General features: G+C 71.2%; 54 protein-coding genes (1 of these 54 only partly in view). 32 read left to right on the plus strand and 22 right to left on the minus strand.

From position 1 onward, the window contains the following. The first annotated feature begins 272 nt into the window (after window positions 1–272). From WMR31_RS08080 to WMR31_RS08090, 3 genes are all read left to right on the plus strand, one after another. Window positions 273–914, plus strand: coding sequence for a hypothetical protein (locus tag WMR31_RS08080; RefSeq protein ID WP_340538282.1), 642 nt, complete (start codon window positions 273–275; stop codon window positions 912–914). Beyond that, window positions 911–3,814 (plus strand): hypothetical protein, encoded by a 2,904-nt coding sequence (locus WMR31_RS08085; RefSeq protein ID WP_340538283.1) that lies wholly within the window; start codon window positions 911–913, stop codon window positions 3,812–3,814. The genes WMR31_RS08080 and WMR31_RS08085 overlap by 4 nt, the downstream gene beginning before the upstream one ends. 162 nt (window positions 3,815–3,976) lie before the next feature. Continuing rightward, on the plus strand, window positions 3,977–4,771 hold the full coding sequence (locus tag WMR31_RS08090; protein WP_340538284.1) for a hypothetical protein: 795 nt from the start codon (window positions 3,977–3,979) through the stop codon (window positions 4,769–4,771). Between the two features lie 43 nt (window positions 4,772–4,814). Here the strand turns inward: WMR31_RS08090 and WMR31_RS08095 are convergent, their stop codons facing one another. The 5 genes from WMR31_RS08095 to WMR31_RS08115 all read right to left on the minus strand — a co-directional run bounded on the left by WMR31_RS08095 (window position 4,815) and on the right by WMR31_RS08115 (window position 9,359). Further along, window positions 4,815–5,171, minus strand: coding sequence for a hypothetical protein (locus WMR31_RS08095; protein WP_340538285.1), 357 nt, complete (start codon window positions 5,169–5,171; stop codon window positions 4,815–4,817). 131 nt (window positions 5,172–5,302) lie between these two features. After that, window positions 5,303–5,665, minus strand: a complete 363-nt coding sequence (locus WMR31_RS08100) for a hypothetical protein (protein ID WP_340538286.1) — start codon at window positions 5,663–5,665, stop codon at window positions 5,303–5,305. Window positions 5,666–5,750: 85 nt separating this feature from the next. After that, window positions 5,751–5,993, minus strand: a complete 243-nt coding sequence (locus WMR31_RS08105; protein WP_340538287.1) for a hypothetical protein — start codon at window positions 5,991–5,993, stop codon at window positions 5,751–5,753. A 641-nt stretch (window positions 5,994–6,634) separates the two neighbouring features. Then, a complete protein-coding gene (locus WMR31_RS08110; protein ID WP_340538288.1) occupies window positions 6,635–7,501 on the minus strand; it encodes a hypothetical protein in 867 nt (288 codons plus the stop codon). Window positions 7,502–7,853: 352 nt separating this feature from the next. After that, window positions 7,854–9,359: a recombinase family protein gene (locus WMR31_RS08115; protein WP_340538289.1), complete on the minus strand. Its 1,506-nt coding sequence runs from the start codon at window positions 9,357–9,359 to the stop codon at window positions 7,854–7,856. Window positions 9,360–9,409: 50 nt separating this feature from the next. Between WMR31_RS08115 and WMR31_RS08120 the strand changes: the two genes are divergently transcribed. The 4 genes from WMR31_RS08120 (at window position 9,410) to WMR31_RS08135 (ending at window position 12,813) form a co-directional block, all read left to right on the plus strand. Beyond that, window positions 9,410–9,613 (plus strand): thiamine-binding protein, encoded by a 204-nt coding sequence (locus WMR31_RS08120; protein WP_445321618.1) that lies wholly within the window; start codon window positions 9,410–9,412, stop codon window positions 9,611–9,613. A gap of 4 nt (window positions 9,614–9,617) precedes the next feature. Next, window positions 9,618–10,040: a YjbQ family protein gene (locus tag WMR31_RS08125; RefSeq protein ID WP_340538290.1), complete on the plus strand. Its 423-nt coding sequence runs from the start codon at window positions 9,618–9,620 to the stop codon at window positions 10,038–10,040. A gap of 45 nt (window positions 10,041–10,085) precedes the next feature. After that, a complete protein-coding gene (locus tag WMR31_RS08130; protein WP_340538291.1) occupies window positions 10,086–10,457 on the plus strand; it encodes a hypothetical protein in 372 nt (123 codons plus the stop codon). A gap of 82 nt (window positions 10,458–10,539) precedes the next feature. Next, a complete protein-coding gene (locus WMR31_RS08135) occupies window positions 10,540–12,813 on the plus strand; it encodes a DUF3376 domain-containing protein (RefSeq protein ID WP_340538292.1) in 2,274 nt (757 codons plus the stop codon). Window positions 12,814–12,901: 88 nt separating this feature from the next. Here WMR31_RS08135 and WMR31_RS08140 read toward each other — a convergent pair whose 3' ends face one another. Beyond that, a complete protein-coding gene (locus tag WMR31_RS08140) occupies window positions 12,902–13,912 on the minus strand; it encodes a glycosyl hydrolase family 18 protein (RefSeq protein WP_340538293.1) in 1,011 nt (336 codons plus the stop codon). A gap of 109 nt (window positions 13,913–14,021) precedes the next feature. Between WMR31_RS08140 and dxs the strand changes: the two genes are divergently transcribed. Genes dxs through WMR31_RS08160 form a run of 4 tightly spaced genes read left to right on the plus strand, consistent with a single transcriptional unit; the run spans window position 14,022 to window position 19,201 of the window. After that, complete coding sequence (gene dxs / locus WMR31_RS08145) at window positions 14,022–15,944, plus strand: 1-deoxy-D-xylulose-5-phosphate synthase (protein WP_340538294.1); 1,923 nt, start codon at window positions 14,022–14,024, stop codon at window positions 15,942–15,944. Beyond that, complete coding sequence (locus WMR31_RS08150; RefSeq protein ID WP_340538295.1) at window positions 15,928–17,355, plus strand: hypothetical protein; 1,428 nt, start codon at window positions 15,928–15,930, stop codon at window positions 17,353–17,355. Before dxs ends, WMR31_RS08150 begins: the two co-directional genes overlap by 17 nt. Further along, entirely contained in the window at window positions 17,352–18,314 is a 963-nt protein-coding gene (locus tag WMR31_RS08155) for a proteasome assembly chaperone family protein (RefSeq protein WP_340538296.1), read from the plus strand. Before WMR31_RS08150 ends, WMR31_RS08155 begins: the two co-directional genes overlap by 4 nt. Further along, window positions 18,311–19,201, plus strand: coding sequence for an acyl-CoA thioesterase (locus tag WMR31_RS08160; RefSeq protein WP_340538297.1), 891 nt, complete (start codon window positions 18,311–18,313; stop codon window positions 19,199–19,201). The genes WMR31_RS08155 and WMR31_RS08160 overlap by 4 nt, the downstream gene beginning before the upstream one ends. Here WMR31_RS08160 and WMR31_RS08165 read toward each other — a convergent pair. Together WMR31_RS08165 and WMR31_RS08170 are read right to left on the minus strand one after the other, a co-directional pair. Beyond that, a complete protein-coding gene (locus WMR31_RS08165; protein WP_340538298.1) occupies window positions 19,082–19,648 on the minus strand; it encodes an NUDIX hydrolase in 567 nt (188 codons plus the stop codon). The genes WMR31_RS08160 and WMR31_RS08165 overlap by 120 nt on opposite strands. A gap of 9 nt (window positions 19,649–19,657) precedes the next feature. Then, on the minus strand, window positions 19,658–19,951 hold the full coding sequence (locus tag WMR31_RS08170; protein ID WP_340538299.1) for a CBU_0592 family membrane protein: 294 nt from the start codon (window positions 19,949–19,951) through the stop codon (window positions 19,658–19,660). Window positions 19,952–20,023: 72 nt separating this feature from the next. Between WMR31_RS08170 and WMR31_RS08175 the strand changes: the two genes are divergently transcribed. Further along, complete coding sequence (locus WMR31_RS08175) at window positions 20,024–20,965, plus strand: LysR family transcriptional regulator (protein ID WP_340538300.1); 942 nt, start codon at window positions 20,024–20,026, stop codon at window positions 20,963–20,965. Between the two features lie 19 nt (window positions 20,966–20,984). Here WMR31_RS08175 and WMR31_RS08180 read toward each other — a convergent pair whose 3' ends face one another. Next, a complete protein-coding gene (locus tag WMR31_RS08180) occupies window positions 20,985–22,511 on the minus strand; it encodes an ATP-dependent DNA ligase (RefSeq protein ID WP_340538301.1) in 1,527 nt (508 codons plus the stop codon). A gap of 389 nt (window positions 22,512–22,900) precedes the next feature. Between WMR31_RS08180 and WMR31_RS08185 the strand changes: the two genes are divergently transcribed. Both WMR31_RS08185 and WMR31_RS08190 read left to right on the plus strand, forming a co-directional pair. After that, window positions 22,901–23,857: a DNA-3-methyladenine glycosylase family protein gene (locus WMR31_RS08185; RefSeq protein ID WP_340538302.1), complete on the plus strand. Its 957-nt coding sequence runs from the start codon at window positions 22,901–22,903 to the stop codon at window positions 23,855–23,857. A gap of 4 nt (window positions 23,858–23,861) precedes the next feature. Continuing rightward, window positions 23,862–25,112, plus strand: coding sequence for a phospholipase D-like domain-containing protein (locus tag WMR31_RS08190; RefSeq protein WP_340538303.1), 1,251 nt, complete (start codon window positions 23,862–23,864; stop codon window positions 25,110–25,112). A 100-nt stretch (window positions 25,113–25,212) separates the two neighbouring features. Here the strand turns inward: WMR31_RS08190 and WMR31_RS08195 are convergent, their stop codons facing one another. After that, window positions 25,213–26,280, minus strand: coding sequence for a hypothetical protein (locus tag WMR31_RS08195; RefSeq protein WP_340538304.1), 1,068 nt, complete (start codon window positions 26,278–26,280; stop codon window positions 25,213–25,215). A 92-nt stretch (window positions 26,281–26,372) separates the two neighbouring features. Here WMR31_RS08195 and uvrB point away from each other — a divergent pair, with 92 nt between their 5' ends. The 4 genes from uvrB to WMR31_RS08215 all read left to right on the plus strand — a co-directional run bounded on the left by uvrB (window position 26,373) and on the right by WMR31_RS08215 (window position 31,737). Next, window positions 26,373–28,499, plus strand: coding sequence for an excinuclease ABC subunit UvrB (gene uvrB / locus WMR31_RS08200; protein WP_340538305.1), 2,127 nt, complete (start codon window positions 26,373–26,375; stop codon window positions 28,497–28,499). 280 nt (window positions 28,500–28,779) lie between these two features. Further along, window positions 28,780–30,072, plus strand: a complete 1,293-nt coding sequence (locus WMR31_RS08205; protein WP_340538306.1) for an MFS transporter — start codon at window positions 28,780–28,782, stop codon at window positions 30,070–30,072. A gap of 9 nt (window positions 30,073–30,081) precedes the next feature. Next, a complete protein-coding gene (locus WMR31_RS08210) occupies window positions 30,082–31,341 on the plus strand; it encodes a transglutaminase domain-containing protein (RefSeq protein ID WP_340538307.1) in 1,260 nt (419 codons plus the stop codon). A 48-nt stretch (window positions 31,342–31,389) separates the two neighbouring features. After that, window positions 31,390–31,737 carry an MmcQ/YjbR family DNA-binding protein gene (locus WMR31_RS08215; protein ID WP_340538308.1) on the plus strand — a complete coding sequence of 116 codons (348 nt, stop codon included), beginning with the start codon at window positions 31,390–31,392 and terminating at the stop codon, window positions 31,735–31,737. A 31-nt stretch (window positions 31,738–31,768) separates the two neighbouring features. On the opposite strand, the gene WMR31_RS08220 is transcribed toward WMR31_RS08215, so the two are convergent. Both WMR31_RS08220 and WMR31_RS08225 read right to left on the minus strand, forming a co-directional pair. After that, complete coding sequence (locus WMR31_RS08220) at window positions 31,769–32,425, minus strand: ion channel (RefSeq protein ID WP_340538309.1); 657 nt, start codon at window positions 32,423–32,425, stop codon at window positions 31,769–31,771. Continuing rightward, a complete protein-coding gene (locus WMR31_RS08225) occupies window positions 32,422–32,988 on the minus strand; it encodes a DUF1707 SHOCT-like domain-containing protein (protein ID WP_340538310.1) in 567 nt (188 codons plus the stop codon). The genes WMR31_RS08220 and WMR31_RS08225 overlap by 4 nt, the downstream gene beginning before the upstream one ends. A gap of 101 nt (window positions 32,989–33,089) precedes the next feature. Between WMR31_RS08225 and WMR31_RS08230 the strand changes: the two genes are divergently transcribed. From WMR31_RS08230 to WMR31_RS08245, 4 genes are all read left to right on the plus strand, one after another. After that, window positions 33,090–34,058: an NAD(P)/FAD-dependent oxidoreductase gene (locus WMR31_RS08230; protein WP_340538311.1), complete on the plus strand. Its 969-nt coding sequence runs from the start codon at window positions 33,090–33,092 to the stop codon at window positions 34,056–34,058. Between the two features lie 61 nt (window positions 34,059–34,119). Continuing rightward, window positions 34,120–35,379, plus strand: a complete 1,260-nt coding sequence (locus WMR31_RS08235; RefSeq protein ID WP_340538312.1) for a glycosyltransferase family 4 protein — start codon at window positions 34,120–34,122, stop codon at window positions 35,377–35,379. Next, window positions 35,366–36,103 (plus strand): class I SAM-dependent methyltransferase, encoded by a 738-nt coding sequence (locus tag WMR31_RS08240; protein ID WP_340538313.1) that lies wholly within the window; start codon window positions 35,366–35,368, stop codon window positions 36,101–36,103. Before WMR31_RS08235 ends, WMR31_RS08240 begins: the two co-directional genes overlap by 14 nt. Continuing rightward, a complete protein-coding gene (locus WMR31_RS08245) occupies window positions 36,096–37,190 on the plus strand; it encodes a prenyltransferase/squalene oxidase repeat-containing protein (protein WP_340538314.1) in 1,095 nt (364 codons plus the stop codon). Before WMR31_RS08240 ends, WMR31_RS08245 begins: the two co-directional genes overlap by 8 nt. On the opposite strand, the gene WMR31_RS08250 is transcribed toward WMR31_RS08245, so the two are convergent. Continuing rightward, on the minus strand, window positions 37,161–37,811 hold the full coding sequence (locus WMR31_RS08250; protein ID WP_340538315.1) for a class I SAM-dependent methyltransferase: 651 nt from the start codon (window positions 37,809–37,811) through the stop codon (window positions 37,161–37,163). The two genes, WMR31_RS08245 and WMR31_RS08250, sit on opposite strands and share 30 nt — an antisense overlap. A gap of 62 nt (window positions 37,812–37,873) precedes the next feature. Between WMR31_RS08250 and WMR31_RS08255 the strand changes: the two genes are divergently transcribed. Then, window positions 37,874–39,085, plus strand: coding sequence for a DUF480 domain-containing protein (locus tag WMR31_RS08255; protein ID WP_340538316.1), 1,212 nt, complete (start codon window positions 37,874–37,876; stop codon window positions 39,083–39,085). A 22-nt stretch (window positions 39,086–39,107) separates the two neighbouring features. Here WMR31_RS08255 and WMR31_RS08260 read toward each other — a convergent pair whose 3' ends face one another. The 3 genes from WMR31_RS08260 to map form a co-directional block, all read right to left on the minus strand. After that, window positions 39,108–39,230: a hypothetical protein gene (locus WMR31_RS08260; protein WP_340538317.1), complete on the minus strand. Its 123-nt coding sequence runs from the start codon at window positions 39,228–39,230 to the stop codon at window positions 39,108–39,110. Between the two features lie 87 nt (window positions 39,231–39,317). Then, complete coding sequence (locus WMR31_RS08265; RefSeq protein WP_340538318.1) at window positions 39,318–39,671, minus strand: hypothetical protein; 354 nt, start codon at window positions 39,669–39,671, stop codon at window positions 39,318–39,320. 150 nt (window positions 39,672–39,821) lie between these two features. Beyond that, window positions 39,822–40,589 carry a type I methionyl aminopeptidase gene (gene map, locus WMR31_RS08270; RefSeq protein WP_340538319.1) on the minus strand — a complete coding sequence of 256 codons (768 nt, stop codon included), beginning with the start codon at window positions 40,587–40,589 and terminating at the stop codon, window positions 39,822–39,824. An 82-nt stretch (window positions 40,590–40,671) separates the two neighbouring features. On the opposite strand from map, the gene WMR31_RS08275 reads away from it, so the two are divergent. Next, window positions 40,672–41,277 carry a ClpP family protease gene (locus WMR31_RS08275; RefSeq protein WP_340538320.1) on the plus strand — a complete coding sequence of 202 codons (606 nt, stop codon included), beginning with the start codon at window positions 40,672–40,674 and terminating at the stop codon, window positions 41,275–41,277. Further along, complete coding sequence (locus WMR31_RS08280) at window positions 41,274–41,882, plus strand: ClpP family protease (RefSeq protein ID WP_340538321.1); 609 nt, start codon at window positions 41,274–41,276, stop codon at window positions 41,880–41,882. The genes WMR31_RS08275 and WMR31_RS08280 overlap by 4 nt, the downstream gene beginning before the upstream one ends. A 178-nt stretch (window positions 41,883–42,060) precedes the next feature. On the opposite strand, the gene WMR31_RS08285 is transcribed toward WMR31_RS08280, so the two are convergent. Then, window positions 42,061–42,378, minus strand: coding sequence for a helix-turn-helix domain-containing protein (locus WMR31_RS08285; RefSeq protein WP_340538322.1), 318 nt, complete (start codon window positions 42,376–42,378; stop codon window positions 42,061–42,063). A gap of 89 nt (window positions 42,379–42,467) precedes the next feature. On the opposite strand from WMR31_RS08285, the gene WMR31_RS08290 reads away from it, so the two are divergent. Then, window positions 42,468–43,511 (plus strand): LLM class F420-dependent oxidoreductase, encoded by a 1,044-nt coding sequence (locus tag WMR31_RS08290; protein WP_340538323.1) that lies wholly within the window; start codon window positions 42,468–42,470, stop codon window positions 43,509–43,511. Between the two features lie 13 nt (window positions 43,512–43,524). Here WMR31_RS08290 and WMR31_RS08295 read toward each other — a convergent pair whose 3' ends face one another. Continuing rightward, window positions 43,525–44,142, minus strand: a complete 618-nt coding sequence (locus WMR31_RS08295) for a hypothetical protein (protein WP_340538324.1) — start codon at window positions 44,140–44,142, stop codon at window positions 43,525–43,527. A gap of 46 nt (window positions 44,143–44,188) precedes the next feature. On the opposite strand from WMR31_RS08295, the gene WMR31_RS08300 reads away from it, so the two are divergent. After that, window positions 44,189–44,854 carry an SDR family oxidoreductase gene (locus WMR31_RS08300; RefSeq protein WP_340538325.1) on the plus strand — a complete coding sequence of 222 codons (666 nt, stop codon included), beginning with the start codon at window positions 44,189–44,191 and terminating at the stop codon, window positions 44,852–44,854. Between the two features lie 177 nt (window positions 44,855–45,031). Here the strand turns inward: WMR31_RS08300 and WMR31_RS08305 are convergent, their stop codons facing one another. The 3 genes from WMR31_RS08305 to WMR31_RS08315 are packed head-to-tail and all read right to left on the minus strand — an operon-like array spanning window position 45,032 to window position 47,495. Then, window positions 45,032–45,991 (minus strand): DUF2971 domain-containing protein, encoded by a 960-nt coding sequence (locus WMR31_RS08305; protein ID WP_340538326.1) that lies wholly within the window; start codon window positions 45,989–45,991, stop codon window positions 45,032–45,034. Window positions 45,992–45,996: 5 nt separating this feature from the next. After that, window positions 45,997–46,719 (minus strand): MBL fold metallo-hydrolase, encoded by a 723-nt coding sequence (locus tag WMR31_RS08310; protein WP_340538327.1) that lies wholly within the window; start codon window positions 46,717–46,719, stop codon window positions 45,997–45,999. Further along, entirely contained in the window at window positions 46,716–47,495 is a 780-nt protein-coding gene (locus tag WMR31_RS08315) for a maleylpyruvate isomerase family mycothiol-dependent enzyme (RefSeq protein WP_340538328.1), read from the minus strand. The genes WMR31_RS08310 and WMR31_RS08315 overlap by 4 nt, the downstream gene beginning before the upstream one ends. A 202-nt stretch (window positions 47,496–47,697) precedes the next feature. Between WMR31_RS08315 and uvrA the strand changes: the two genes are divergently transcribed. Together uvrA and WMR31_RS08325 are read left to right on the plus strand one after the other, a co-directional pair. After that, window positions 47,698–50,766, plus strand: a complete 3,069-nt coding sequence (gene uvrA / locus WMR31_RS08320) for an excinuclease ABC subunit UvrA (RefSeq protein WP_340538329.1) — start codon at window positions 47,698–47,700, stop codon at window positions 50,764–50,766. Window positions 50,767–50,889: 123 nt separating this feature from the next. Then, entirely contained in the window at window positions 50,890–51,327 is a 438-nt protein-coding gene (locus tag WMR31_RS08325; protein ID WP_340538330.1) for a Rieske (2Fe-2S) protein, read from the plus strand. Here the strand turns inward: WMR31_RS08325 and WMR31_RS08330 are convergent. Further along, on the minus strand, window positions 51,247–52,623 hold the full coding sequence (locus WMR31_RS08330) for a tetratricopeptide repeat protein (RefSeq protein ID WP_340538331.1): 1,377 nt from the start codon (window positions 52,621–52,623) through the stop codon (window positions 51,247–51,249). The two genes, WMR31_RS08325 and WMR31_RS08330, sit on opposite strands and share 81 nt — an antisense overlap. Before the next feature lie 78 nt (window positions 52,624–52,701). Here WMR31_RS08330 and uvrC point away from each other — a divergent pair, with 78 nt between their 5' ends. The 3 genes in view from uvrC to WMR31_RS08345 are tightly spaced (each overlapping or abutting the next) and all read left to right on the plus strand, a layout consistent with a single transcriptional unit that may run on beyond the window. Then, complete coding sequence (uvrC, locus tag WMR31_RS08335; protein ID WP_340538332.1) at window positions 52,702–54,714, plus strand: excinuclease ABC subunit UvrC; 2,013 nt, start codon at window positions 52,702–52,704, stop codon at window positions 54,712–54,714. Next, on the plus strand, window positions 54,711–55,598 hold the full coding sequence (gene rapZ, locus WMR31_RS08340; protein ID WP_340538333.1) for an RNase adapter RapZ: 888 nt from the start codon (window positions 54,711–54,713) through the stop codon (window positions 55,596–55,598). Before uvrC ends, rapZ begins: the two co-directional genes overlap by 4 nt. Continuing rightward, window positions 55,595–56,370: the 5' portion of a gluconeogenesis factor YvcK family protein gene (locus WMR31_RS08345; RefSeq protein WP_340538334.1), read on the plus strand. It continues 205 nt past the right edge of the window; 776 of the gene's 981 nt are visible here — the first part of the coding sequence; it begins with the start codon at window positions 55,595–55,597; its stop codon lies off the right edge, out of view. Before rapZ ends, WMR31_RS08345 begins: the two co-directional genes overlap by 4 nt.

Consider the following 56,370-nt stretch of genomic DNA (forward strand, 5'->3'; position numbering starts at 1 on the left):
GCCTTGCCTTCGACACCGGCCAGCATCGAGTTTCCTATGTCCTGAGACATGGGTTTCCTATGTCCTGAACCAGCACAGCTTCCCGAGGAGAAATGTACGTTCCCACGACGTCTCGCCGGGTGAAGCACGAGAACCGTCCCAACATCGGCTAGCTTCAGCATCTCGGCGATTGGGGGACGATGAGCAGCGGCGATGGGGTCCAGGTATCCCAGGTTCTTGAGCCGGTCGACGGCCTCTGGACAACCCGTCGGCGCCGTCTCCAAGGTGCGTTGGTGCAGCGTGACGAGCTCTTCGCAGATCTCTACGGCCGTGCAATCGATGCCCTTGGCGAGCAACCGCTGCGGCGTGGATCGCTGGTGATCGCGGGTCACTGCATCCGCGACCTGGTGAACGGACTTCCCGACGTACTAACGGACGTCGAATCTGTTCCCGCCTACAGCGACATGACAACGCCCTCCCGTGACCTGTCAGATGCGTGGGCGAAGCATGAAGACATTCTTGGCCCCGGTGACTTGGAGGAAAGCTTCCCGGCTGGGGCCGGCCCGGCACCGGACGTTCGGGTGACGGTGCCGAGCGTGATCGTGCGTGCCGCCAGGCGCGTGGTAGCAGCCAGTCGGGCGGCGGACCTCAATGCACGTCGACGCCACAGTGCCCTCGTCCTAGGGCGGGTGGAGGTCAGACAGGACCCGACCGTGAAGGTCTTCCGCGAGAGCGTCGCGGTCTTCGAGCGTCTGAGGCATCCCCAGCGCGGTCGCGAAGTCGTCATCGCCGAAGACACGCTTCCGCGGCTACTGCGGTCCTTGGAAATCATCGAAGGAGCTCTCGAAAGCCGCATGGGCAGCTTCTTCGCGACGGTCGAGGACCTAATGGATGTGCTCGGCGCTGCGAACGAGCGGGAGGTGGACGGTCAGTGACAGCCGACGACTTGTCGGGCTGGCGAGTGCCCGACGCGGACCTGATTCAGACGGCTCTGTCCAGAATCGGGGACCAACAGCATCGGCGCGTGTTCTTCGAGCGCCTGGAGAACCCTCAGTGGGTTACGGCCCTCGACGTCCAGCACGTATTCGACTCTCCGCCAGAGACGGTCGTCGACGCCGCCGGACGCGAGGTGTGGACACCTTGGCCCGAGGGCGAGTATCTGGTGAGAATGGCGCCACTCGCGCCCAGGGCGGTAAGTCGAATCTTGAGCCGCGTGACGGAGAGCGCTAACCCATACGTCCATGACCTGGTGCTCCAGGCGGCGATAACGCTTCCACCGGACGAGGCGCGAGCCCTCGTGCCTGCCATTGATGGGTATCTGACCGCGGGCACGCTGCGAAACGGCGAACAGGTCGTGACCCTGGTCGAGAGGCTCTCGACCGCGGGGCTTCGAAAGCCCGCCGTCCGTCTCGCCCAGGCCGCCTTTCGACCCAGGTCGGTCGATGTGCCGGACGGTGCAGACCGGCCCCTTCGACGGACAGTGATAGCCGGCCTGGAGAGGTACTGGTACGAAGAGCTCCTGCCCAGGGTCGCGGAGGCACTTGACCCCGTGCTGGGTGACGGCGTGCTGACGATGCTTGCAGCGTGGCTGGAGACGTACCAGGAGGTCTCGGGTGAGTACAACCCCGAGACGGGCAACGATGTGAGCTTCATCTGGCGTCCGGCCATCGGTGATCACTCGCAGAACAACCGCTACCACGAGCTCGGCGACTCCCTCGTGGAAGCCGTGCGCAATCGAGCGTTGGCCGACATTGCACGTGGGCGTCCCGTGGCCGAGGTCCTGGCGACCTTGGAAAGGTCCGGACAGCCCCTCCTTCAGCGGATCGGAATGCACGTGCTGGCTCGCAGTGCGCCGGAATCCGAGGCTGCCCGCGAGGATGGCGTTCAGCGGCTCATGGAGCCCACGCTCATGGATGACACGGCCTATCGACACGAGTATGCGGAGCTCGGTCGGGCGGTCGTTCCGCTCCTTACGCCCGCGGAGCTGGATGGCTGGGAGGCAGTCGCGTTAGAGGGCCCGCCTGTGAGCAGTGAGGTGGTCGAAGAGCGGGCCCGGCGCCGCCTGCAGCCTGACGAGGACTTGGACGAGGTCGTTCAGCGCTATCGGGAGGTGTGGCAGCTCAACTTGCTCAGCGGGATTGGGGCCGAGCTCTTGCCCGGACTGGCGGCCGCACGCCTGAGTGACCTTGTGGCCAAGTACGGAGAGCCGGAACATCCGGATTTTCCTAGCTACATGAGCTCGTGGTCAGGCCCCAATAGCCCTGTCACCCAGGAGGACCTGGCCGAGAGAGACGTTTCTGACATTCGAACGTTTCTGCGGACGTGGGCTCCCGAAGGCGACGAGCCGTGGGGTCCATCCGTTGAGGGGCTTGCTCGCACCCTGCAGGGCGTCGTCGCGAGTCGACCACAGGAGTTTTCTGCGGCGGCGCCGGACTTTGCCGAACTCGATCCGACCTATGTCCGAGCCTTCTTCTCGGGCCTAACGGATGCGGTGACGGCCGGGGCCAACATCGATTGGCCGTCCGTGATCGATGCTGCTCGGCTGGTTTCGATGAACAGCGACGACGGGGCGGACTTCGACGGGGGGATGGACCAGGACGTCGTCTGGCGCTTCGCGCAGAGAAGCGTCGCGGGGCTCGTGGAGCGGGGTTCCACGGGAGACATCGAGAACGGTCTCCCAGCCGAACTCCTGTCGCGTGCCGTTGATGCCATCGCACCTCTTGCAAACCATCCCGATCCGACCCCTGAACACGAGGAGCAGTACGGCGGTTCCAACATGGACCCGCTCACCTTCTCGCTGAACACGACGCGTCCGGCCGCCGTGCGTGCGCTAGCTCGCGTCGTGAGCCGCGCGAAGGAGCTTGAGGACCGGGAAGGTGCTGCTGAATATTCTCGGTCGGCAGTTGCTGCGGCTCTTCCGCTTCTCGACGGTCGGCTGCGTCCAGATCGGGATGAGAGCCTGGCGACCGCCGCCGCTTTCGGCGAGGCCCTGGGGCGGTTGATCTGGGTGGATCGTGAGTGGACGGTGGATCGTGCAGGGGAACTGCTCACCGACGACGCGTGGGGTGACGTTGTCCTCTCCGTAGCGCTCTCCACGTATCGACCCTCACGTGCGATTGTCGACGTGGTTGGGCCAGCAGCTCGCCGGGTGATTGCGCGCGTGGCCGCCGGAGGCACAGCGGTTTCTGGGTGGCGCACCGATCGCTCGCCGGTAGAGCTCATCGGTGATGCTCTGGTGCTTCTCCGGATTCAGGGAGCCATCGAGCCAAACGATCCTCTGCTGGCCTACTTCTTCGAAACGGCGCCTGTGCGCTCGCGAACCAGGGTTCTCGGGCATCTCGGTTGGCTGCTCATGCAATCTGATGACGTTCCCGGTGAAATTCTCGACCGAGCGCGGGAGCTCTGGGAGAGCCGCGCGCAGGCGGTTGAAGAGGGCCAAGCGAGCATCGATGAGCTCGCTGACTTCTACTGGTGGGTCCGCTCGGACAAGTTCGACCGTTCCTGGTGGCTGCCTCGTCTGCTGCAGGCGCTGGCGTCCGACGAGTTCGACGCAAAGGGAATGCTCGGAGAGGTCCTCGAAGAAACCGCCCCTAGCGCTCCCGGGCAAGTGGCCGAGATTCTTGAACGCCTGCTCACCAAGCGTGGGGAGCAGCCCTTCGCCCGATACGACCTTGTGGAGCATGCCCCAGCAGTTATCGCCGAGGCTCTGGACAGTGCGGACCCTGAGGCGAGAGCCACCGGCGAGCGGGTCATGGACCTCCTCGGACGCGGGGGTCATCTGCGGATCGCCGAGCTGGTCGAGCAGCACAGGTCCCGTCGTGGAGCCGCCGGTTAATTGGGCTTTACTCGACTATTTGGAGTGCGACCTCTATGGCCGTACATAGTCCGAGACGCTATGCCGATTCGGGGGCGCAAGAGCCCCGGGAGGAGGGGGGTCCCCAGGGGTGTGCGGAGTCTCGGCGCGACACTGTCGGTGCCAACGCTCACACTGTGTGTCATGCCTGAAATGCGCGGTGAAGAGTTGTGGGTGGGCGCTTGTGTGGAAGCCGCGCTGCCCGGAGTCCAGGTGGTGCAGCACGACGACGGCTCGCGGCCGAGTATGTATGACCTGGACCTCGTCCGAGGGGGCGTGCCGTTCGCGGCGATGGAGGTCACGGCGGCAGCCGATGGCGAGTCCATCGAACTCTGGAACCTCGTCAACGGCTCGGATGATCGTTGGATCGAGCCGAACCTGCTGGGCGGCTGGATGGTCACGGCGACGCCGAGAGCCCGAGCGAAGCGGCTCAAGAAGGAACTACCGCCCCTCCTCCGGACGCTTGAGAATGCCGCGGAGGGGCCGGAGCGGCAGGCCGCCGCGGAGCGTCTGTTCGAGATGGAGGTCGTCTCGGCGAACCGAAGCGCGACCGACTTCCCGGGAAGCATCTACGTCACTCTCCAGCGAGACCCCGACCGGACCGGCGGGGCCGTGCCGCTCACGGGGGACGGCCTCGTAGCGTGGCTCAACGATTGGATCAGCGAGCCGGCCCAGGAGCACAACGTCGAGAAACTGCGCGCCGCGCCGCATCGCGAACGGCATCTGTTCGTGCTTCTTCCCGGCTTCACGACCGCCCCATTCAGCGCGTCAGACGTCCTCATGCGCCCGGATGGACCGCTGCCGGAGGTCGCCCCAGCGCTGCCCGAAGGCGTCACCGACGTCTGGCTCATGAGCACCTGGTCGACGGGCGACTTGTTCCACTTCAGCGTCGATGGCTGGAGCCGCTCACCCAAGGTGTTCGAAGTCGAAAGCGCGTGAAGGCGGGACGGCCCATGGAGATACCTGGGCCGCCCCCGGACCATCACCGGCGACGAAGGGCCTCCAAGTGGGCCTCCAGAGCCACGGTGCGTCGGCGCTTTGCCTCGAAGGTCCCGGTGTAGTCGCCATTCCTCCATGCGTGAAGCTCGGACTCGACCGTCCGGAGTTCGCGGACGTGCGCCTCGCCCAGGCGGGCGGCGAGGAACTCCTCCTGTTCGAAGACGTCGACCTCGACAGCATCGACTGGGAACGCGGCTAGGGCGGCGAGCGCGGACTGGCCCTCCGCGGCCTTGCGTTTCTCCGCGAAGAGGCGGGCATGCGCTGCATAGAAGGCGTTCTCGAAGCGGTGGGTGCGCTCATCCTGGGCGGTGTCCTCGGCCTGGGCGGCGAAGTGGTCCAAGGCGTTCAGGGCGGACAGGGCGGCCGCGCGCTTCGCCGCGATGGCGTCCGCCTGACGCTGGGCCTCAACGGCCTCGGCGTGGAGGGCGCGAAAGGAGGGGAGGAGCGCCTCGCGGATGGCGGCGCGGTGCTTCAGGACCCCCGCCTCGTAGGCGTCTCCAGCGCCTTCGCGCGGTTGAGGGCCGCGGTCAGGGCGTCGGTCGCGACCTTCACCCGTGCCTTGGCCTCCGCCTCCGAGATGGCGGGCGGGACCCTCTTGCCCGTCTGTACCGCGGCCCGAATGGCGGCGTCCCTCTCTGCGGGTGCAGCGAGGGCGTGGTCCAGGTCGTCGTGACGGGCCTCCACGTCGGCCAAGGCCTCCAGGTAGGCGGTGTGTAGGTCCCCGACCTGGGACAGGTCGGGGCCGGTCAGAACGGCAGGGGGCACCTTGGCGGCGTCGGGGTGGAGTTCCACGAAGCCGGGACTGCTCGGGCGGTGGGCCTGCTTCGTCGCCATGGTGGCGGGTCCTTTCGGTGGTGGGTGTGAGGAAGTGCCCGGCGGTAGCGGACGCAAGAGCCGTCGGCCGGGCCAGCCGTGTTGTTCAGCTCCGCTCTCCCAGGGCGCTACGCGCTCCGCGCGTGACGGCCGCGGGCGGCTGTTGGAGCGGGTCGCGGGTGCCGGAGAGGCGCTCGCACGACTCTCGGCACGCGGCCCGGTGGACGATCTGGGCTTCCGCCTCGGTTTGGAGCGCGGCGATGTGATGCGCCGAGGTCGCGGGAGTAAGTAGGTGCCGGACCAAGACGCCGTCGTAGGTGATGAGGACCGGGGTGGCACGCGTCGTCACCGGCCGGCCTCCTGGGCCTCCAGGAGCGCCAGGGCCTTGCGAACGCGATCGGCGGAGGGGCGCGGACGGAGGCGTCGGTGTCGACGCATCCGACACCTTGGCGAACAGGTCACGCGGTTTGCGTACGAGGCTTCCGAGAGCGGTCGGCCGCATTCGGAACAGAGGATCACGAGGTTCTCCATCGGACAGGCCGGAAGGCACCCCGGCGGCGGTGGCTTGCTCGCGAGGGACGGCCCCAGGACCGGCGCGGAGGAGGCGCGCGTGCCGCTTCGGACAGATCGGAAGCCTTGCGATCTCGAGCGGTGATCCTGGGGCCGTCAGCACCCGGGCCATGTGCCTGTCGTGCCACGGACAAGCGGCCGTGCAGGGAGACACACACCGGCACCCGAAAGGCGTTGCCGTTGCAGCTCTCTGCTCGGAGAACCTTGGCCGCCGCGGTTCAGGTGTCCGAAGCCCGTCGTCCTCCCAGGGCCCAGGGCTAGCGGCCGGGGCCTGGCGCAGGAGAGGCCGCAAGAACTCGCCGCAACTTCCCACCGCCGCCGCTCCTGCATGGGCCCAGAGACGCCGAACCCCTCGATCCGCGGGCCCACATGCTGTCCACTGCCGGGGCCGAGGGTCGGCGCGTATCTGCCGAGGACGGGTCAGGCGGCCCCCTCCGAACGGGTTCCAGGGACGACGTAGAAGAAGGCGCCGCGGACCTTGCGACGGCGTCCGAGGAAAGCGTCCAGGGCGGCGTACGTCCGGACTTCTCTAGGCAGGCGCAGGCGCTCCGGGAGGGTCGGGTCGTCCTCACGCTCCGCGGCCATCTCCGCGGGCGTGTGGTCCGCATACTCCGCGATCCAGGAGGCGGCGGTCTCTTGGACCGCGGCGACGGCGACGGCCGCCGGGATGCGGTTTCCCGGGGCGAGGTCCGCGCCCCAGATACGGGCCGCCCAGGCGGCGGTCTGCTCCTCTTGGAGCCGGACCCGGGCGCGGTAGGTCGCAACGCGCTCGGCGGCTGCCTTCGGGGCGGGTCGACGAGCCGAGGGTTTCCGAACGGTGGCCTGCCGCGGCGCGAGGACGCGAACCTGGACGGCAACGGCGCGGACATAGTCCTCCGCGGACCGTTGCTCCAGGGTCGCCAGGGTCCGGAGGTCCGCGTACGGGCGGCCCTCGTCATGGACGGGCGGGAGAGTCTCCAAGAGACGACGGAAGCGCGGCATGAGGTCGCCGGTGGCCAGAGCGCGGGCTGGGGCGGTCGCGTCGCCCTGCGGTCGTAGCGCGAGGGCTCCGGACTCCTGCCAGACCTCGAAGCGGTTACGGAGGAGCGGTAGGACCAGCACTCGCGCGACCGTCCGAGGACCAGGCACGACGATGCTCCGGCCGAGGGTGTGCGCGCGTAGGCGGACGGGGTTCTCCGCCCGGTTGGGGCGCTTGCCGACTTCTGCCTGGGCGTGAGCGTGGTCCGGGGGCGGGCCGTCCTCCGGTACAGCGGCCAGGGCGGCGTACGGGTCACGGTGGTGGGTCATGGGTGGGACTCTCCGGGGTTCGGGGTGGCGGGGCGGGGCGCCCTCGTGAGGCCAACCTTGGCCGGGGGGATCCGGTTGGTTCACGGTGACGTTCGGCGGAAATTCCCTATAGGTGGTGGGGGTGCCGTCGTCGAGCGCTAGCGATGAAGCCAGGTACGTATTCGTCACTGTGAACACGTCCCATCCCCCGCGAGGAAGTGGCCGGAGGGAACCTCGGCCCCGCGGCCCCGCCTGGTTCACGGCCTCCGGCCGAGGGGGTTAGAGATGCGGTCGCCGCGCACGCCCAGAGACGGCGAAAGGCCCCCGCCTCCACCAAGGAGACGAGGGCCAGGCCGCGGGGGTTGGGGGCGGACTACGCGGCGGCCTCCTCCAGGTCTTGGCGCTCGGGACGCGCCAGGGTGGCACGGTCGGGGGAGTCTCCGTCCGCGATCTGGCCCACGAGGTAGTCGACCTCCGCGTCCAGGCGCACTCGCGCCGGGTCCCAGGTCCCGCGCCGCTTCGCCGGTCTGACCGTGACCGTCACGCCTAGGTCCGCCATGTGCGCCCGCTTCTCGTCGTCCGTCCAGGAGGCCCAGGCGTCGCCGTACGCCGTGAACGTGCGCTTCGTGATGACCTGGCGGTCCGACTTCTGGAGGCGCTCCCGCTCCGCCGTGAGGTCCGCGATGCGCGCGAAGAGGGCGGGGAGGTCGGCCGTCCCGGTCCGCGTGATGCCCGCGGTCGCGGCGGTCAGGGCGACGTCCACTTCCGCCAGGGCCGCCGTGACGGAGACGTTCACGAGGCGCTCCACGACCTCCACGCCGGAGAACGACTGGAGGAACTGGCGGGCGGCCTCCTCCTCCGTCTTCTCCGCATCCACGAGCACGTGGGACCCCTCGCCCAGGCCGCGGCACCCGTAGAAGGCCACGCCGCGACGGTTCCGCCGGATGAGGCGCTCCCCGCACGGGCAGACCACCAGGCCCTCCAGGAGCCGCTTCGGGGCCTCCAGGCCCGCCTTCGTGGCGGCGCTCCTCGCGGCGTCTCGGGCCTCGCGCGTGAAGAGGGCGCGCACCTGGGCGGCCACGTCGTCGTCCACCAGCGGCTCCCAGGCACGGACCGGGGAGCAGTCCTCGCCGAGGACCGGGCGGCGCTCCCGGGTTGGCTTCCCGTGACCGTCCAGGACGGCCTCCGTGAGGAATCCGGAGACGTGGAGCGCCCGGGCCAGGTTGAGGACGGACGGGGCCTTCCAGGTGCCGCCCGTCGACGTGGGGATGCCCTCGGCATTGAGCGCCCGGGCGAGGCCGTTCACGGAGACGCCCGCCAGGAGGTCCGCGTGGATGCGCCGGACGACGGCGGCCTCCTCGGGGACGACCTCCAGGACCTTCCCGATCCCGTCCGTGGCCTTCACGGGACGGTAACCGTAGGGCCGGGGACCGCCGCTCCATCGCCGCTGCGACTTCAGGAATGCCTTCGTCGCCTTCAAGCGCTCGCCCGTGGTGGCCGACTCCAGCGCCGCAAAGACCTGGAGAATCTCGACCATGGCGCGGCCCATCGGCGTCGTCGTGTCCAGCGGCTCCGTCGCGGAGATGACCTGGAGGCCCTCGTCCAGGAGCGCGCCCATATCGACCACGGACCGTGCCACGCGGTCCAGCCTCCAGCAAAGGAGCGCGTCCGCCTCTCCGCGCGCGATGCGGGCACGGGCGGACGTGAGGCCCTCCCGGTCCAAGCGGGACTTCGTGGCGCTGACGTCTTCGTCCACTTCGGTCCCGACGAGGGTCCAGCCGCGCGCCCGTGCCGTCGACTCCAGGACCTCGCGCTGTTTTGCAATGGACGTGGAGTCCTCCATCGCGCGCGAGATGCGGACGTAACCGACTACCTTCATGGGGTGCGACCTCTTCCTCTATCCGGTGGCCCCGGAACATTGGCCGCGTCATGTGCCCTAGTTCCCATGCGGGGGAGTGGGACGAGGTGATGGACGTCGTGAAGCGGGCCGTCGACGTCGTCGCGGCCGTGTCACCGCGGGTCGGCCTCGTGCTCAAGGCCGACATCCGGCCCGGTCACACCGGCGAGCTGGCGGGCAAGGTGGAGCGGATCGAGCGGATCCTCGCCGAGGGCACCGACCGGCCGGGGGAGTAGCCCGATGCACAGCGAGGCCCGGCACTACCGCACCGGCAACACCGAGCGGGTGCTCGATCTCACCGGCGACGCCGAGGCGTTCGTGGCCGAGGTGGTGGCCGGCGGTGGCGGACCCGACGGCCTGCTCCATGTGTTCGTGCCCCACGCCACGGCCGGCCTCGCGATCATCGAGACCGGGGCCGGCAGCGACGACGACCTGCTCGCCGCCCTGGCCGATCTGCTCCCGGCCGACGATCGCTGGCGGCACCGGCACGGAAGCCCTGGGCACGGGCGCTCGCACGTGATGCCGGCGATCGTGCCGCCGTACGCGAGCGTGCCGGTCATCGAGGGCCGGCTGATGCTCGGCACCTGGCAGAGCATCTGCCTGGTCGATCTCAACGTCGACAACGACGCGCGTGAGGTCCGGTTCTCGTTCCTCGCGGGTTGAACGCTCGGGTTTTATTCGAACAGGTGAGCGAGTAGCCTGGACGGCATGACCTCCGTCGTGATCCCGCCCGGCTGGCCCGCCGGCGTCCGACCCGCCCACACCCGGCACTGGGAGCTCAGTGCCGAGGCCTGGCTGCTGGACCTGTGCCCGCCGGAGTACCGGGGCTATCCGGTGCTACGGCGTCATCTGGTCGTCCTCGCCCGGTTCGCGGTGCGGCACGTCGAGGCGATGCAGGAGGGCTGCACGAAGAGCCTGAGCGCCGCGCGGGCCGAGCTGCGCGGGGTGGTGGCCTCCGATGTCGCCGAGCGTGCGGTCGAGACGTGGCTCACCGAGGAGGCACGGCTGCGCGCGCTGCGCCGCGAGGTCGGGCTGGTCGAGTCGGCGCTGCGGGGCACCGAGTTCCGGGCCTCGCTGTGAGCTCCCGAGACGCGCGCGCCGGTCCTGATACTGGCTCCTTCGGGGCATGTGGAGTGTCCCCGGCGCGTGGGAGATTGGAAGCATGACTAGACCACCCGCCGTCGAGACCCGGTTCGCCGTGGTGCTCAACGGCGGGGTGAGCCTGGCGATCTGGATGGGCGGCGTCGTCCACGAGCTCAACCGGCTTCGGATGGCCTCGCTCGGGGCGGCGCCCGAGGGCGACGGCGGAGCAAACGCCGGCGAGCGGTGTGTCCACGACGCGTGGCGGGCGATCCTCGAACGCACCGGCCGCTCGGTGGTGGTCGACGCCGTCGCCGGCACCAGCGCGGGCGGCCTGAACGGCGCCTTCCTCGCCACCGCGGTCGGTCGCGGCGCCGACCTGCCGCTGCTCAAGCCGGTCTGGAGCGGCCTGGCCGCCCTCCAGCGCGGCGCGCTGCTGCGCTCGGACAAGGAGGCGGCGCCGTCCGTGCTCGACGGCGAGTACTTCGCCCGCTCGATCGCCGGCGTCGTCGACTCGATCACGCCCCGGAGCGATATCGCCCCCCTCGAGTGCACACTGCTCCTCACGGCCACCGCCCTGCGGCCGGCACCGCGCCGCTACGACCTCGAGGGCGGCCTGGCCGCCTGGGCCGTCGACAGCCGGCGGGTCTACCGCTTCCGTCGCCTCGACGACGCCGACGGCGCGACCATCGAGGATCACTTCGACCCGGGCGACGACGGCGCCGGCCAGACGATCGTCACCGCCGCCCGGGCCTCGGCCAGCTTCCCCCTCGCCTTCGAGCCGGTGTGGGAGAGCGCGGCCCTACGGGAGCGTCGTCGCGACGCGGCGAACCTCGACCCGCCGACGTGGCTGATCGACGGCGGCGTCCTCGACAACGCGCCGTTCGAGCCGCTGCTCGACGAGTTGCGCCATCGCGCCGTCGCCGCCCCGTTCGAGCGGGTGGTCCTCTACGTCACGCCCAGTGCCGCCGCGCAGGCGGTGGCGGGGCCGCCGTGGACCGGGGGAGACCCGCCCGATCCCGCCCAGATCGCCGGCGCCGTGGTCAGCGCGATCCGCGAGCCCGATCAGCGTGCCGACCTCGCCACCCTCGCCGAGTCCTTCGAGCGCGCCTCGTTCACCCGCTCCGGGCCGGCGCACCTGCTCGCCGACCTGCTCTCGCCGAGGTCCACCACGCTGCTGGCACCGGACGCGGCGCTGGTGTCGGCCGATGCGCTGTTCCCCGCCTATCGCGCCCGACGCCTCGAGGAGGCCGAACGCTGGCTGCTCGGGATCGACCGACCGCCTCAGCTGGTGCCGCCGCTGGCGCTCGAGCTCACCGACGACGAGTGGCCGGTCGTCCCCGAAGGACCGCTTCACGACCCCCACGACTGGCAGTGGGGGCTGCCGACGGCGGCGCGGATCCTGAGGTGGTGGGGGCGCGCCCTGGTGCGGACCAGCGGCGAGCTGCCCGGCCTCGACGTCGCCTTCGGCGTCCTCGACCGGGCTCAGCGCCGGGTGCGGGCGCTCCGGCGCGAGGAGGACGATCGCCTCGCGGAGTCGATCGAGGCGACGACGTCCCCCCACGCGCGGCTGGTCGCGCTTCGCAAGCTGCACGAGGAGCTGGGAGCGCGGACCGAGGTCGCGAGGCTCGTCGGCCAGGTCACCGACGCGGTCGCGGCGGCGTGGGGCGGGGGCGGCGGTGCCGAGCTTGCGCAGTACTCGCTCGACCTCGAGGTGGTCGCCTCGGCGCTGGCGCTCGACACCAGCGACCGGCCCGGCTTCCGCTACCGGCAGGTCACCCCGGCGGCGTCCCCGCTGATCGCGGTGGAGGCCACCGGCTACGCCGACTGGCCGGCCAAGAAGCTCTACGGCGAGCGGTGGGGTCACTTCGGGGCCTTCGGGTCCCGCGACGGCCGGGCCCATGACTGGCTCTGGGGCCGCCTCGACGGCGCCAGCGCCCTGTGCGAGTACCTCCTCGGCCCCGACTTCGCCGACGACCCCGCCTGCCAGGCGCTGGGCCGGGCGATCCTCGCGGCCGACGGCATCTCGCCGGAGGAGCTGGCCGACGACGCCCTGCGCGCCTATCGGATGACGCCCGACCAGATGCTGCGCGACATGGTGGCCGACGACCCCGTCGCGGTCGGCGACTCCCTCGACCTCCTCGTCGACACCATTCCGGAGGTCCTCGGGCAGATCCACGGCGCCGGGCCGGCGCTGGAGTGGGTGCTGGCCCGCGACATCGACCACGACGACGTCCCACCGGACGCCGGGATCGGCGAGCGACTCAAGCTCGGCCTCGCCCGGCTCTCCACGATGCCCATCCGGCTCTACCTCGACCACGTGATCGACCACGCCACCGACCCGCAGTCGCGCTGACCCGTCCGCTATAGCTGACGGGTCACCGTCCGATTCGCGCTGACCCGTCCGCTATAGCTGACGGGTCAGCGTTCGTGGAGGGGTCGGGTCAGGGGAGTGGGTCGGCGGTGCCGAGGCGCCACAGGGCCAGGCCGCGCAGGTCGTAGGCGCGGGCCAGGTCGACGCGCAGGGCCCACGAGCGTGCATCCGACCACCACAGTCGGCGCCCGTCGGGAAGCCGGGCCGACCACTCGCCGGCCCGCCGGTGCCAGACCGGCTTGACGCCGGCGCGCTCGGTCGCGCGACGCGCCCAGCGGGGCGCGAAGGAGCGACCGGTCCCGTCAGGCCGCCAGGTGTAGCCGTAGCCGGCGACGCCGAGGTCGAGCCTGGCCGCCGGGACCCGCTCCAGGGCCGCCTCCACCGCACGCCGCTGCCAGCCGAGCCCGCCGATCGGACCCGGCTCCGACCACGACGGGCCGTGCTGGTCGTAGGCCATCAGCTGGACGGCGTCCGCGGCCCGCCCGAGCCGGCCCATCAGGTAGCCGCGCGACCGGTAGGCCGCCACCGACGTCGCCGCGCTGACGTCGATGGTGACCGTCCTGTCGGCCGGCATCGCCGTCTGGAGCTGCTCGACCAGCGAGGCCAGGCCGGCCGCGTCGGAGCGCCGGACCCGCTCGAAGTCGACGTTGACGCCGTCCCACCCACCCGCGGCGACGCGCGTCGCCATCAGCCGTGCGACCCGCCGGATCGAGCGCGGGTCGGAGAGCAGCGCGTGCACGGCGTCCTCGTCGAAGGCCTCGAGACGGTTGCTGTAGTTGGAGAGCAGGAGTTCGGTGTGGAGCCCGCGCGCCCGGGCCAGCCGCCCGACCCGCACCACGCTGTCCGACGGCGGTCGCACCCGGCGTCCGTCCGGCGTGATCGGCGCCGCGGCCACACTGACGGTCGTCAGCGCGTGGGCGTCGCGGTCGAGCACCTTCGGCGGCAGGCTCCCGAGGGCGTAGCCGGTGACGGCCGGCTCCTCGGCGGCGTCGACGGCGTCGGCAGGAGCGGCGCCCAGGATCACGGCGAGGGCGAGGGGGACAAGGAGGACACGGAGATGGACGAGACGGCGACGCGGCACCCGACCAGCATCGCCTACCGGCGGCCTCCGCGCCGCCGGTTCGGTGTGGTCCGGAGCACGTGGCTCGCCGATCCCGGCGGGCGGGCTACGAACCGGTAATCTCGGCGGCATGTCTGTGCTGGAGTCCATCACCGGGCCGCGTGACCTGCGCACCCTCGACGACGACCAGCTGGCGACGCTCGCCACCGAGATCCGGGATCTCCTCGTCCAGACGTGCGCACGCACCGGCGGACACCTCGGGCCGAACCTCGGTGTGGTCGAGCTGACGCTGGCCATCCACCGGATCTTCGACTCCCCACAGGACCGCGTGGTCTTCGACACCGGCCACCAGGCCTACGTCCACAAGATCCTCACCGGCCGCGCCGCGGACTTCGACGGCCTCCGCCAGGAGGGTGGGCTCTCGGGCTATCCCAGCCAGGCCGAGTCGCCGCACGACATCGTGGAGAACTCCCACGCCTCCACCGCGCTGAGCTACGCCGACGGGCTCGCCAAGGCCTACCGGATCCGCGGCGAGGACCGCCACACCGTCGCGGTCATCGGCGACGGCGCCCTTACCGGCGGCATGGCGTGGGAGGCGCTGAACAACATCGCGATCGCGAAGGACAGCCGCCTGGTCATCGTCGTCAACGACAACGGCCGCTCCTACACCCCCACCGTCGGCGGGCTCGCGACGGCGCTCACCTCGCTGCGCACCAACCCGCGCTATGAGCACTTCCTCGACCTGGTCAAGAAGCGCCTCAACGCCGTCAAGGGCGTCGGCCCGGCCGCCTACGACGCCCTGCACGCGATGAAGCGCGGGCTCAAGGACGCCCTCGCCCCGCAGGGGCTGTTCGAGGACCTCGGCCTGAAGTACGTCGGGCCGATCGACGGCCACGACGTCGCGGCGATGGAGCAGGCCCTGGCCCAGGCCAAGCGCTTCGGCGGCCCGGTCATCGTGCACGCGCTCACTCGCAAGGGCTTCGGCTACGACGCCGCCGAGCGGCACGAGGCCGACCAGTTCCACTCGCCCGGGCCCTTCGATGTCGACAGCGGCTCGGAGCTGCCCAAGGGCGCGATCTGGACCGATCACTTCTCCGACCACATGCTCGAGATCGGCGCCCGGCGTCCCGATGTCGTCGCGATGACGGCCGCCATGATGCATCCCGTCGGTCTCCACAAGTTCGCCGCGGTCTACCCCGAGCGCACCTTCGACGTCGGCATCGCCGAGCAGCACGCCGCGACCTCCGCGGCCGGCCTCGCGATGGGTGGCCTGCACCCGGTCGTGGCGGTCTACGCGACCTTCTTGAACCGTGCCTTCGACCAGGTGCTGATGGACGTCGCCCTCCACCGCTGCGGGGTCACCTTCGTGCTCGACCGCGCCGGCGTCACCGGCGACGACGGCGCCAGCCACAACGGCATGTGGGACATGTCGGTCCTCCAGGTGGTGCCCGGGCTGCGCCTGGCCGCACCGCGCGACGTCACCCGGATGCGCGAGCTCCTCGACGAGGCCGTCGAGGTGGCCGACGCGCCGACCGTCGTGCGCTTCCCCAAGGGCGCCCCGCCCGACGACGTCCCTGCGATCGACAAGGCGGGCGGCGCCGACGTCCTGGTGCGTACCGGCGCGCTCGACGTGCTCGTGGTCGCGGTCGGCTCGATGGCCAGTGTCGCCGTCGACGTCGCCGACCGGCTGACCGCCCAGGGCATCGGCGTCACCGTGGTCGACCCGCGGTGGGTCAAGCCGGTCGACCCGGCCATCGTCGAGCTCGCCCGGCGGCACCGGCTGGTGGTGAGCGTCGAGGACAACGGCCGGGTCGGCGGGTGCGGCGCGGTGCTGCTCCAGACCCTCAACGACGCCGGCGTCACCACGCCGTTCCAGCTCCACGGGATCCCCCAGGAGTTCCTCGGCCACGCCAAGCGCGCCGCGATCCTCGAGCGGATCGGCCTCACGCCGCAGGCCCTGGCGCTCGGGATCGTCGAGGCGATGTCGGCGCTGTCCGACCAGTCCGAGCAGGAGAACACCGGCCGCGCCGACGTCGATGCCGATCGCCGCTGACCGACGTCGCCGAGCACTGCCGGTGCTCGCGCTCCTCGTCGGACTCGGCTGCCTCACCGCCTGCGGGTCCGACCCGGTCGAGCCGGACGGCTCGGCGTCGGTGGGGCCCGATGACGCGAGCGCGTCGTCCGAGCCGTCGTCGACGGGCGCCCCGAACGCCCGGATCGACCCAACCACCACACCGGTACCGGGCGCGCCGGCCGCCCCGACCACGCCGCGTCCGGTGCACCCCGACGTCGCATCGTCGCTCCAGGCCGTGCTCGACGAGCGGGCCGCCGCGGTGCTGGCGCACGACGAGGACCGGTTCCGCCGGGTGCTGACGCCCGGCGGCGAGCTCGCGACCACCGAGTCCGGCTACTTCGCCAACGTGACCCAGCTGCCCCTCTCCGCCTTCTCCTACCGGCTGCTCCCGGAGTCGCTGGTGCGCCTCGACGACGACTACTGGGGCGTGGTCGAGCTCACCACGAGGCTCGGCGCCTTCGACCGCGCCCCGGTGCGCACCCTCGACCGCTTTCGCTTCACCCCCACCCGTTCCGGGTTCGCCATCTCGGCCACCACCGACGCCGAGTGGGAGCGGGAGCATCTGGGCCGGCCCGAGCCCTGGGACGTCGACGACGCCGGGCAGGTGCGCGACCTCACGGTCGTGAGCGCCCCGGGGGTCCTCGGGGTCTTCGATGCCGGCACCGCGCCCCTCGGGCCGCGCACGGCCAGGATCGCCTCCGCCGCGCTCGCCGACATCGCCTCCCGCGTGCCCTACGCCTGGCCCCGCGCGACGGCGTTCTACGCGTTGTCGGACCCCGGCTACCTCGACGGCTTCGACCGCCTGCCCGGTGGTGACCCGCAGGCACTCGACGCCATCGCCTTCACCGTCGCCGCCGGCCCCGACGACGCCACGGTCGCCTCGGAGCGGTTCACGCTGAGCCCGGCGGCGACCGGGCTCCTTGGCCAACGCCGTCCCGGCGACCTGGCGCGGCTGGTGCGCCACGAGCTCGCCCACGTCGCTGTGGGCACGCACGACGATGCGGCGCCGGTGTGGCTGCGCGAAGGCGTGGCCGAATGGCTCTCGATGCAGGCCGTCCCGGCCCCGCGATGGCGGGTCCCGGCCCGGATCGTCGCGGAGGCCCGTGACCGGCGGCTCACCATGCCCACCGACGCCGCCTTCAACGGCGCGGGGGCAGCGGCCCACTACGCGCTCGGTTGGTGGGTCTGTGAGTGGATCGTGCGGCAGCGCGGCGAGCAGACCCTCTGGGCGCTGCTCGACGGATTCGCCGGGGCCGCCCAGGATCCCTCGGGGGAGACCGCGGTGCTGCGCCGGCACCTCGGTCTCACCGTCGACCAATTGGCTCGCCGTGGCGCGGCACTGATGGTGCGTGAGATCGCCGAGCCGTCCACCCCTAGGCTTGCGGGGTGAGTTCGGAGCGGCTGGTGCACATCGTCGACGAGATCACCGGTCTCGACGGCGTCGACGAGGTGCCGATGATCGTGGCGCTCGACGGCTTCCTCGACGCCGGCACCTCCTCCGCGTTGGCCGCCCGGCACCTGGCCGCGCTCAGCGACGGCGGCAGCGTGGTGGCGACGTTCGACGTCGACCAGTTCCACGACTACCGGGCGCGGCGTCCGGCGATCTCGTTCGTGCGCGACCACTACGAGCAGTACGACGCCCCGCGGCTCGTGGTCCGGCTCCTGCGGGACGCCGGCGGGACGCCGTACCTGTTGCTGCACGGACCCGAGCCGGACAATCGCTGGGAGGCCTTCACCCGCGCCGTGCGCGAGGTGATCGAGCGGCTCGGCGTGACGCTCACGGTGAGTCTGGGGTCGGTGCCGATGGCGGTCCCGCACACCCGGCCGATCGCCGTCACCCATCACGGCACCAACCCCGACCTCCTCGTGGGTGAGAATCCCTGGGACGGTGAGCTACGGGTTCCGAGCAGCGCCCAGGCCCTCCTCGAGCTGCGGCTGGGGGAGTGGGGCCACGACGCCGTCGGGTTCGTGGCGCACATCCCGCACTACCTCGCCCAGCTCGAGTACCCGCAGGCCTCCGCGGTGCTGCTCGACCAGGTCGAGCGCACCGCCAAGCTGACCCTCGACCTCAGCGCCCTGCACGACGCCGCCGCCGAGCGCGAGGAGGAGATCACGCGCTACCTCGCGGGCAACGAGGAGGTCGGCGAGGTCGTGGCCTCGCTCGAGCGGCAGTACGACTCCTTCGCCCAGGCCGAGGAGAGCGGCGCGAACCTGCTCGCCGAGGACCAGCCGCTGCCCACCGGCGACGAGATCGGGCGGCAGTTCGAGCAGTTCCTGGCCGGTCTCGAGGGCCCCGACACGCCGCCCGACACCCCTGACACCCCTGACACTGCGGAGGACGACACGTGAGCAACGAACCCGAGCGCGCCCCCGACGTCGTCGGCGGTGACGACCTGATCGGGCTGCTCGACCTCGAGTACCTCGACATGGACCTGTTCCGGGGCAAGCAGCCGGACACGACCCGCCAACGGGTCTACGGCGGGCAGGTCGCCGCGCAAGCCCTCATCGCCGGTACCCGGACCGTCCCGGAGGGCTACCACGTGCACTCGCTGCACTCCTACTTCCTGCTTCCGGGCGACTACACGGTGCCGCTGATCTACGACGTCGAGCGGATCCGCGACGGGCGCTCCTTCCTCACCCGTCGCATCGTCGCGCGTCAGCACGGCGAGGTGATCTACTACCAGACCCTGAGCTTCCAGCGGCACGAGGACGGATTCGAGCACCAGGAGCCGATGCCCGAGGTCCCGGCACCCGAGGAGGGCATCGACCTCATGGCGTGGCTGCGGGGGCGTGGCCACCAGGAGGCGGACGCACTCAGCAAGGAGTGGGCCGCCCTAGACGTCCGGTTCCTCGGCAACTCCCGGCGGGGACTCGAGGCCGACCCCGACCATCCAGCGCAGGCCCGGATGTGGATCCGGATCCTCGGCGACTTCGGTGACGACCCGGTCGAGCACCTCGCGGCGTTCACCTACGCCAGCGACGTCTCGCTTCTCGGCGCCTCGCTCTCGGCCCACGACGGTGCCGACCCCACCAACGTCCAGATGGCCTCGCTCGACCACACCGTCTGGTTCCACCGGCCGTTCCGGGTCGATGAGTGGTGGCTCTACGACCAGTGGTCACCCTCCGCCGGCGGGGCCCGCGGCCTCTCGCTCGGCCGCGTCTTCACCCGCGACGGCACCCTTGTGGCCACCGTGGCCCAGGAGGGGCTGATCCGCCCGGTCCGACGCGATCCGTGAGAGGACCCCTGGCCTCAGCCACGGCACCACCCCGGCCGGGTAGAGAGGGATCGACTCCTCGGCGTCATCGAACCGGCGCCACACCACTGGCACCGTCGATCCGTCGCTCTCGGTGAGCATCGCGCCCGCGCGCGAGGGCTCGGGATCGAGACGACCGAGGTAGACGAACACGATCTCGTGCCCGACCTCGCCGTCGATGCGGAAGATGTTCTCGACGCACGTCACGAGCCTCAGGTCGCAGATGGTCGCGCCCAGCTCTTCGTCCACCTCGCGGATGATCGCCTCGCGGTGGGTCTCACCGAGTTCGACGCTACCCCCGATCAGCCGGTGGTAGCCGGCGGGATTCTCGGCCGTGGGCGGATTGAGCGTGACCGCGTGGGTCGCACCACCGGCGTCCGGGGCGACGAGCATCGCCTTGACGCGGATCACGGAGCGGTCGATCAGCACCCGACAAACCTAGCGACCGATCAGCTCCAGTGGTCGGGCGCTGGTGGACTCGGCGCGGCGTCGTCGGTGGTTCTCGGCGACGCCCTGCGACAGTGCGTGGACGGCGGTGACGGCCCACACGACGTTCGCCGCGACGCTGGGCCAGGCGCCGTACATCGTGCTGGCCACGGCGCCGAGCACTCCGCCGACGGCGTTGAGGCAGGCATAGGGGAAGGACTGGGCGCCGAGGCGACCGCGCGCCACGAGGAGGTAGGCGACCAGGGTGCCGACCATGCCCAACCAGCCGAGTGTCGCTGCCATCATGTCGCCATCGTGACGCCTCGGAAGGGTAAGAACAATTGCACTCCGATGAAGCGGGCATTTAGCATTCATGAAGTGCAGATCGATCCTCGACGGCTCCGCTTCCTCCTTGCCGTGGCCCGGACCGGCGGCGTGCTCGCCGCGGCCGACGAGCTCGCGGTGACGCCGTCCGCGGTCTCGCAGCAGCTGGCGCGTCTGGAGAGCGAAGTGGGGCGCCCACTGCTGGTGCGGACCAACTCCGGGACGACGTTGACCCCGGCCGGGCTCGCCCTTGCGGAGTCCGCCGAGCAGATCGAGCAGGCCTTGGGCGAGGCGCGCGCCCGGATCGAGCAGCAGGACGGCGAGGTGACCGGGGTGGTCCGGGTCGGCGGCTTCCAGAGCGCCATCGCCGGCCTCATCGCACCCCACCTCGGCGAGTGGCGGCTGCGCTACCCCGGCCTCGAGTTCGACATCGTCGAAGCCGAGCAGGCCGAGCTCATCCGCGGAGTGCGCGGCGGCGACCACGACGTGGTGATCTTGGAGTTCGACGCCGGTGAGACCACGACCGGGCCGATGCGCGGCGTCACCGAGGTGCCGCTCCTCGACGAGCCCTGGAAGCTGGTGGTACCGGCCGGCACCGTGCTCGGCAGTGAGCCGGTCGATCTGAGCCGGCTGTCGGTCCAGTGGCTCGGGGTCGAGGCCTGGGGTGCCAGCACTCGGGCGCTGCGCCGGATCCGGCACGCCTTCGGGGAGGAGCAGTTGCGAGCATCGCGGCACCGCTACACCGCGACCGAGACCGCGCTCGCCCTCGTCGCCGCGGGCGAGGGCGCCGCGCTGCTCCCGTCGCTGGCCCTGCACAGCCTGGCCGGGCCGGGCGTCGAGGTCGCCGATGTGGCCGGACTCGGCACCCGGCGGATCGTGCTGCAGCATCTCGCCGCAGCCGGCGGCGCCAGCACACCGACCGGCGTCGCGGCCCAGCTGATCCGCGAGGCGGCCAGCGCGTTCGACAGTGGCGCCCTCGGCGAGGCGGCTACCTAGCCGTCCCCAGCCGGGCGCGTCAGCCCCGGAGCCGGAGTACCTCCGCGATCGTGTCGGCGTCCTCGGCCCGCTTGTCGTCGCGATAGCGGACCACGCGGGCGAAGCGCAGGGCGGCGCCGCCGGGATACCGCGAGGAGCGCTGGACGCCGTCGAAGGCGATCTCGACGACCTGCTCGGGCCGCACCGGGACGACGTAGTGGTCGCCGACGGTGGACGGGTCGAGGGCGAGCTCGGTGAAGCGCTCGGTCTGCCAGGCCAGCATCTGGTCGGTCATGCCCTTGAAGGTCTTGCCGATCATCACGAACTCGCCGGGGCGCGCCGGATCGCGCGCTCCCAGATGGATGTTGGACAGCGTGCCCTGGCGGCGTCCGGAACCCCACTCGACCGCGAGCACCACCAGGTCGAGGGTGTGCACCGGCTTCACCTTCACCCACGCCGCGCCCCGGCGCCCGGCGGCGTAGGGCGCGGCGAGATCCTTGACGACGACGCCCTCGTGCCCGGCCGCGAGGACCTCGGCAGCGAACGCCTCGGCCTCGGCGGCATCGGCGGTGACCACCCGGGCGACCCGGTGCGCCTGCGGTACCAGCTGCTCGAGCGCTGCGGAGCGGTCGGTGCCCGGGGCGTCGAGGAGGTCGTGGCCGTCGAGGTGCAGCAGGTCGAAGAAGTGCGGCGTGACCACCACCCCTGCGGCCTGCGCGGTGCGCGAGGCGGTCTCCTGGAACGGTCGAGGCCGCCCGTCGGGACCGAAGGCGAGCACCTCGCCGTCGAGCACGAACCGGTCGGCCGGGAGCGCTCGGGCGACCTCGACCACCTCGGGCAGCCGCTCGGTGATGTCGTCGAGGCTGCGGGTGAAGACCGCGACCGTCTCGCCGTCGCGGTGCACCTGGATCCGGATGCCGTCGAGCTTGGCGTCGACGGCGACGCCGCCGGGACGGTCGCCGAGCTTGGCCAGCGCCTCGGCGACGGTGGGCGCCGAGGAGGCGAGCATCGGCTGGACGGCCCGCCCCACGTCGAGTCCGATCTCCGCCAGCGCCGCCGCGCCGCCCTCGAAGGCAGCGTGCACCGCGGCGGTCGTGGATCCCGCGAGCATCGCGGCGCGACGCACCGCGGCGAGCGGGACGTCCGCTGCCGCCGCCACGGCCTCCTGGACGACGGCGTCCAGCGCGCCTTGACGGACCCCGCCCGAGATCGCGCCGCGCAGCCAGGTCTGCTCGGGGGCGGTGGCCGCGGCGAACAGTGCCTGCACGGCGTCCTGCCGGGCGGACTGGGAGCCGGGACCGGCGAGCCCGGCGAGGTGCTCCAGCGCGGTGTCGACGTCGGTGACGCTCAGCGTGGCCCGGTCCGCCGGGTCGGGGAGCGAGCTCAGGCTGCGCCAGCCGACGCCGGTGCGTCTTTGGCGAAGGGTGCCGGCGAGGTAGGCGGTGACCAGCTCGCGCTCGTCGGGCGAGGCCCGCGCCAGCAGCTCGGCGATGGCGGCGACCTTGGCCTTGCGGGACCGGGTGGCCGCGACCGTCGTCGAGGTGTCCACCACATCGCCGAGGAGCATGGCCTCATCCAAGCACCGCGCACCGACACCCCGAGCCGACCGGCCTTGCCGGCCTATCCAAGGGGGGCTTGGGAGGTTTCGTCTCGCCCGTCGCGGCTTCGTTCCTCAGCCGCGGGGCTCGCTCAACCTCCGACCGCGACGGATCTGCTCCTTCGTCGCAGCTCCTGCGGCCGGAGGTTGAGCAAGCGAGCGCCAGCGAGCGCCGACGAAACCCCGGGGACCCTCCCTGCCAGCGTTGGCGAGGTCGGTGCCGAGGTTTCGTCGGCGGCCGACTGTCAGGCGGGCTCGTTCCTCGCCCTCCCGGCTTGCTCAACCTCCGGGAGTCGCCCTCCGGGCTTGCTCGACCTCCGAAGGACCGCTGTCTGCAGTCCCGCCTACGCTGGACCACCATGAGCGGCGAGCTGGCGCGGGTGTGGCGTCCGGACTGGCCGTGCGCCGTCCGGGCGACCCTCGGGCAGCACCGGCGCGGCGGCGGAGACCCGACCATGCGGGTCGAGCCGACCGGACGCGTCTGGCGCGGCACCCGCACCCCCGAGGGTCCGGCGACGCTGCTCGTGGAGCCCCGCGCCGCCGTCGGTGAGGTGCACGCCCGGGCGTGGGGACCGGGCGCGGGGTGGGCGCTCGACCAGCTGCCCGACCTGCTCGGCCACAGCGACGACTGGTCGGGCTTCGAGCCGCGGCACCCGGTGCTCGCCGACGCCCGGCGCCGCCATCCGCACGCGCGGCTGGGCCGCTCGGGCCTGGTGATGGAGGCGCTGGTGCCGACGATCATCGAGCAGAAGGTCACCGGGCAGGAGGCCTTCGCCGGCTTCCGCATGCTGGTGCACCGCTTCGGCGAGCGGGCCCCGGGCCCCGGCGCCGACCGGCGACTCTGGGTGCAGCCGGCGCCCGACGTCCTCCGGGCGATCCCGTCGTGGGAATGGCTGCGCCTGCACATCGATCCCGCGCGCTCGCGCACGATCGTCACCGCGGCGCGGGTGGCCGGCTCCCTCGAACGGCTGAGCCAGGTGTCGGTCGAGGAGGCCGACCGTCGACTTCGCTCCCTTCCGGGGCTCGGCGTCTGGACCAGCGCGGAGGTACGGCAGCACGCCTTCGGCGACCCCGACGCCGTCTCGTTCGGCGACTACCACGTCGCCAAGGACGTCGGGTGGGCGCTCACCGGCACGCCGTTCGACGACGCGCAGCTCGAGGAGTTCCTCGAGCCGTGGCGTCCGCAACGCGGTCGCGTGCCGGCGCTGGTCGCGATGGCCGGCCTGCATCGCCCCCGGCGCGGACCGCGGATGGCGCCGCGGACCCACCTGCCGGGAGGCAGCGTCGCGGTGCGGCGGCCCCGCCGACTAGGTTGACGACGTGAGCATCGACGTCGAGCGGCTAGTGCGCCAGGCCCGCCGGGTGATCTTCGCGGTCCTGGTGATCCCGTTCGTCGTGGCGATCACGATGTCGCTGGTCGACTCCTATCGCCGCCGCGGCAAGAAGGCCAAGCCGTTCCCCAGATCCGCGCCGGAGACCGTGTCGATCGGGGAGAGCACGGTCACGACCTACACCTTCGGCCGCGACCTCTACGACGACATGATCGCCGCCATCGAGGGCGCCGAACGCCAGATCCTGCTCGAGACCTACATCTGGAAGGGCGATGAGACCGGGGAGCGCTTCAAGTCGGCGCTGGCCGCCGCGGCGGAACGGGGGGTCGAGGTCTACTGCATCTACGACGGCTTCGCGAACCTGGTGGTCTCGCCGGTGTTCAAGCACTTCCCACCCTCGATGAAGGTGCTGAAGTACCCGGTCTGGCCGGCCGGCTGGCGGTTCTTCGACCTGCGTCGCTACGGGCGAGACCACCGCAAGATCCTCGTGGTCGACGACTCGGTGGGCTTCGTCGGCGGCTACAACATCGGTGACGCCTACGCCACCGAGTGGCGCGACACGCATGTGCGCGTGACCGGGCCCGGAGTCGCCGACCTCAAACGTGCATTCGCCGACTTCTGGAACCTGCATCGCCGCCGCCGGATCCGGCACAGCGAGCGGCCGCTGCTCCTCGAGACGGCCTCCACCTGGGAGCCGCGGATCCGCGTGCAGCGCAACGTGCCTCGGTTGTGGATGTTCCCGATCCGGGCGATGTACCTGGAGGCCATCCACCGCGCGAGCACCAACATCTGGATGACCACCGCCTACTTCCTGCCCGACCAGGACTTCGTCGACGCGATGAAGGACGCCGCCCACCGCGGCGTCGACGTCCGGCTGCTGGTGCCGTTGAAGTCCAACCACATCGTCGCCGACTGGATCTCCCGCGGGTACTACTCCCAGCTGCTCGAGGCCGGGGTGCGGATCCTGCGCTACCGGGGAGCCATGGTGCACGCCAAGACGGCCACGGTCGACGGCACCTGGTCGACGGTCGGGACCGCCAACATCGACCGGCTCAGCCTCACCGGCAACTACGAGATCAACATCGAGGTCATCGACGACGGCCTCGCCGCCACCCTCGAGGACATCTTCGCCGTCGACGAGTCCAACACCGTCGAGCTCACCCGGGGCGAGTGGGAGACCCGCGACCTGCACCGCAAGTTCACCGAGATGATCCTCGGCCCCCTGCGCCCCCTCCTCTGACCCACCATGACGCTGACCCGTCAGCTATAGCGGACGGGTCAGCGCCGAAATCACGGTGACCCGTCAGCTATAGCGGACGGGTCAGCGTGAATCGGGAGGGTCAGCGGAGGGGGAGCTTGAGCTTCGGGTAGTCCACGACGCCGTTCAGCGGGCCGACGACGAGCTCGCTGCTGCCGTCGAGGCCGAGCCGGACCATCGACCAGGCGCCGTCGAGGTACTGGACGGCGAGCAGGTGCCCGTCGTCCTCCCACTGCACATCGGTGACCAACGCGCGGCCCCAGTTCCACGAGGCCGTCATGACGCCTGCGGTGTCGTAGATCGCCACCGATCGGGCCCGGTCGACGGAGTTGCGCTTGGTGCCCAACACGTGGCGGCCGTCGGGGGAGAACGACTCGAGCCGGTGGTCACAGGTGCGCCAGGCGATCCGCCGGGCGTTCACGAGCATGCCCGAGCACTTCGGCTCGGCCTTGATGGTGCCCACGACGCGCCCGCGCCGGTCGACGTCGGCGACGCTGCGCAGGCGCGGGACGTCGACGGAGAAGCCGTGCGAGGCGACCGCCTTGGCGTCGGTCCTGCGGTTGACGAACGCCGTGCAGCCGCCGTTCACGACGACCTCGGCGTCGCGACAGGTGTGCGCCTTCGCGGTGACGATCGCGCCGGGGGTCCGTGCGCCGGACATGCGGATCAGGCGAACCAGGCGACGGCCCTGGTTCTCGACCGAGACGAAGCGCTCCGCGTTGTCGAGGTAGCCGGCGGTCTGCTGATCGGGGCTGAGGACCAGCCCGTAGTGCTCCAGGCCCTTCGTGATGGTGGTCTTGCCGTTCGGCTTGACCCGTACGACCTCCACTCCGGCCTCGGTGCCGTAAGAGGCCACGATGCCGCGCCCGAGGACTGCGAAGTCGCTCCACGTGGTGGTGCCGACCAGCTGCCGCGTGCCGTCGGGCCGGACGAGACGCCAGTCGCCGGTGCCGAAGCCGACCCGGTTCGCGCGGAGGTAGGGGATCTTGGGCCGCTGGATGTCGGGTGCGGGGGCGGCCGCCGAAGCCGCCTTGGTGGGTGCCGCGTCGGGATCGAGCCCTGCGGCGCCCGGGCTCGCGCCACCGATGGTCACGGTGACGGCCGCTGTCGTGGCGACGGCGGCGCTCAGGATGGTGGTCAGGGGCTTCATGGTCGGTGAGATGCACCACAGGTGCGAAAGGTTGCCGCGGGGGGCTCGGACGTGCGCCGCCGAATGTCGGTGGCGGGTCGTAGCCTCGTGGTATGCGTCCCGTCACCGACCTCGAGCGCCGCGTCGCCCCCTTCAAGGTCACCTCCGACTACGAGCCCGCCGGCGACCAGCCGGCGGCGATCAAGGAGATCGCCCGCCGGATCAACGCCGGCGAGCAGGACGTCGTCCTGCTCGGTGCCACCGGCACCGGCAAGACGGCCACCGTCGCGTGGGTGGCCGAGCAGGTGCAGCGCCCGATCCTGGTGCTGCAGCCCAACAAGACCCTCGCCGCGCAGTTCGCCAACGAGCTGCGCCAGCTCTTCCCCGACAACGCCGTCGAGTACTTCGTCAGCTACTACGACTACTACCAGCCCGAGGCCTACGTCCCACAGACCGACACCTACATCGAGAAGGACTCCTCGATCAACGAGGAGGTCGAGCGGCTGCGCCACTCGGCCACCAACTCGCTGCTCACCCGGCGCGACGTCATCGTGGTGAGCACCGTGTCCTGCATCTACGGTCTCGGCACCCCCCAGGAGTACGTCGACCGGATGCTGCGGCTCAAGGTCGGCGAGGAGCACGACCGCGACTCCATCCTGCGCCGCCTCGTCGAGATCCAGTACACCCGCAACGACATGTCGTTCACCCGCGGCACGTTCCGCGTCCGGGGCGACACGTTGGAGGTGTTCCCAGTCTACGAGGAGCACGCGGTCCGCATCGAGTTCTTCGGCGACGAGATCGAGCGGCTGATGACCCTCCACGCCGTCACCGGCGAGGTGCTCACCGACGACTCCGAGCTCTACATCTTCCCCGCCACCCACTACGTCGCCGGCCACGACCGCATGGAGCGCGCGATCACCGGCATCGAGGCCGAGCTCGAGCAGCAGCTGGCCGACTTCGAGAAGCAGGGCAAGATGCTCGAGGCCCAGCGGCTTCGGATGCGCACCACCTACGACATCGAGATGATGCGCCAGGTCGGGTCGTGCGCGGGCATCGAGAACTACTCGATGCACATCGACGGCCGCGCACGGGGCTCGGCCCCCAACTGCCTGCTCGACTACTTCCCGGAGGACTTCCTCCTCGTGGTCGACGAGTCGCACGTCGCCGTCCCGCAGATCGGCGGCATGTACGAGGGCGACATGTCCCGCAAGCGCAACCTGGTCGACCACGGCTTCCGGCTGCCCAGCGCAATGGACAACCGGCCGCTGCGCTGGGAGGAGTTCCTCGACCGGATCGGCCAGTCGATCTACCTGTCGGCCACGCCGGGCAACTACGAGCTCGACAAGGTGCAGGGCGACGTCGTCGAGCAGATCATCCGGCCCACCGGCCTGGTCGACCCCGAGGTCGTCGTCAAGCCCACCAAGGGTCAGATCGACGACCTGATCCACGAGATCCGCACCCGCACCGAGAAGCAGGAGCGGGTCCTGGTCACCACCCTGACCAAGAAGATGTCCGAGGACCTCACCGACTACCTCCTCGACGCCGGGATCCGCACCCGCTACCTGCACTCCGAGGTCGACACCCTCAAGCGGATCGAGCTGCTGCGCGATCTGCGGCTGGGGGAGTACGACGTCCTGGTCGGCATCAACCTCCTGCGTGAGGGTCTCGACCTCCCGGAGGTCTCGCTGGTCTCGATCCTCGACGCCGACAAGGAGGGCTTCCTGCGCTCGGACAAGTCGCTGATCCAGACCATCGGCCGTGCCGCGCGCAACGTGTCAGGTCAGGTCCACATGTACGCCGACAAGATCACGCCCTCGATGGAGTCGGCGATCGAGGAGACCAACCGCCGTCGCGAGAAGCAGATCGCCTACAACAAGGCGGCCGGAGTCGACCCGCAACCGCTGCGCAAGAAGATCGCCGACATCACCGAGATGCTGGCCCGTGACAGCGAGGACACCCAGGCGCTCCTCGAGACCTGGGCGGGCACCGAGGCCAAGGGCCGCGCCGGCGGTGTGAAGGTCCGTCAGACGGTCCCGGTGCTGGGCGAGAAGGCCAGCGGCACCCACGCCGCCGGACTCGCCGGCCTGCCCAGCGGCGAGCTGGCCCAGCTGATCCAGGAGCTCACCGACCAGATGAAGGAGGCCGCCGCGGAGCTCCAGTTCGAGCTGGCCGCCCGGCTCCGCGACGAGATCAACGACCTCAAGAAGGAACTGCGCCAGATGATGGAGGCGACCAAGTGAGGAGGGACGCCGACCGAGGAACGAGGTCGAGCGATCCCGACGAGCGCGGGAGCACGCGAGCGAAGCGAGCGTCGGCGACGAAGTGATGAGACGCCTCTAATCGGAGGTTGAGCAAGCTGGACGAGCGAGGAACGAGCTCGCCCAGCGCCGACGAAAACTCGCAGGCGTCCTCGGGGGTGCCGGGTTTCGTCGGCGCTCGCTTGCTCAACCTCCGGTGGGCAGCGGGGCTTGCTCAACCTCCGGCGGCGGGCGACCGATGCCGCGGCGTAGAATCACCCCAGTGACGAACCCCGTTCCAGCGCTGGGCGGCCGCCGCGCCTGGACGGTGTGGACGGTCGCGTTCGCGGTCTACTTCGTCGCGGTCTTCCATCGCAGCTCGCTGGCCGTCGCGGGCATCGAGGCGACCGAGCGGTTCGGCCTCTCGGCGGCTCAGCTGGCGACGTTCACGATGCTGCAGCTCCTGGTCTATGCGCTGATGCAGATCCCGGTCGGGCTGCTCGTGGACCGGTTCGGCCCACGAGCGGTGATGCTGCTCGGCACGATCCTGCTCACCGGCGCCCAGGCGGCGTTCGCGCTCGCCGAGAGCTATGGGGCTGCGGTGGCGGCCCGGGTCTTCGTGGGCATCGGCGACGCGCTCACCTTCATCTGCGTCCTGCGACTGGTCAGCCGCTGGTTCCCGCCCCGCCAGGTGCCGCTGATGACCCAGCTCACCGGCACCCTGGGCCAGGCGGGGTCCCTGGCAGCGGCGGTGCCGATGAGCATCGCGCTGCGCGAGCTCGGCTGGACCACCACCTACCTCACCGCCGCGTCGGTCGGCATCCTGCTCATCGCCGGGATCGTCTTCGTCGTGCGCGACGCGCCGACGGACCGGCGGCTGGTGGGACCGCCGCTCTCGCTGAGCGTCGTCCGGCGCAGCCTGGTGGCCTCTTGGGCCCACCCGGGCACGCGCCTGGGGTTCTGGATGCACTTCACCACCCAGTTCAGCGCCACCACCCTCGCGCTGCTGTGGGGGTATCCGTTCTTCGTCCAGGGCGAGGGGCTTTCCAGTGCCCAGGCCGGCACGCTGCTGACCTTCATGGTGGTCGCGATCATGTACGCCGGTCCGCTGCTCGGCGTGCTCGTCGGCCGGCATCCCTGGCACCGGTCCTCGTTGGTGCTGGTGATCGTGTGGTCGATCGTCGTGGTCTGGACGGTCGTGCTGGCGTGGCCCGGCACGGCGCCGATCTGGCTGCTGCTGATCCTGACCCAGGTGGTGGGGATCGGAGGACCGGCCTCGATGATCGGCTTCGACCTGGCCCGGACGTCGAACCCGACCGAGCGGCTGGCGAGTGCCACCGGAATCATCAACCAGGCCGGTTTCCTGGCCAGTCTCATCCTGGTCGTGCTGATCGGTCTCATCCTCGACTGGCGGACGCCGGGCTCCTCGACCGACTACACGCCCGAGGCGTTCCGCTGGGCGATGAGCGCGCAGTACCTGCTATTGGGGGTCGGACTGACCCAGATCTGGCGGTGGCGGCGCCGGGCCCGGCGCGTCATCGATCGAGCGGCCTTGGAGGCGGGCGTCACCGGTTAGCCTGCGGCGGTGGTCGTCATTTCTCGAGAGCTCGCGCAGTTGCGGCTCCAGGCCGAGCGGGCAGCGCGTGCCCGCGCCGACGCCGACCTGCTCGCGCTGGCCGACCGGCTCCGCGCGGGGGACCCGGAGTGGTGGCCGCACCTGTGGGCACCGGCCGCGGCGATCGCCGCGCGGCGGCTCGGCGACGACCGCGCCTGGCCGCTGCTCGACGAGGCGATCGCCCTCGGCTTCCGTCAGCCCATGCTGGTCGAGCCCGACCTCGAGCAGGCGTTCGGCGCCGACGAGCACTGGGCCTCGGCGCTGGCCCGGATCGAGACCGACGTCGTCGCCGACGTCGAACTGCTCGACTGGCCCGACCCGTCCCCCCAGCACCACGTCGAGCTCGACCGGATCGGCACCGAGCGGCTCGCGTCCCTGCGCGAGCGTGTGCCCCAGCAGGAGATCGACACCGCGAGCGCCTGGCGCACCGCGCGCAACCTGCTGCGGTGGGTCAACCAGGCCTGGGAGCACGCCAACGACCACGTCGAGGAGCCCGACGCGCTCGACGTCCTGGACCGGGTGGCGGCCGGAGAGCGTTTCGCCTGCGTCGAGTACAGCATCGTGTTGAGCCAAGCCCTGAACGCCGTGGGCATTCCGTCCCGGAGCGTCCAGTGCTTCCAGGTCACGCATCACGTCGGAGTCGGCCGCGGGCACGTCGTCTCCGAGGCCTGGATCGACGACCTCGACAGGTGGGTGCTGCTCGACGGACAGAACGGCGCCTACTGGTGCGACGAGGTGGGGTCGCCCCTGGGCCTGCCCGACCTGCTCGAGCGGTTCCGGGCGGGAGGGCCGGCGCGGATGGAGTGCCTGGGCAAGCCGCTCGACGACGACGCCCAGTCGATCTGGTGGAGCTACTTCGCGACCGCCCTCACCGGTGGGGTGGTCATCAGCGAAGGACCGTTCGCCGCGCTGTTCCAAGGGACGCGGGTGGTGGACGCCGGCCGGCTCGAACGATCCTGCGACCACTCGCACCCACCCCTCGACGTCGTCAGCGTCGGCCTCGGTGGAAGCCCCGACGCGGTGTGCCTGCGCCTAGCCACCACGCACCCGGAGGTCGTCGGGTTCCGCGTCGTCGGCGCGGACTGGACCGACGACGTCGCGGCCACCGACGGTGTCGGGACGTGGACGCTGCGGCGCTCGCCGGCCGGCCCGATGGAGCAGACGGCCACGGTCAGCGTGCTGACCCGGTACGGGACCGGCCGCGGCTGGCCGCTGCGCTGGCGCGGGTGAGGCAAGGCCGAGCCAGGCGGAGACCTGGCGAGCTCGTAGCCTGACCGCATGGACGTCGAGACCCTGCAGGCGCACTGCCTGGCCAAACCGGGCGCCTGGGCGGACAACCCGTGGGACCACGAGCACCCGGTGATCAAGGTCGGACCCGTCGAGGCCGGCAGGATCTTCGCCTTCCTCGGGGCGCACGGCGTCGGCGTCAAGGCCGGTGCGACCCGCGAGGTCGCAGACGCCTGGCTCGAGCGGTACCCCGAGGGCGCCAGTGTGATGGCCTACATCGGGCGCAGCGGCTGGAACGACCTCGCCTTCGACTCCATCCCCGACGACGAGCTGTTCGAGGCGGTCGACGTGTCCTACGAGCTCGTGGTCGCCAAGCTGCCGCGCAAGCACCGCCCCTGATCGAGCGCGTGGCGCAGCACCACCGTGACGGTCAGTGCCGGCGCGCGGTGAGCGTGACGAGTCGAGCCACCACGAGGGCGACATAGAAGACCCCGGCGACCTGCTCCAGCATCACCAGGGATCGGGCGTGGTTGAGCACGGGCGTGACGTCGGACAGACCGACCGAGGTCAGCGTGGTGAATGAGAGATAGAGCAGCTCGAACCAGGGCCGAGGGCCGCCGCCGCTGTAGGCCACGAAGGAGTCTGGCCACAGGACCTGCGCCCCCGCGTAGACGTAGGCGAAGGCCCACGCGACCACGGTGAAGGCGGCGGCGGTGGCGAAGAGCTCGTCGCGGGTCACCTTGTCGTCGTGGAAGAGGTAGCGGATGAGCGCATACGACACGAACATGTAGAACGGCACGTGCAGTGCCGCGGAGACGAGCACCACCCAGTGCGTCCGGTCGACGAAGGCCTCGGCCACGCTGAACACGACGGCGGGCGCCGCGAATAGGACCGCCACCCACGTCAGCGTCGGGCCGCGGCGTACCGCCCACGTCGCCGCGAGGACGACGCACACCTGGACGGCGCCCAGCGTGGCGCGTCCCGCGGTGGAGCCCTCCAGGAACGGGAAGGCGAGCACGACGAGCACCTGGAGACCGAGCAGCAGCGCCGAGGGATGCTCGGCGACCGCCCGGAGTATGCGCCTCATTGGAGCCCCTTGGGCCAGCGGAGCTGCCGGGCCTGTTTGCGCTCGAGCCGCTCGACCTCGTCGCGCACGATCTGCTCGCGGGTCGCCACCACCCGGACGAGGTGGACCAGCGTGACGGCGTTGACGATCAACGGCCACGGGAAGGGCGCCTCCCCGCCCGTGCCGACCAGGACGGCCAGCCAGATCGCCCAGCAGATCAGGCCGGGCCAGATGACCGCTGAGACCGCCGAGCTGCGGCGTTCGCGCCACGCGAGGTCTGCCCGGCGCCGCAGGTCGTCGGAGGAGAGACCCACCAGCGACTTCGAGGAGCGCGGCGTCGCCGGCTTCTGCGGTACGAGATCGGCGACCAGGGGCGGCAGCTCGCCGAGGGTGCGGGCAGCGGTCGCCGCGGCGATCCGTTCGTCGAGCTCGTCGTGGTCGATCCGTCCCGCCGCGAAGGCGGCGGTGAGCTCGGTGGTGATCCGCTCGCGGTCCTCGTCGGAGGCGCGCATCGTGGCGTTGGAGCGCTCGCGTGGATCGAGCGGGAAGGACGCCCACAGGTCCGCCACGCGTGTTCCCCTCATCCGGTCAGCTCGTCCATGCGACAGTCGGCCGGTAGCCCGGCCGTCCCATCCTAGAGAGCGTGCCATTGTCGACTGCGGTCCGACCGGGGAGGATCGGACAGGTGACCAATGTCGACGTCGACCTCCTGATCATCGGTGCCGGACCCACCGGGCTGTTCGCCACCTACTACGCGGGCTTCCGCGGCCTCCGCGTCGCCGTGGTCGACTCGCTGCCCGAGCTCGGCGGACAGATCACCGCGATGTATCCGGAGAAGCAGATCCTCGACGTCGCCGGATTCCCCAGCGTGAAGGGCCGAGACCTCGTCGAGGGGCTGGTCGAGCAGGCCAACTCCGCCAAGCCGGAGTACCTCCTGGGACGCTCGGCCACCACGCTGGAAACCGACGACGACGGCGTGACAGTCGGCCTCGACGACGGCACCACCGTGCGGGCGGGCGCGGTGATCATCAGCGCCGGCATCGGCAAGTTCTCGCCCCGGCCGCTTCCCGCCGGCGAGGACTGGGTCGGTCGCGGCCTGGAGTTCTTCGTGCCGAGCTTCGCGCCGTACGCGGGCAAAGACGTCGTCATCGTCGGGGGAGGCGACAGCGCCTTCGACTGGGCCCTGCACCTCGAGCCGGTCGCGCGCTCGGTCACCCTGGTGCACCGTCGCGACTCGTTCCGGGCGCACGAGCGCACCGTCGAGCAGGTTCGTGCCTCCGACGTCGAGATCGTCACCAAGGCCCAGGTCACCGCGCTGCAGGGCGACCCGACCGTCGAGTCGGTCGAGATCACGATCGGGGACGACGTCACGACCCGCCCGTGCCAGGCCGTCGTGGCGGCCCTCGGCTTCGTGGCCGACCTCGGCGCGATCCAGAGCTGGGGCATCGAGGTCTCGCGGCGTCACGTGCTCGTCGACTCCGCCATGCAGACCAACCTGCCCCGGGTGTTCGCCGCCGGCGACATCACCGAGTATCCGGGCAAGGTGCGCCTGATCGCGGTCGGCTTCGGGGAGGCGGCCACCGCGGTCAACAACGCCGCGGTCGCGATCGACCCGTCGGCCCACGTGTTCCCGGGCCATTCCTCCGACGCCTGAGCACCTCGGGAGCCCCGGGAGCGCTGCGCGCACCGAACTGACCGCCCAGTAACCTCTGGTCATGCGCATCGCGATGCTGTCCTACCGCAGCAAGCCCCACTGCGGTGGCCAGGGCGTCTACCTGCGACACCTCAGCCGCGAGCTCGTCGCGCTGGGCCACGAGGTCGAGGTGTTCTCCGGCCAGCCGTATCCCGAGCTCGACGACGGCGTGGTGCTCACCAAGGTGCCCAGCCTCGACCTGTACCGCGAGCCCGACCCGTTCCGGATCCCCAAGCCCAGGGAGTTCCGCGACCTGATCGACGTCGAGGAGTTCGCCACCATGTGCGTGGCCGGCTTCCCCGAGCCCAAGACGTTCAGCCGCCGGGTCAGCCGGATCCTCAAGGAGCGGGCGGGTGACTTCGACATCGCGCACGACAACCAGATCCTCGGCACCGGACTGCTCGACATCGAGGGCTACGGGCTGCCGCTGATCACCACGATCCATCACCCGATCACCTTCGACCGCCGCATCGACCTGGCCCAGGCCAAGACGCCCTGGCGCAAGCTCACCCTGCGCCGCTGGTACGGGTTCCTCCGGATGCAGGCGAAGGTGGCGCGTCGCGCGCGACTGGTGCTCACGCCGTCGGAGGCCTCCAAGCGCGACATCGCCATCGACTTCGGGGTCGATCCCGAGCGGATGCGGGTGATCCTGCTCGGCGTCGACGACATGTTCGTGCCGCCCACCAAGCCCCGGGTCGCTGGCCGGATCATGGCCATGGCCAGCGCGGATGCGCCGATGAAGGGCATCTCGACGCTGCTCGAGGCCTTCGCGAAGCTGCGCACCGAACGCGACGTCGAGCTGGTGCTGGTCACCAAGCCGGCGCCCGGCGGCCGCACCGAGAAGCTCATCGAGCGACTCGGCATCAGCGACGCCGTCAGCTTCCGGCACGGCCTGACCGACGCCGAGCTGGTCGAGCTCATGGGCTCCGCCGAGGTGGCGTGCGTCCCCTCGCTCTACGAGGGCTTCTCACTCCCGACCGCCGAGCTGATGGCGTGCGCGACGCCGTTGGTGGTGTCGCGGGCCGGGGCGATCCCCGAGGTGGTCGGCGCCGACGGCGAGTGCGCCGACCTGGTCACGCCGGGCGACGTCGACGAGCTGCGTACGGCGCTCGCGGGGCTGCTCGACGACCCGGAGCGCCGCGCCCGGATGGGGGCGGCCGGCCGCCGACGGGTCGAGGCCAAGTTCAGCTGGCGCGCCGTGGCCGAGCAGGTCGCCGCCGCCTACGCCGACACCATCGCCGACTACAACCAGAGGGAGGCCGACCGCCGTGCTGACCGTTGACTTCGACCGGCTCGGGTTGCTCCCGGGCGACCGCGTGCTCGACATGGGATGCGGCGCGGGCCGGCACGCCTTCGAGATGTACCGGCGCGGCGCCGACGTCGTCGCCTTCGACATGGACGCCGAGGAGCTGGCCGGCGTGCTCGAGCTCTTCGGCGCGATGAAGGAGGCCGGGGAGGTGCCCGAGGGCGCCGAGGCCGACATCAAGCAGGGGGATGCGCTGGCGCTTCCGTTCGCCGACGGCGAGTTCGACCGGGTGGTCGCCGCCGAGGTGCTCGAGCACATCCCCGACGACCTCGGGGCGATCCGCGAGCTCGTGCGGGTGCTGCGCCCCGGCGGCACCCTGGCGGTGTCGGTGCCGCGGTGGCTGCCGGAGGTCATCAACTGGAAGCTCTCCGACGACTACCACAACGTCGAGGGCGGCCATATCCGGATCTACACCGACAAGGAGCTCGGCGACAAGATCACCAAGGCGGGCCTGGTCGCCGAGGGCCGCGACTACGCGCACGGACTGCACTCGCCGTACTGGTGGATCAAGTGCGCGGTCGGCGTCGACAACGACGACCATCCCCTCGCCAGGGCATACCACCGGCTGCTGGTCTGGGAGATCATGAAGCAGCCCGCGGTCCTGCGCTACGCCGGCAAGGTGCTCGACCCGCTCATCGGAAAGAGCATGGTGCTCTACTTCCGCAAGCCCGACCGGTCCGCCGACCTCGAGCATGGCTGAGCCGCTGCCGTTCGTCGACGGCGTGCTCAGCGCCGACCAGGTCGCCGAGACCGCCGCCTCCATCGCCTCGATGCAGGAGCCGTCGGGCGCGATCCCGTGGACGGTGGGGGAGCACGTGGACGTGTGGAACCACGTCGAGGCGGCGATGGCCCTGCTGGTCGGTGGTCAGGTCGAGGCCGCCGAGCGTGCCTACGCCTGGGTGCCCACCAAGCAACGCCGCAACGGCTCGTGGCCGATGAAGATCGTCGGCGACGTCGTCGACGACCCGCGCGGCGAGGTGAACATGAGCGCCTACCTCGCCGTCGGGATCTGGCACCACTGGCTGGTGCGGCACGACGTCGAGTTCGTGCGGCGGTTCTGGCCGTCGGTCCGTTCCGGCCTCGACTGGGTCGTCTCCCAGCAGCTCGACTTCGGCGGCATCCGGTGGACGCCGACGGAGTCGTTCGCGCTGCTCGCGGGGGGCTCCTCCATCTACCAGTCGCTCCGGGCCGGCGTCGCTCTCGCCGATCTCCTCGAGGACCCGCAGCCGGAGTGGGAGCTCGCCGGCGGCCGGCTCCGGCACGCGATCAGGGAGCACCGGGACCTGTTCGCCGACAAGAGCACGTTCTCGATGGACTGGTACTACCCGGTGCTCGGTGGCGCCGTCCGCGGGCCGGATGCGCTCGACCTGCTCGCGCCACGCTGGGACGACTTCGTGGTGCCCGGCCTCGGCGTCCGGTGCGTCGACACCAACCCGTGGGTCACCGGCGCGGAGACCTGCGAGCTGGTCATGTCGCTCGACGCCGTCGGCGACCGGCGCCGCGCGCTCGACCTGTTCGCGCAGATGCAGCACCTGCGCGGCGAGGCCGGCGGCTACTGGACCGGCTGGGTCTACGACGGTGAGAAGCCGGACGTGTACTGGCCGGTCGAGCACACGACGTACACGGCGGCCGCGGTGATCCTGGCGGCCGACGCGCTGGGGGAGACCTACGGTCACGGCACGCCGGGCTCCGGCATCATGCGCGGGACGTCGTTCGGCCCGCACTTCGGCGAGCTCGGGCTGCGGTGCGGCTGCGAGTCAGCCGACCGGGGAGCCGGCCTCGCCTGAGGTGCGGCGCAGCACCCGCAGCGAGCCGCGAACGTCGATCTCCTCGAAGGCTCCGCCGGCGAGCGCGCGCAGGTACACCTCGTACGGCGGGCGCCCGCCGTCCGCGGGGTCGGGGAAGACGTCGTGGATCAGCAGCAGGCCCTCGGGCATCACCCAGGGCGCCCACCCGGAGTAGTCGTTCTGGGCGTGCACCTCGGCATGGCCGCCGTCGATGAACAGCAGGCTCAGCGGCGTGCGCCAGTGTGCGCTCACAGTGGTGCTCTGCCCGACGATCGCCACCACGACGTCCTCCACTCCGGCGTCGTGGATCGTGCGGCGGAAGACCGGCATGGTGTCCATGACGCCGAGGTCGGCGTCGACGAGGGTGGGGTCGTGATGCTCCCAGCCGGCCTGGTTCTCCTCCGAGCCGCGGTGGTGGTCGACGGCGAACACCACCGCCGGCGCACCGGACTCGCGGACCCCGTCGGCCAGGTAGAGCGCGGACTTCCCGCAGTAGCTGCCGACCTCCAGCAGCGGGCCGTGGGGTGCTCGTCGGGTCGCGAGGTCGCGCAGGACCAGACCCTCGTCGTCGGGCATGAAGCCGCGGGCGGCGCGTGCGTGCTCGAGCAGGGTGTGCGGCATCGATCTCCTTCAGGGTGTCCGGGCGGCACAGCGTAGCCATCGACGTCGATTACCCTGCCCCCGTGAGCGACCTTCCCGTCCTGACCGCAGAAGAGCAGCGGGTCCTCGGCGTCCTGCTCGAGAAGGAGGTCACCGTCCCGGCGTCGTATCCGATGACGGTGAACGCCGTGCGTACCGGGTGCAACCAGTCGAGCAGCCGCGAGCCGGTGACCGACTACGACGAGCAGGTGGTCCACGAGACCCTGCGCGCGCTGAAGCAGCGCGAGCTCGCCGCGGTCACCTGGGACGACAAGGGGCGCCGCACGCTGAAGTACCTCCAGACGCTGACCGTCCGCCTCGACCTCGGCGAGGACGAGCGGGCCCTGATCACCGTGCTGCTGCTGCGGGGGCCGCAGCCGCCCGGGGCGCTCAAGACCCGCACCGAGCGGCTGCACCACTTCGGCTCACGCGACGACGTCGAGGCGACCCTGCGACGGCTCGCCGAGCGTGAGCAGCCGCTGGTCCGCGAGCTGCCCAAGCAGCCCCGCGAGCAGGACGCCCGGTGGGTGCACCTGCTGGGCCCGGTGGAGTCGCCCGAGACGCAGTCCGCCGCGGCGCCCGCCGTCGATCGAGAGGTCGTGCTCTCCGACGGCGCCGACGTCCGCGACGCCAAGGTGCGCGCGTCCTACGGCGCGATCGCGACGCCGTACGCCGACGCGATGGTCGCCGAGCTCGACGGGCTCCTGTTCGAGCGCTGGCTGCTGGACCGGGTGGCCGCCCACGCCGGCACCGACCCGGTGGTCGAGGTCGGCTGCGGGCCGGGCCACGTCACGGCGTACCTCGCCGAGGCGGGCGCCGACGCGACGGGCATCGACCTGACCCCGGAGATGATCGAGGAGGCTCGGCGGCGGTTCCCCGACGGCGTCTACGAGGTCGGCGACCTGCGTACCCTGATGCGGCCGATCAACGGCTCGGGCTGGGCCGCGGTCCTCGGGTGGTACTCGTTGATCCACCTGGCCGCCTCGGAGCTGCCCGGCGCGATCGAGGCGCTCGTGCGGCCGCTGCGCAGCGACGGCTGGCTGGTGCTCGGGATGCACTCCGGTGCCGAGGTGCGCCACCACGGCTCGTGGTTCGAGCGCGACGTCGACCTCGACTTCGTGTTCAACGAGCGCGAGGCCGTGGTCTCACTGATGGAGGCGGCCGGGCTCACCGACGTCGAGTGGTACCAGCGCGGACCGATGACGTCCCGCGGCGAGACGACCGAGCGTCTCTACGTGATCGGTCGCAAGCCCTGAGGCAGGGCGGGCCGGATCGGCGTCAGAGACGGGTGCGAGTGGGGCTCGCGACGCTGCCGACGGGGTAGTCGTCGAACTCGCGCGCGGTGCTGCCGGCGGACTCGTGGCGGTCGTTCTGGTCCTGGGTGTCGTCGTGACCGGTCATGCCATCCACTTTAGGCAGCGGCGCGTTCGAATGCGATTCGCAGAGCCCGGATCGGCTCAACCACAGGTGTTGAGTCGATCACAGTCCTCAACGGAAGATGAAGTACAACCCCACGACCGTGGGCGCGAACCCCAGCAGGAGCCAGGGGCTGAGCACGTTCTTGCGCTGGTGGATCACGAACGCCGCCGCGAAGGCGCAGACGCCGAAGGCTCCGCCGAGGAGGCACAGACCGACCTGCGCGACTCGCTCGCTGTCGTCGATGAAGACCGCCGCGAGCACCAGGCCGATCGCGAGGTGGAAGATCGTGGTGCCCACGAGCACCGAGAGCACCGTGCGCTGGACCCGCTCCAGGCGGGCGACCTCCTCGGGCGAGGCGCGCTTGCGGGGTGCCGTGGGGTCGATGAGGTGCTTCGCGCGACGCTCCGGCGGCTGGATGCTCACCTCTCGCAGCCTAGCCCGATCTGCCCACGTTCCATCCATCCGACCGCGCTTGACTCTCCTCACACGGTGACCCGTCAGCCATAGCGGACGGGTCACCGTCGATCTTGCGCTGACCCGTCAGCTATAGCGGACGGGTCAGCGTGAATCGGGTCAGTCGCGGGCGGTGAGGATGTAGGGGCCGTCGGCGGTGATGGCGACGGTGTGCTCCATGTGGGCGCCGCGGGAGCCGTCCTCGCTGCGCAGGGTCCAGCCGTCGGCGTCGGTGTAGATGCGGTCGGTGGTGTGGAGGAACCACGGCTCGATCGCGATGACCAGGCCCTCCTTGAGCTTGAAGCCGCGGCCGGGGCGGCCGTCGTTGGCCACGTGGGGATCGCCGTGCATCGTGCGGCCGACGCCGTGTCCGCCGAACTGGAGGTTGATGCCGAGCCCAGCACTGCGGGCGACCTCGCCGATCGCGTGGGAGATGTCGCCCATCCGGTTGCCGGGGCGGGCCCACTCGATGCCGGCCTCGAGGGCGCGCTGGGTGACGTCGATCAGGCGCAGGTCCTCCTCGCGCGGGGTCCCGACGACCATCGAGTACGCCGAGTCGGAGACCCAGCCGTCGACGGAGGCGGCGAAGTCGACCGACAGCAGGTCGCCGTCCTGGAGGACGTAGTCGTGGGGGAGGCCGTGCAGGACGGCGTCGTTGACCGAGGTGCACAGCACCTTGCCGAACGGCGAGGCGCCGAAGCTCGGGTGGTAGTCGATGTAGCACGACTCGGCGCCGCGCTCACGGATCATCTCGTGGGCGAGCGCGTCGAGCTCCAGCAGGTTGACGCCGACGTCGGCCTTCTCCGCGAGCGCGGAGATCACCGAGGCGACGAACCGGCCCGCGGGCTTCATCTCCTCGATCTGGGCGGGGGTCCTCAGCTCGATCACGCCGACACGGTATCCGCTGTGGGCAGATCCGCCCGCGGCGGATCCGCTTGGACCCGTCGCCGGCCGCTCGCAGGCTGGAGCCATGACCACGACCACGACACCCCTCGGCGCCGCCGACCGCCTCCTGCACCAGCGCATCATCGTCCTCGGCCAAGAGGTCGACGACGCCGTCGCCAACCGGATCTGCGCCGAGCTGCTGCTGCTCTCGGCCGAGGACCCGCATCGCGACATCAGCCTCTACATCAACTCACCCGGCGGCTCGGTCTCGGCCGGCCTGGCGATCTACGACACGATGCGACTGATCCCCAACGACGTCTCGACGCTCGCCATGGGGCTCGCGGCGAGCATGGGGCAGTTCCTGCTCACCGCCGGCACGCCCGGGAAGCGGTTCGCGCTCCCGAACAGCCGGATCCTGCTCCACCAGGGATCCGCCGGGATCGGCGGCACCGCGGTCGACATCGAGATCCAGGCCGAGAACCTCGAGCACATGAAGAACGTGATGATGACGATCACCGCCGAGCACACCGGGCAGCCGGTCGAGCGGGTCGAGCACGACGCCCTGCGCGACCGCTGGTTCACCGCCGAGGAGGCTCGCGAGTACGGCTTCGTCGACCACGTCCTCACCGAGGTCGCCTCCGTGGTTCCGGCACGCGCGGGGATCGCGTTCGCGACCGGTGGCCTCGGATGAGCAGTTACACGATCCCGAGCGTCGTGGAGCGCACGCCGCGGGGCGACCGCGCGGTCGACATCTACAGCCGGCTGCTCACCGATCGGATCGTCTACCTCGGCACCGAGATCGACGACGGCGTCGCCAACGTCGTCATCGCCCAGCTGCTGCACCTGGAGTCGGAGAACCCCGACCTGCCGATCAGCCTCTATCTCAACTCGCCGGGCGGCAGCGTGACGGCGGTGCTGGCGATCTACGACACCATGCAGTTCATCCGCAGCGAGGTGGCCACGACCTGCGTGGGCCAGGTCGGCTCGTCCGCCGCCCTGCTGCTCGCAGCCGGCCAGCCCGGACGCCGGATGCTGCTGCCGCATGCGCGCGTGGTGCTTGACCAGCCGGCCGGCGGCGGGCAGGGCACCCTTCCCGACCTCGCCGTGCAGGCCAAGGAGATCGTGCGGCTGCGGGCGGAGATGGAGGACGCACTGAGCCGGCACACCGGCGTCGACGTCGAGCGGCTGCGCCTGGACACTGACCGCGACCTGGTGCTCCCGGCGCCCGCCGCGGTCGAGTACGGCGTCGCCGACGGCGTCCTGGACAGCCGGAAGCTCATCCCCGTCGGGGGTTGAGCGCGCCGACGAGACGCGCAGGCGTCCTCGGGATCCTCGGGAACGCTGGTAGGGAAGGTGGCCGGGGGTTTCGTCGGCGCTCGCTGGGGCTCGCTTGCTCAACCTCCGGCGGCGGGAGGGGTGCCGGGGCTGCGCTCGCTGGCGTTCGCTTGCTCAACCTCCGGCGGGAACCGGATGCTCAGGCGGCCAGCGCGAGGGGGCCGTGGAGAGCACCGAGCTGGCGGCTGGCGCGGGTCGTGAGGTCGACCAGCCGCAAGCCGAGCGCGCCGTGGACGGCGCCGATGATCTCCGAGCTGGGCTCCTTGCGCCCGCGCTCGATCTCGGAGAGGTACTGCACCGAGATCCCCGCCGCCTCGGCGACGTCGGCCAGGGTGCGCTCCTGACGCCGCCGCTCGGCGCGCAGCTCGCGGCCGACCACCTCGCGCCACAACGGCTCCGCGGGGACCGGGGGCACGGCGCGCCGGGCCGGGGGAGGGAACGCGAGGACATCGCCCATCCGGCCACGGTAGGACGACCGGGCCCGGGGCGACAGTGCTGTTCGCGACCGGCGAACGACCCGCCGGAGAACGTGCCACAGTGAGTGCCATGAAGCTGGGTCTGCAACTGGGGTACTGGGGGGCTCAGCCGCCCGAAGGGGTGGCGGAGCTCGTGGCGGCGGCGGAGGAGTCGGGCTTCGACGGCATCTTCACCGCCGAGGCGTGGGGCTCGGACGCGTTCACGCCGTTGGCGTGGTGGGGCCGTGAGACCTCACGGGTGCGTCTCGGGACGTCGATCGTGCAGATGTCGGGACGCTCGCCGGCGTCCATCGCGATGCACGCCCTCACCCTCGACCACCTCAGTGGCGGCCGGGTGGTCCTCGGCATGGGCGTGAGCGGCCCGCAGGTGGTGGAGGGGTGGTACGGCCAGCCCTTCGCGAAACCGCTGGCGCGCACCCGCGAGGTGGTCGAGATCGTGCGGCGGGTGCTGGCGCGGGAGGCGCCGGTGACCAACGACGGACCCCACTACCCGCTGCCCTACGACGGCGAGGGCTCGGTCGGCCTCGGCAAGCCGCTGCGCTCGATCGTGCACCCGCTGCGCGCCGACGTCCCGATCTGGCTCGGAGCGGAGGGTCCCAAGAACGTGGCCCAGACCGCCGAGATCGCCGACGGCTGGATCCCGCTGTTCTACACCCCGTCGACGGCCGCGATGTACCAGCCGTGGCTCGACGAGGGCTTCGCGCGCCCCGGCGCGCGACGGACCCGGGAGACCTTCGAGATCGCCGCGACCTGCCACCTCCAGATCGTCGACTCCGAGGCGGAGCGCGCCGCGGTGCTCGACGCGCTCAAGCCGACGGTGGCCCTCTACATGGGCGGCATGGGGGCCGCCGAGGCGAACTTCCACAACCAGGTCTTCGTCCGGATGGGGTATGCCGACCTGGCCGCCGAGGTGCAGGAGCACTACCTGGCCGGACGCCGTGCGGAGGCGACCGCCCTGATCCCCGACGACCTGGTCGACGATCTCCACATCGTGGGCACCGCGGACCAGGTACTCGAACGGGTGGCGGTGTGGGAGGCGACGGGCGTGACGACGCTGCTGCTGAGCCTCACCGACCCGGCCGAGGTGCGCCGGATCGCCGCACTGCTCGCCTGACGGCGCGAGTCGCTCAGTCCAGGTCGTCCCAGGCGGCGTTGGTCACGTCGACGACGGAGTCGACCGGCGCGACGCCCGTCTGGACCCGGACGGTGAGCGAGCCCGAGGTGCGTTGGCAGACGACGCTCTGGATGTGGTCGTCGGGAGAGACGTCGTCGCCGCCGTCCGGCACGGGGTTGTAGCGAGCCAGGCAGGCGACCTCGCCGTCTACGGTCCGGTCGACGGTCGGGAAGGCGACGCCGAGCCGCTCGGGATCCGGGAACCCTCCCTCGGGGAGCAGTGGTCCGCTCTCGGCGGCGACCGCGGTCACTTGGTAGATCCGGTTGCTCCCGTCGTCGGTCAACCGGGTGTACTGCCGGATGTCGGCGTCGGCGCCGTCGTAGGCGTCGGACACCTGATCTTCCGCGTACCCCTGGGCCGAGCGGGTCTTGCGTATCGACTCGGCGATGACCTTGTCGTCCTCGGCACCGAGTTCGCGCTGGCCGGCGTCGCTGTCGAAGGCGTGCATGCCGTCCAGCGTGTCGGGCAGCTCGACGTCGCTGCCGCGCCGGTCGAGGGCGAAGGCGATGCCCACCGCGGCCGCCAGCACGACGACGGAGGCCACCAGGCCGAGCCAGAAGTTCCGGGTCACGCCCCGGAGCCTGCCACGTGCTCGCGCACGAGCGTAGGGTCGGGCCATGACTGAGACCGGTAACGGAAGCGTGATCGTGGCAGGTGCCGGCCCCGGGGTGAGCGGGTCGTTGGCGCGGCTCTTCGGCAGCGAAGGTCGCTCGCTCGGGCTGCTCGGAGTCGACGAGGAGGCGCTGACCGACCTCGCCATGGAGCTCAGGGAGGCTGGCGCCCACGTCCAGGCTCGCATCGTCGACCTCACCGACGACGCCGCCGCACGGGCTGCGGTGACCTCGCTCGGGGAGGCGCTCGGCCCGATCGACGTCGTGCACTTCAACCCGAGCGCGTTCCGGGAGAAGGACCCGCTCCACCTCACCCCCGACGAGCTCGCCCACGACGTTGCGCTCGGCGTCGGCTCCCTGCTCACCGTGGTGCAGGCGGCCCTTCCGTTCATGCATCCCGGGAGCCGGGTGACGGTCACCGGCAGCATGGCCGCCGACAAGCCCTGGAACCGGGCCGCCTCACTCGGCGTCCAGAAGGCCGGGCTGCGCAACCTGGTCAAGAGCCTCGACGACACCCTCGCCGAGCACGGGATCCGGGCGGTCACGCTCACCGTGAACGGCACCCTGGCCAAGGAGGGCACGTTCAGTCCCGACCAGGTCGCCGCCGCGATCCGAGCCGCGGTCGACCAGCCGGAGGCCGACTGGCAGGCCGAGGTCCCCTACGGCGACTGATCCTAGGGACCACTGATCAATGCCGGACGGCGCCAGCGCCGCCCGGGCGGCACCCTGGCGGCGTTGCCGGACGCTTGAAAGACGCCCAGTCTGCCTGGCGCGCCGGCGCCTTGCCAGGCCACCACCCGAACGACGCTGGCATCCTCCCGCATTGATCAGTGCTTCCCTGGGACGTGCCTACTCCCGGAACGGGATGCCCGAGGTGTGGATCGGCAGCGAGGGGTAGCCGTGGGCGTGCAGGGCCGACCTGAGGGTTCGTGCGCTCGCTCGCGAGTACGGCGACGGCGAGATCGCCAGAGCCCGGATCGGCAGCGGCGCCGGCTCGGTGACCACCGGTGCCTCGGTGCCGCCGGTGAGGCGCAGGTAGGGCGCGAGGCCGTAGGCGGTCGCGCGGAACCGCACCAGGCCGGGAGGCATGTCCGGGTGACCGGGCAGCACGATGCTGGAGTGCCGGGTCTCGCGCTCGTCGGCGAAGCCTTCGTGCTTGATCAGCAGGAGGGCCTGCTCCATGTCCTCGAGCAGGGTGGCGACCCCGGCCTCGATCTCGGCGCGGTCCGCACCTGCCGCGACCTCGTCGCGCACCCACTCGATCTCGTCCTTGAGGTCGTCGAAGACCGCATCGACCAGCGCCTGGCGCTCCTGGGAGGTGTAGCGGACCGGCGCCCAGCAGAGGTGGCGGATCGGCGAGGAGCCGGACGGCCGCCGGTCGGCGATCGCGGCGAGCGGGGCGTTCGGGTCGAGCCCGATCGCATACGACTCGCCGCGTCCGCCGTAGTTGCGCCACACCGCCAGGAGGTCCCAGTGCCGGGTGGCGCTCAGCACGAAGAACTCGCCGTCTGACGGTCCGGCGCCACCGGAGGACTCCTGCTGCTGGAACGCCTCGGGCGCGTCATCGCTGTGTTCGAGAAGTGCGGCGAAGAACTCGTCGGACGCGGCCCGGCGTTCGAGCTCGGCGTGCAGGGCACGCCAGCCGAGCTCGACCTCGCCGGCGTCGTTGAGGAAGCGCGACGACGTCGCCCACAACGTGTGGGAGCTCAGGATCGAGAGCAGGCCCTGGGCGTCGGTGTAGTGCCAGACGAGCCCGTCGTCGTCCGTCTCGGCGTGCTCCTCGTGCTCGTCGTGCTCGTCCTGGGCCATCGCGGCTACCAGCCGCGCTCGCGCCACTCCGTCAGCGAGCCCCGCTGCGCGCCGAGCGTGGAGTCCCCGCCGTGGCCGGGGTAGAACCAGGTGTCGTCGGGGAGGGTGCCGAAGACCTTGTGCTCGACGTCGTCGATGAGCTGGGTGAAGGCCGCGTCGTCGCCGAACGTGCCCCCGACGCCGCCCGGGAACAGCGTGTCGCCGGTGAACAGGTGCCGGCTGACGACGGTGTCGCCGCCGCCGCCGTCGGAGTCTGCGACGTGCGGGTCGCGGTAGACGAGGGCCACCGAGCCGGGGGTGTGCCCGGCGATCGCGATCACGTCGAGGGTGCAGTCGCCCACCTGCACCGTGTCGCCGTCGCCGACGGTCCGGGTGACCGGGACGCCGGTCTGCTCGGTGATCGCGGCGGCGTCCGGGGCGCCGGCGATCACCTCGGCGCCGGTGGCCGCGACGACGTCGGCGAGGGCACGGTGGTGGTCCCAGTGCTGATGGGTGGTGACCACCGCGCTGAGACCGGCCTCGCCGATGAGGGGGAGCAGGGTCTCGGCGGAGTCGGCGGCATCGATGAGCACCTGGTCGCCGGTGTGCTTGCACCGCAGGAGGTAGCAGTTGTTGCTCATCTTCTCGTCGACGGCGACCTTGGTGATGGTCAGGTCGCCGAGCTCGCGGACGTCGGCGCCGCCGCCGACCGTCACGTCTCCGGTGTAGTCGCCGCTCTGGTCCGTCATGATGCTCCGATCCTCGGGAGGGTGCCGTCGGTGGTGAGGCCTTCGCCGTCGCCGCGTCCGGTGAGCCACCAGCCGAGGTCGGCGGCGGTCCCGGACACGATGGGCGTGCCGGGTCCAGCCTGCCAGGTGCGCCCGAGGTCGGTCGCGACCAGCGTCGCCGGGACGCGCTCCGCGTGCCGCCCGAGCAGGACGCAGCGGAACGAGTCGGGCCAGTCGGTGCGGTGATAGCCGGCGTCGAGGTCGGCGTGGTGGATCTCCACCTCGTGCCAGCGCATCGCCATCACCTGACCGGCGACGAAGACCTGCGCGCGATCCGGCGTCCGCGGGATCTCGGTCTCCAGCGCATCACATGGCAGCGCGCCCAGTGCCTCGGCGAGCACCGTGGTGCTCCCGAGCAGTCGGCTGCGCAGCTCGGTGGGGGAGGACCCGGCGAGGTCCTCGATGTCGGCATCGCGACTCTCGTCGGAGTCGTACATCGCGACCTCCTCGGCGGCGAGGACGCCACGGACGGCCCGGGCGAGGGCCTCGGCGTTGAGGGCCAGGTGCGCGACGACGTGAGCCCGCGACCAGCCGGGCAGCAGCGAGGGCTCGGCGTAGGCGCGGTCGGCCAGGGCGTCGACGCTGCGGACCAAGCGCGTCGTCGCGGCGTGGAGGGCGCCCTCCAGTCCCGGGTTTCTGCCGGGCTGCGGCTCGACTGCGCGCTCCGGACCCGGTGGGTGATCAGGCCCGAGATCGGCTCGACATGAGGTCCCGAGATCGGCGATGACGACGCTCATGGAAGTCATCGTGCGCCACCGAGGGCGGTCCCCGGCGGCGCCGCACCGCGCCGGGGTCGATCCGCTCGCATTCGGGACTGTCGGTGCCGCCACCTACGCTGGTCCGGTCGGCGCGGCGACTTGCCTGCGCCGGGGCCGTTGGCGAACACTTGTTCGAACGATCACGGCCCTGCTTGATATCTCTCTCGACCCAGGAACCTCAGTGGCTGACCAGCTCATCATCCGCGGCGCGCGCGAGCACAACCTCAAGGACGTCTCGATCGACCTCCCGCGAGACTCGCTCATCGTCTTCACCGGACTGTCCGGCTCGGGCAAGTCGTCCTTGGCGTTCGACACGATCTTCGCCGAGGGGCAGCGCCGCTACGTCGAGTCCCTCTCCGCCTACGCCCGACAGTTCCTCGGTCAGATGGACAAGCCCGACGTCGACTTCATCGAGGGGCTCTCGCCGGCGGTCTCGATCGACCAGAAGTCCACCTCGCGCAACCCTCGGTCCACGGTCGGCACCATCACCGAGGTCTACGACTACCTGCGTCTCCTCTTCGCCCGCGCCGGACGCCCGCACTGCCCGACCTGTGGCGCGCCGATCGAGCGGCAGACGCCGCAGCAGATCGTCGACCGCGTCCTCGCCCTGGAGGAGGGGGCCCGGTTCCAGGTGCTCGCGCCGGTCATCCGGGGCCGCAAGGGCGAGTACGTCGAGCTGTTCAAGCAGCTGCAGGCGCAGGGCTTCTCCCGCGCCCGGGTCAACGGCGAGACCTACACCCTCGACGAGCCGCCGAAGCTCGACAAGCAGAAGAAGCACACCATCGAGGTCGTCGTCGACCGGCTCGCGGTTAAGGAGTCCTCCAAGCGCCGGCTCACCGACTCGGTCGAGACCGCCCTCAACCTCGCCGGCGGGCTGGTGGTGTTCGACTTCGTCGATCGCGACGCTAAGGACTCCGAGCGGGAGCTGAAGTTCAGCGAGAAGATGTCGTGCCCCAACGACCACCCGATCGACACCGACGACCTCGAGCCGCGCTCGTTCTCCTTCAACTCCCCGTTCGGCGCCTGCCCGGTCTGCTCCGGTCTGGGCACCCGGATGGAGGTCGATCCCGAGCTGGTGGTCCCCGACTCCACCGCCACGCTCGCCGAGGGCGCCATCCAGCCGTGGAGCCACGCTCACGTGGCCGACTATTTCCTCAAGCTGATGGAGGCGCTCGGCCGCGACGTCGGCTTCGACCTCGACACGCCCTGGGAGGACCTCCCTCCCGCGGCCCGCAAGGTGATCCTCGACGGCCAGCGCGCCAAGGTGCACGTCGTCGCTCGCAACCGCTACGGCCGCGAGCGCGCCTACTACGCCCAGTTCGAGGGCGTGCGCTCCTACGTCGAGCGCCGCCACCGCGAGGCCGAGAGCGACACCAGCAGGGAGCGCTTCGAGGGCTACATGCGCGAGGTCCCGTGCCCCGCGTGCGACGGCAGCCGGCTCAAGCCGGTCTCGATGGCCGTCACCCTCGGCGGCCGCAACATCGCCGAGATCTGCCGGCTGCCCATCAACGAGACCAGCGAGTTCCTCGCCGACCTCGACCTCACCCCGCGCGAGCGGCAGATCGGCGAGCGGGTGCTCAAGGAGATCCAGGAGCGCCTGCAGTTCCTCCTCGACGTCGGGCTCGACTACCTCTCCCTCGACCGGCCGTCCGGCTCGCTCTCGGGGGGCGAGGCGCAGCGGATCCGCCTGGCCACCCAGATCGGCGCCGGCCTGGTCGGCGTCCTCTACGTCCTCGACGAGCCCTCCATCGGCCTGCACCAGCGCGACAACCAGCGGCTGATCGAGACCCTGGTGCGGCTCAAGGACCTGGGCAACACCCTCATCGTCGTCGAGCACGACGAGGACACGATCAAGGTCGCCGACTGGGTCGTCGACATCGGTCCCGGCGCCGGCGAGCACGGCGGCCAGGTCGTGCACTCCGGGCCGGTGGCCGAGCTGCTGAGCCACGCCGACTCGATGACCGGGCAGTACCTCTCCGGCCGCCGCGAGATCCCGGTCCCGGAGATCCGCCGCCCGCGCACGGTCGGCCGCGAGCTGCGGGTGCACGACGCGCACGAGAACAACCTCAAGCACGTCGACGTCGCGTTCCCGCTCGGCATGTTCGTCGCGGTCACCGGCGTGTCCGGGTCGGGCAAGTCCACGCTGGTCAACGACATCCTCTACACCTCGCTGGCCAAGACGATCTACCGCGCGCGCACCGTGCCCGGACGGCACCAGAAGATCACCGGCCTCGAGCACGTCGACAAGGTCATCCACGTCGACCAGTCGCCGATCGGTCGCACGCCGCGCTCGAACCCGGCCACCTACACCGGTGTCTTCGACCACATCCGCAAGCTCTTCGCATCCACCCCGGAGGCGAAGATGCGCGGCTACCTCCAGGGCAGGTTCTCCTTCAACGTCAAGGGCGGCCGCTGTGAGGCGTGCGCCGGCGACGGGACGATCAAGATCGAGATGAACTTCCTGCCCGACGTCTACGTGCCGTGCGAGGTCTGCCACGGCGCCCGCTACAACCGCGAGACGCTCGAGGTGCACTACAAGGGCAAGACGATCGCCGAGGTCCTCGACATGCCGATCGAGGAGGCCGTCGAGTTCTTCGCCGCGGTCCCGGCGATCGCGCGGCACCTGAAGACCCTGGTGGAGGTCGGCCTGGGCTACGTCCGCCTCGGCCAGCCCGCCACCACGCTCTCGGGTGGCGAGGCGCAGCGGGTCAAGCTGTCCGCGGAGCTGCAGAAGCGCTCCACCGGCCGCACCGTCTACGTGCTCGACGAGCCGACCACCGGCCTGCACTTCGAGGACATCCGCAAGCTGCTGCTCGTGCTCGGCCGCCTGGTCGACGCCGGCAACACCGTGTTGGTCATTGAGCACAACCTCGACGTCATCAAGACCGCCGACTGGCTCATCGACATGGGTCCCGAGGGTGGCTCGCGCGGCGGGATGGTCGTTGCGGAGGGCACGCCCGAGATGGTCGCGGCCGACCCCGGCAGCTACACCGGCCAGTTCCTGGCGCCCTTGCTCGAGGGCCGGGAGGCCGCCCAGCCGGCGCGGCCCAAGCCGGCCGAGGAGGCACCGGTGAGGAAGGCGCCCGCCAAGAAGACCGCTGCCAAGACGACCACCGCGAAGAAGGCCGCTGCCAAGAAGACGGCAACCAAGAAGGCCACCGCGAAGAAGACCGCCAAGAAGACGACTGCCAAGAAGACGGCTGCGAGGCGAACCACCAAGAAGGCCGGCGCGACGCGGACGGCGAAGTAGCCCGGGATTCTCATTCTCCTCTCATCCCCGGGGCGGGGCAGCGACGTAGTGTGCTCTTCAACTACCTGGGCTCAGCGCCTGTCCGAACCACCCAGCCAGCACCCAGCAATCGAGGAGCCGATCGTGACTGAACCCCTGACCGGACGGCCCACCCGACGGATCGTGTTCAAGGGGCTCGGCGCCCTCGGTGTGGCAGCGGCGCTGGCCGGCTGCGGCGGCGGGGACGACGACTCTGCCAAGGACGGGGGCGGGAGCACGCCCGAGCCCGACTCCGGAGCGTTCCTGGCCTCGACGTCCGAGGTGCCGGTCGATGGCGGGATCATCCTCGCCGACCAGAAGATCGTGCTGACCCAGCCGACCGAGGGGACCTTCGAGGCGTTCTCCGCGGTGTGCACCCACCAGGGGGCCGTCCTCGACGCCGTCGACGCGCAAGGCATCCGCTGCCCGCTGCACGGCAGCCGGTTCTCGATCTCGGACGGCTCAGTGGTGGACGGCCCCGCCACGGTGGCGCTGCCCGCGGTGGAGATCAAGGTCGAGGGCGACCAGATCCTGGCGGTCTGACCCACGCCCCGCAGCCGACGGCTCGGGGCAGCTGGCACGCCAGGCCCGGTCGCGCGGCGAGGCACGCCGGTCCAGGCGCGCGTCGAGCAGCTCGCGTGCCTCGTCCCACCGGTCGGCACGGATGAGGGCCGCGATGCGCACCTCCTCGACCAGTTCGCGCTGGGCATCCGAGCCGCCCACCCGGCGTACCGACCCGGCGAGCGCAGCCAGGGCGCTCGCGCCGGCCGATGCCCGGCCGGCGTGGAGGAGCCCGAGCGCCCTGGCCAGCGGTGCGACCACCTCGCGGTGCGTGGGGTGGCTGTGCCCCTGCGTCCACTCGGCGAGAGCGGTGAGTCCGGCGCCGTCGCCCAGGGCGAGCAGCGCCACCGCGGCGTGCATGCCGAGGAAGGGCGTGGCCGGGCGGAGCAGGACGTCGCGGCCGACGGCGGTGGCGACACCGGTGAGTCCCGGGACCGACTCGGCGCCGGGGGAGAGGGCCCAGCGCACCAGGAGGGACCCGGAGTCGACCAGTGAGCGGCAGCCGGTGGCGTGCTCGGGCCGGAGCTGGGTGTCGTAGCGGCGGCGGACGGCGTCGAGGTCGCCCAGCGACATCTCGTGCATCGCGGCGTGCCAGGAGAAGTGGGTGAGGCTCTCGGTACGGGCGCCGTCGCCGAGCACCCAGTCGTCCATCCAGGTCAGGCCGGCGACATGGTCGCCGGTCTCGTAGTGCACGTGGGCGCGGGCGTGGGCCGAGTGCCCGGCATCGGGTTGCTCGGCCAGCGAGCGACAGGAGAGCTCGTAGGCCTCCTCGAAGCGCCCCTGCTCCTGCCGCACGAAGGCGAGGAGACCGGCGTACCACCAGTCGTCGCCGTAGGCCGGGCCGGCGCCCTCGACGATCGCCCAGGCCTGCTCCGGAACCTCGGTGACCCCGGCGAAGGCGATCGTCGGCACAGCGGCCGAGAGCAGCAGTGCGTCGACGGGGTACTCCTCCAGGTGTCGCACCATCGGGCCCCCGTCCCCGCGCAGATGGGCCAGGACGGCGGCGACGTGGCTCTGCTCGCGAGCGGTGCCGAGGTGGGCCCAGCGTTCGGCGTCCCGCATCCGGGCCGCCAGGTCGACCTCGACGCACAGGTCGTGGCCCACCAGGGCGAGTGCGGCATGGCCGAGCGCGAACCGGGGATCGAACACGATCGCGGTGGCGAACGCGTCGGCGGCCCCGGCGCGGAGGCTGAGGACGCCGTCCAGGCCGCGCCGGTACTCGCGGGCGGCGTCGGCTCCCGTGCTCAGCGAGAGGCCATAGCGATCACGTGCGGTCATAGAAAACAGAGTAAGTGACATCAGTTAATCGACAAATGCAGGCGCGCCGCTGTCCGTGGTGCTCCGTAGGGTTGAGTCGTGGCCAGCCGACGACCCACCCGCACCCCGCGCACGACGCGGGGGCCTCTGTCGTACCGCCCCGAGCCCGGCTCGATCCCGACCGACCCGGGCGTCTACCGGTTTCGCGACCCTCGTGGCCGGGTGATCTACGTCGGCAAGGCCAAGAACCTGCGCGCGCGGCTCTCGTCGTACTTCCAGGACATCGGCAACCTGCACCAGCGCACCGCCGCGATGGTCACCACCGCCGCGAGCGTCGAGTGGACCGTGGTGAAGACCGAGGTGGAGGCACTCCAGCTCGAGTACTCCTGGATCAAGGAGTTCGACCCGCGGTTCAACGTCAAGTACCGCGACGACAAGTCCTATCCGTGGCTCGCGGTCACCGTGGGCGAGGAATACCCACGCGTGATGGTCGGGCGCGGCGCCAAGCGCAAGGGCACCCGCTACTTCGGCCCCTATAGCCACGCCTGGGCCATCCGCGAGACCGTCGACATCCTGCTCCGGGTCTTCCCGATGCGCTCGTGCAGCAATGGCGTGTTCAAGCGGTCCTCCCAGATCGGTCGCCCCTGCCTGCTCGGCTACATCGGCAAGTGCGTGGCGCCGTGCGTCGGCGAGGTCACCGCCGAGGAGCACCGAGCGATCGTCGACGACTTCTGCGACTTCATGGCCGGCCACACCAGGCCGTTCATCCGCCGCATCGAGAAGGAGATGTACGCCGCCTCCGACGCCCTCGACTTCGAGAAGGCCGCCCGGCTGCGCGACGACCTCGGTGCCATGCAGCGGGCGCTGGAGAAGCAGGCCGTCGTGCTCGGCGACGGCGCCGACGTCGACGTCATCGCGCTGGCCGAGGACCCGCTCGAGGTCGCGGTCCAGATCTTCTACGTGCGCGGTGGCCGGATCCGCGGCCAACGCGGCTGGGTGGCCGATCGGGTCACCGACGGCGACACCGCCGAGCTGGTCGAGGACTTCCTCCTCCAGCTCTACGGCGGACCCGACCCCGACACCATCGCCGACAGCATGCCCCGCGAGATCCTCGTGCCCGAGCTCCCGCCCGACGCCACGACCTTCGAGACGCTCTTCAGCGACCTGAAGGGCAGCAAGGTGCAGATCCGGGTGCCCCAGCGCGGCGACAAGAAGGCGCTGCAGGAGACCGTCGCCACCAACGCCAAGCAGTCCCTGGCCCTGCACAAGACCAAGCGGGCCAGCGACCTCACCACCCGCAACCGCGCCCTGGAGGAGATCCGGGAGGCCCTCGACCTCGACGAGGCGCCGCTGCGCATCGAGTGCTACGACGTCTCCAACCTCCAAGGCACCGAGGTGGTCGCCTCGATGGTCGTCTTCGAGGACGGACTGGCCCGCAAGAGCGAGTACCGGCGGTTCGTCATCAAGTCGGTCGACGGCCAGAACGACGTCGCCTCCATGCACGAGGTCATCACCCGACGCTTCCGCCGGCTGCTCGACGAGCAGGCCGACTCCGAGACCCGCGTCACCGAGAGCGGCCCGATGCTGGTCGACCCCGAGACCGGCCGCCCGCGCAAGTTCGCCTACGCGCCGGGACTGGTCGTCGTCGACGGCGGCCCGCCCCAGGTGGCGGCGGCCAAGCAGGCGCTCGACCAGCTCGGCATCGACGACATCCCGGTCGTCGGTCTCGCCAAGCGGCTCGAGGAGGTGTGGCTGCCCGACGAGGAGGACCCGGTGATCCTCGCGCGCTCCTCCGAGGGGCTCTACCTGCTGCAGCGCGTCCGCGACGAGGCGCACCGGTTCGCCATCACCCACCACCGCGGGCGCCGCTCCAAGACGATGGTCGAGAGCATGCTCGACGACGTCCCCGGACTCGGCGAGGTGCGGCGCAAGACCCTGCTCAAGCACTTCGGCTCGCTGAAGAAGCTGCGCGAGGCCGACGTCGCCGACATCGCGCAGGTGCCCGGGATCGGGCCGCGCACCGCCGAGGCGATCAAGGACGCGGTGGAGCAGGCCGCGGCGACCAGCAAGACTGTCTCGGTCAACACCGCGACAGGAGAGATCACCGAATGAACGAAGCCAACCGCGCCGCCGCGGACGGCCAGGGCGAGGTCGTGGTCGTCACCGGGATGACCGGCGCCGGCCGCAGCACGGCCGCCAAGGAGCTGGAGGACCTCGGCTACTTCGTGGTCGACAACCTGCCGCCGAGCCTGCTGCCCGACATCGTCCGGCTGGTCGACGAGACCCAGGGGAGGGCGCAACCGGTCGCCGTCGTCATCGACGTGCGCTCGGGGTCGTTCTTCGGCACCCTGCGCAGCCTGCTCGCCCAGGGCGCCACCGGCCGCCGCACCACCTTGCTGTTCCTCGACGCCGCCGACGAGGTCCTGGTCCGCCGGCAGGAGGCGGTGCGCCGGCCCCACCCCCTGCAGGCCTCGGGCCGGCTCCTCGACGGACTCACCCGCGAGCGACGCGCGCTCGCCGAGCTCCGTGCGGTGGCCGACCTGGTCATCGACACCACCTCGCTCAACGTGCACCAGCTCACCAACCGGGTGGCCGAGGCCTTCGGCACCCCGGACTCCACGGCGCTGAAGGTCAACGTGATCAGCTTCGGGTTCAAGTACGGCATCCCGATCGACGCCGACTTCGTGGCCGACATGCGGTTCCTCCCCAACCCGTTCTGGGTCCCCGAGCTGCGCAACAACACCGGTCGCGACGCCGACGTCGCCGAGTACGTGCGCTCGCGGCCCGGTGCCGAGGAGTTCCTCGAGGGCTACCTTCCGGTCCTCACCGGCGTCGCCGAGGGCTACCTGCGTGAGGGCAAGCGCTTCATGCGGGTCGCGATCGGCTGCACCGGCGGCAAGCACCGCAGCGTCGCGATGACCGAGGAGATCGCGCGCCGTCTGGTCGAGGCCGGGCTCGACGCCAAGCCGGTCCACCGCGACCTGGGGCGGGAGTGAGCGCGCCGCTGCGCGCGCAGGCGACGGTCGCCTTCGGCGGCGGCCACGGCCTGCACGCCACGCTGACGGCGCTGCGGATGCTGGTCGACGACCTCGCCGTCGACGACCTCACCGCCATCGTCACCGTCGCCGACAACGGCGGCTCGTCGGGTCGGCTGCGCGGCGAGTTCAACGTGCTCCCACCCGGCGACCTGCGGATGGCGCTGGCGGCGCTGTGCGGCTCCGACACCTGGGGCGATACCTGGGCCCGGGTGCTCCAGCACCGGTTCCAGGGGCACGGCGAGATGCGCGGCCACGTCGTCGGCAACCTGCTGATCGTGGGCCTGTGGGAGCTGCTCGGGGATCCCGTCGACGCACTCGACTGGGTGGGACGCCTGCTCGGCGCCAAGGGGCGGGTGCTGCCGATGGCGCTGGCGCCGATGGACATCCGCGCCGAGGTCCGCGGCCTGGTGCCCGGCGACCCCGACGCGCTCACCACGGTCCGCGGCCAGGTGCAGGTCGCCACCACCGAGGGCGTCATCACCTCGGTCGACCTCGAGCCGCCCGACCCGCCGGTCAGCGAGGTCGCCCTCGCCAAGATCGCCGAGGCCGACTGGGGGTTCATCGGTCCGGGGTCCTGGTTCTCCTCGGTCATCCCGCACGTGCGGGTGCCGGCGTTGCGCGAGGCGATGGTCAACACCGATGCGCGACTCGTGGTGGTCCTCAACCTGGAGGAGCAGCAGGGCGAGACCGGGGGCTTCGGTCCGGCCGACCATCTCGCCGTCCTCTTCGA

The organism is Nocardioides epinepheli (genome assembly GCF_037936805.1).
Taxonomy (GTDB): Bacteria; Actinomycetota; Actinomycetes; order Propionibacteriales; family Nocardioidaceae; genus Nocardioides.

What these genes read in the sequence shown, in the direction of transcription:
- WMR31_RS08150 (WP_340538295.1), top strand. Translation starts at nt 15,928, where the DNA reads ATGCCGATCGCCGCTGACCGACGTCGCCGAGCACTGCCGGTGCTCGCG.
- dxs (WP_340538294.1), top strand. Translation starts at nt 14,022, where the DNA reads ATGTCTGTGCTGGAGTCCATCACCGGGCCGCGTGACCTGCGCACCCTC.
- WMR31_RS08115 (WP_340538289.1), bottom strand. Translation starts at nt 9,359, where the DNA reads ATGAAGGTAGTCGGTTACGTCCGCATCTCGCGCGCGATGGAGGACTCC.
- WMR31_RS08275 (WP_340538320.1), top strand. Translation starts at nt 40,672, where the DNA reads ATGACCACGACCACGACACCCCTCGGCGCCGCCGACCGCCTCCTGCAC.
- uvrB (WP_340538305.1), top strand. Translation starts at nt 26,373, where the DNA reads ATGCGTCCCGTCACCGACCTCGAGCGCCGCGTCGCCCCCTTCAAGGTC.
- WMR31_RS08130 (WP_340538291.1), top strand. Translation starts at nt 10,086, where the DNA reads ATGACCTCCGTCGTGATCCCGCCCGGCTGGCCCGCCGGCGTCCGACCC.
- WMR31_RS08330 (WP_340538331.1), bottom strand. Translation starts at nt 52,623, where the DNA reads ATGACCGCACGTGATCGCTATGGCCTCTCGCTGAGCACGGGAGCCGAC.
- WMR31_RS08170 (WP_340538299.1), bottom strand. Translation starts at nt 19,951, where the DNA reads ATGATGGCAGCGACACTCGGCTGGTTGGGCATGGTCGGCACCCTGGTC.
- WMR31_RS08245 (WP_340538314.1), top strand. Translation starts at nt 36,096, where the DNA reads ATGGCTGAGCCGCTGCCGTTCGTCGACGGCGTGCTCAGCGCCGACCAG.
- WMR31_RS08225 (WP_340538310.1), bottom strand. Translation starts at nt 32,988, where the DNA reads ATGAGGGGAACACGCGTGGCGGACCTGTGGGCGTCCTTCCCGCTCGAT.
- rapZ (WP_340538333.1), top strand. Translation starts at nt 54,711, where the DNA reads ATGAACGAAGCCAACCGCGCCGCCGCGGACGGCCAGGGCGAGGTCGTG.
- WMR31_RS08185 (WP_340538302.1), top strand. Translation starts at nt 22,901, where the DNA reads ATGAGCGGCGAGCTGGCGCGGGTGTGGCGTCCGGACTGGCCGTGCGCC.
- WMR31_RS08125 (WP_340538290.1), top strand. Translation starts at nt 9,618, where the DNA reads ATGCACAGCGAGGCCCGGCACTACCGCACCGGCAACACCGAGCGGGTG.
- WMR31_RS08235 (WP_340538312.1), top strand. Translation starts at nt 34,120, where the DNA reads ATGCGCATCGCGATGCTGTCCTACCGCAGCAAGCCCCACTGCGGTGGC.
- WMR31_RS08215 (WP_340538308.1), top strand. Translation starts at nt 31,390, where the DNA reads ATGGACGTCGAGACCCTGCAGGCGCACTGCCTGGCCAAACCGGGCGCC.
- WMR31_RS08220 (WP_340538309.1), bottom strand. Translation starts at nt 32,425, where the DNA reads ATGAGGCGCATACTCCGGGCGGTCGCCGAGCATCCCTCGGCGCTGCTG.
- WMR31_RS08090 (WP_340538284.1), top strand. Translation starts at nt 3,977, where the DNA reads ATGCCTGAAATGCGCGGTGAAGAGTTGTGGGTGGGCGCTTGTGTGGAA.
- WMR31_RS08180 (WP_340538301.1), bottom strand. Translation starts at nt 22,511, where the DNA reads ATGCTCCTCGGCGATGTGGTGGACACCTCGACGACGGTCGCGGCCACC.
- WMR31_RS08315 (WP_340538328.1), bottom strand. Translation starts at nt 47,495, where the DNA reads ATGAGCGTCGTCATCGCCGATCTCGGGACCTCATGTCGAGCCGATCTC.
- WMR31_RS08300 (WP_340538325.1), top strand. Translation starts at nt 44,189, where the DNA reads ATGACTGAGACCGGTAACGGAAGCGTGATCGTGGCAGGTGCCGGCCCC.
- WMR31_RS08310 (WP_340538327.1), bottom strand. Translation starts at nt 46,719, where the DNA reads ATGACGGACCAGAGCGGCGACTACACCGGAGACGTGACGGTCGGCGGC.
- WMR31_RS08250 (WP_340538315.1), bottom strand. Translation starts at nt 37,811, where the DNA reads ATGCCGCACACCCTGCTCGAGCACGCACGCGCCGCCCGCGGCTTCATG.
- WMR31_RS08135 (WP_340538292.1), top strand. Translation starts at nt 10,540, where the DNA reads ATGACTAGACCACCCGCCGTCGAGACCCGGTTCGCCGTGGTGCTCAAC.
- WMR31_RS08120 (WP_445321618.1), top strand. Translation starts at nt 9,410, where the DNA reads ATGTGCCCTAGTTCCCATGCGGGGGAGTGGGACGAGGTGATGGACGTC.
- WMR31_RS08100 (WP_340538286.1), bottom strand. Translation starts at nt 5,665, where the DNA reads ATGGCGACGAAGCAGGCCCACCGCCCGAGCAGTCCCGGCTTCGTGGAA.
- WMR31_RS08195 (WP_340538304.1), bottom strand. Translation starts at nt 26,280, where the DNA reads ATGAAGCCCCTGACCACCATCCTGAGCGCCGCCGTCGCCACGACAGCG.
- WMR31_RS08110 (WP_340538288.1), bottom strand. Translation starts at nt 7,501, where the DNA reads ATGACCCACCACCGTGACCCGTACGCCGCCCTGGCCGCTGTACCGGAG.
- WMR31_RS08305 (WP_340538326.1), bottom strand. Translation starts at nt 45,991, where the DNA reads ATGGCCCAGGACGAGCACGACGAGCACGAGGAGCACGCCGAGACGGAC.
- WMR31_RS08260 (WP_340538317.1), bottom strand. Translation starts at nt 39,230, where the DNA reads ATGACCGGTCACGACGACACCCAGGACCAGAACGACCGCCACGAGTCC.
- WMR31_RS08290 (WP_340538323.1), top strand. Translation starts at nt 42,468, where the DNA reads ATGAAGCTGGGTCTGCAACTGGGGTACTGGGGGGCTCAGCCGCCCGAA.
- WMR31_RS08280 (WP_340538321.1), top strand. Translation starts at nt 41,274, where the DNA reads ATGAGCAGTTACACGATCCCGAGCGTCGTGGAGCGCACGCCGCGGGGC.
- WMR31_RS08285 (WP_340538322.1), bottom strand. Translation starts at nt 42,378, where the DNA reads ATGGGCGATGTCCTCGCGTTCCCTCCCCCGGCCCGGCGCGCCGTGCCC.